A 55,488-nucleotide genomic window follows, 5' to 3' on the forward strand; every position below is an offset into this window, starting at 1 on the left:
GGGGGTTGGTTCCCCCCCCCCCCGGGGGGGGCTGCGGGGGGGGTGGGTACGGTCTCTTCCCCCCCCCCCCCGTTCACCCCCGGGGGGGGGGGCCCCGGGCCCCCCCGGGCGGGGCCCCACCCCTGTTCACGTCCGCGCGCGTCCGCCGTGGGGAGAGTGATTTTCTGTCGATCCGGGGTACAGAGGGGAAACGGCCGGAGATGGCTGTGACGTCGGGAACCACGGCCTCCAGCACACCATCTCCGGCCGTCCTGCTTTTTCCGGACGCGGATGTGTGGGCTGCGAAAGCTGGGGAACCCGCCGTATTGAGGGAGCGTCACCGAATAAACGGTGTCCCGGGAAAGTCCGAAGTACAACTGCGAGAAGTAGTGAGTCTCTGCAAGGGAGCCGTGAAATATGAGTGACAGCATCTGGGGCTACCAGCCGACCACCGGCCACGCCGCGGGCACTGACCTGACCGGCTACAAGGTCGAGGCCACCGACGGCAGTATTGGCAAGGTCGACAAGCACTCGGACGACGTCAACTCCGCCTATCTGGTCGTCGACACCGGCGTGTGGATCTTCGGCAAGCACGTCCTGCTGCCCGCCGGCACCGTGCGAACGGTCGACCAGGCCGAACGCAAGATCTACGTCGACCTCACCAAGGACCAGATCAAGGACTCCCCGGAGTTCGACAAGGACAAGCACCTCGGCGACGCCGGGTACCACGAGCAGGTCGGCGGCTACTACCAGACCCACCGCGGCATCTGACCACACGCCGCAGGACAGCGGGGCCCGCCAGAGAACGCTCTGGCGGGCCCCGCTTCTGTGCTGATCAGCCCTGACCGCAGACCGGTACTTAGCGGACCTTGGCCCGGAAAGGCCCCGGAACTGCTGGTCAGGGCTGGGATACGGGTGGGAGATATCGGGAGCAAGGGCGTGTTTCGACTCCCTGCTTAGATGTGCGCCGAGAGGGGCGCCTGCCGGGCATCTGCCCTGGTCAGGCGCCCTTTTTCTGCGTCTAGAAGAAGCCGAGCTTCTTCGGCGAGTACGACACCAGCAGGTTCTTCGTCCACTGGTGGTACACGCTCATCGTCGCCTCTGACCTGCAGCAAAAGGTGGAACCGTCTGCCGTTGTGCCGAGTTGGTGCGCACCAGGTCCGCGTGCCATCAGGGGTGTCGGCGTGCGAGTCCAGCGGTATGACATGGCTCGCCGGACGCGTACGGCACTGTTCCCCCGGTAACCCCCCGTGGCCGCGGGCGGAAGAGCTCGGGCCTCCGGTGCGCCGAGCCCGGCAAGGCCGACGGTACGGGCAGGAAGGCGCCGCGAGTCTCGTCGTTCACAACGGTCACCACCTCGGATGCAGCTGTGATGTCCAACAACGGCTTGTCCGTCGACCGTCGGCGCAACGTTTCCTGGCGAGGCGGCTCCGCCATACCGGGTGTCAGGCCGCGACGAGTTCCTTCTCGCGGGCCGGCGTCTGGACCGTGGGCTTCTTCTTGTTCGGCAGCGAGAGCCGGAAGACCTTGCGCCACGCGGAGAACACCTGCTGGGGCAGCGGCCCGGTGACGTACTCCAGCTCGTACTTCTCGAACAGCGCGCGCACCTTCACCGCGACCTCGGCGTAGCGGTTGCTCGGCAGGTCCGGGAACAGGTGGTGCTCGATCTGGTGCGAGAGGTTGCCGGTCATGAAGTGCATGGCCTTGCTGCCGCTGATGTTGGCCGAGCCCATCATCTGGCGCAGGTACCACTGGCCGCGCGTCTCGCCCCTGATCGACCGGCGCTCGAAGACCTGCACGCCCTCGGGGAAGTGCCCGCACATGATCACCGAGTGGGACCAGAGGTTGCGGACCAGGTTCGCGGTGAACGTGGCGGCGAGCGTAGGGAGGAACGACGGGCCCGACAGCAGCGGGTGGATCACGTAGTCCTTGAGCACTTGCTTGCGGATCTTCCGGCCCACGGCCTTGGCCCGCGCGCGGAACTCCGGGTTCTTGCGGCGGCGCTTGCTCAGGTTCTTGCCGAGTTCCAGGTCGTACGCCGCGATGCCGTACTCGAAGAAGCAGGCGTTGATGAAGTTCCACAGCGGCTGGCCGAGGTGGAAGGGATGCCACTTCTGGTCCTCGTCGACGCGCATGATGCCGTAGCCGAGGTCGTTGTCCTTCCCGATCACGTTGGTGTACGTGTGGTGCAGCTCGTTGTGCGAGTGCTTCCACTGGTCGGCCGGCGAGACGTGGTCCCACTCCCAGGTGGTGGAGTGGATCTTCGGGTCGCGCATCCAGTCCCACTGGCCGTGCAGGATGTTGTGGCCGATCTCCATGTTGTCCATGATCTTCGCCACGGACAGACCGGCGGTGCCGAGCAGCCACGCGGGCGGGAAGAGTGAGAACAGCAGTACGCCCCGGCTGGCCAGCTCGAGCTTGCGCTGCGCCGAGATGACCTTGCGGATGTAGGCGGCGTCTTTCTCGCCCCGGCTGGCGATCACCTCGTCGCGGATCGCGTCCAGCTCGCGGCCGAGCTCTTCGATCTGCTCCGCGGTCAGGTGGGCGGTGGGGTCGATGGCGGTCAAGGTGCTCCTACCGTTCGATGTCGCAGGGGCCCGCGGCGGCGGACACACAGGTCTGGATGAGGACGCCCGGCTCGGCCTCGGTGATCTCGCCGCTGCGCAGGTCGCGGACTGCGCCGGCCTTGAGCGGCGTGACGCAGCCGAAGCAGATGCCCATACGGCACCCGGAGGGCATGAGTACGCCGGCCTCCTCGCCGACGTCCAGCAACGGCGTTGCGCCGTCCGCGTCGACGGTCTTGCCGGTGGCGCTGAACGTGACCTCGCCGCCGTCGCCGGTGACGACGATGCTGGGGCGGAAGCGTTCGGTGTGCAGTCGCTCCGGTACGCCGTGCTCGCTCCAGTGCTTCTCGGCGGCGTCGAGCAGGCCCGCGGGCCCGCAGGCCCAGGTCTCGCGCTCGGCCCAGTCGGGCACGAGTTCGTTGAGACGGGCGATGTCGAGCATGCCGTCGGTGTCGGTGTGCACCTCGGTGAGCCGCAGCTTCTTGTCCGCGACCAGTTCGTGCAGTTCGCCGCGGAAGATCACGTCCTGCGGCTGGGGCGCGCAGTGAACCATGACGGCGTCGTCGAACTCGGTGTCGCGCAGCATGCCCATCACGGGCGTGATGCCGCTGCCGGCCGTCAGGTAGAGCACCTTGGCGGGCTTGGCCTCGGGCAGCACAAAGGTACCGGTCGCCTGGCCGAGCTGGATCAGCGTGCCGGGTGTCGCCCGGCGGACCAGGTGGTTGCTGACCTTGCCGTCCGGGATCGCCTTCACGGTGATCGTGACGCGGCCGTCCTGGCGGTCTGTCGGCGAGGTGAGGGAGTAGGCACGCCACAGGCGCACCCCGTCGACGTCGACCCCGATCCGCACGTACTGGCCGGCTGTGTGGCCGCGCCAGCCCCGTCCCGGCCTGATCACGACAGTCGCCGCGTCACCCGTCTCGGGGTGCACGGCCTCGATGCGCCCACGCAGGTCAGCGCCCGCACGCAGCGGGCTGACCAGGTCAAGGTAGTCCGACGGCAGCAGCGGCGTCGTGACCATCTCCAGCAGTTTCCACGCCCTGCTGCGAAGGGCTGCACTCGTCATGACTCCAGCTTGCTGTGCCTCTGCGCGTAAAGTCCTGACCGTACGATGTGAATTTGGTCGCTTGGATTGTTCGCAGGAAACAAATATGAGCCATGCAGTCCAGAGGGCCAGCGAACTGGCCCTCGACGAGAGGACGGTCACCGCACTGCGGGCCGCGCTGAGGACCACCGCCGACGAGGTCGTCCAGGCCATCATCGATGAGGTCCCGCCTTACGCCAATGCCCTTGCGGGCAGCATGGGCGGCACCATCCGCCGAGCCGTCCGCACCGCCCTGGGGCACTACCTGGACCTCGCAAGCGGGAACGCCACCGGCGGCGACGCCGGTGACGCCGCCTACGAGCTGGGCCGGGGCGAGGTGCGCGACGGCCGCTCGATGGACGCCCTGCTCAGCGCCTACCGCGTCGGCGCCCGCGTGGCCTGGCGATGCCTGGCAGCAGGTGCCGTACCCGCAGGTCTGCCCGCCGCCGAGGTCGCCAAGTTCGCCGAGCTGACCTTCGCCTACATCGACGAGCTCTCCGCCGCGAGCGCCGCGGGCCATGCCGACGAACTGGCCGCCCAGGGCCGGGCCCAGGAGCGCCACCTGGAACAGCTGGCCCGCGACCTCCTCGCCGGCGCGAGCCCCGACGGACTGCTTGTGTCAGCTCAACGGGCCGGGTGGCAGCCTCCGGTTTCGCTGACCGCGGTCCTGCTGCCCGCCGCCCAGGCCCGGCCTGCCTACCGCGTGCTCGACCCGAGCACCCTCGTCCTAGACGATCTGCCGGACGCCACGGGTGTGCTGCTCGTCCCCGACGCCAACCGATCACATCTCATGCGACAGCTGACCGACCGCACCGCCGTGGTGGGCCCGGCCCGGCCGTGGACGCGTGTGTCGGCCTCGTACGCACGAGCCGTACGCGCGCGCTCCCTCTCCTCCGACATTCGCGACACCGAGGAGCACCTGTCCGAGCTGGTGCTGAGCGCCGACATGGACGCTTTCGTGGACCTGCGTGCCCGAGCCCTCGCACCGTTGCGGACCTTGCCCGACGCCACCGCGCGGCGGCTGGAGGAGACGTTGCGGGCGTGGCTGCTGCACCAGGGCAGACGGGACGAGGTGGCGGCTGCGCTGTTCGTCCATCCCCAGACCGTCCGGTACCGGATGACGCGGGTGCGGGAGCTGTTCCCGGATCTCGCCTCACCCCACCGGGTCCTCGAACTGACGCTGGCGGTCGGTCTGCGGGGCGGGTGACGCGCTCCTCGACCGTCCACGGCCACGTCCGGGGGCGGTCCAGGAATCGTGCCAGGAATCGTGCTTCAGCCGTGTCCGCGCCTGGAGGTGCCCAGCTGCCGCTACCGACGCGCGCGCCGAATACGTACGGGCCCGCGCGTCTCCGTCTCCACGACGGGCCGGCCGCCCTGCGTCACCTCGACCTCGCCGTCGTTCACCAGACGCCATGCCGCGCGGCGGGCCGGTTCCATCAGGGCCCGCCAGCCGTCGTCGTCACCCTCGTAGACCGCGCGCGCCGCCTCGGACGGACAGATCGACGCGGTGTCGGCACGGCGCTCCAGCAGGCTCAAGATGGCCTTCTCCAGCCGTTGACCGAGCTGCCGGTCCGTCTCTTCCATACGATCCAGTGTGCCGGAGGGCCCGGATCTTCCCTGTGGTGACACGTGTGTGACATGTGAGGCCCCACGTCGGCTTGCCGCAGCGGGGCGTCGTCGTGTTGCCCGTGACGGATCGAGGCTTGCACGGGAGGCAACGTTGTACTCCGGCTCGCCGCTCTCGAGTGCGCGGAGGAGCGATGCCGTGCGCCGTGGGCTGTGCGGCCTATAGCAAGCGGCGTCATCAGTGTCGTGAACGGGAACACGCCGGGCAGCCAACGGCTCCGTTCGTGCTGCGAGGTGGCGGCGGGCTTCCTCGCGGCGGCCTTCTTGCTCGGGCTGACCTTCTCGTGATCTTCGGCAGCTTATGGACGTCGGCAGGCCCCCTCGCCGCGAGGAGTCTTCGCTCGCAATGCGGATTCGTTCAGGGCGGTCACGAGGTCGAAGAGCTCTCCATGAGCTGTCGGCGGTTCGGGCGTTGCTTCCGGCCGGCGGCAGGTCGCTGCGCCCGCGACATCACACACCCCCGGGCGGCTCGCGGCGTGGCGTCCCTGGGCGCTACACCGACACCACGTCCGTCGGCGCCACCAGCTACCTCTACGGTCTCGACGGCGGCCTGGTGCTGCGCACCGACCCCACCCAGGTCACGCTCTACCTGGGCGACGCGGAACTGGTGGAGGTCACCGCCGCCACCAAGGCGGTGCCCGACACCCGCTACTACTCGGTCAACGGCACTACCGTGGCCGCCCGTTCCAGCAGCGGGAACATCCAGTACCTGATTCCCAACCGGCAGGGCACCGACTACCTGTCCGTCGACTACCAGACCCAGGCGGTGACAAGGCGCCAGTACCTGCCCTTCGGCGGTACCCGCGGCGCTGCTCCGGCCAACTGGCTCGGCGACAAGGGCTATGTCGGCGGCACCACCGGCACCGCGACCAGCCTGGTCAACCTCGGGCTGCGCGAGTACGACACGCAGACCGGCCGCTTCGTCAGCCGTGACCCGCAACTGGAGGCAACCGACCCCTCGCAGCTGACGGGCTACGACTACGCCGCCAACAACCCGGTGACCGGCAGTGACCCGACCGGACAGAGCTGGTTCAGCTCCCCGTCTAACGCGGTCTCCAGCTTCGCGGACACCGCCCAGCAGGCCATCGACCGAACCGACGCCCCCATGGCCGCACTCGGCTTCGGGCAGCTCCTGCTCGGCGCGGCCGCGGACGGCCTGGGCGGCGCGCTCATGCTCAGCGGCATCGGCGCACTCGGCCCGGGCGAGGCACTGATCCTCGCCGGCTCGGCACTCGCCGTCACCGGCTCCTCGACGGTGGCCGCCTCGGTCGCCGCGCCCAACATCGCGTACGCCGCGCAGAACGGTGATGGCGGGGGGCGACGACGGGGGTGGGTCGGACAGCTCGTCGGCTGAGGATTCGAGCCGGGACGCGGATGCGCAGTCCCTGGTCAAGGAGCACAAGAAGGAAGGACGAACGCCCCAGCTGACCCTGGACAACGCCTATCGCTCCCTGGACGGCGCCCCGGAGGGGACCCGGTCTAGCTTCTGCCCGAAGAACACGAATACAAGAACATGCCGGGTTATAAGAACCCGGATCTCGAGTACCTCGACCAGCAGGGCAACGTCGTCGGCTATGGCGAGGTCAAGACGGTTGGGGATGCCGATCAGAGCGCCTTCAACAAGCAGCTCGCCAAGGCCGTCAAGCAGCTGCGCGTTCGCGAGGACGTGGAGGGGAAGATGGATGTCAACGAGATCTTCATTCAGGTACCCGACCTGGTCGATGCTCGGGAGGTCAGGGGGTGGTTCCGCAGTTATCAAAAAGGCCGCCTGCATCATGGGAGCGACCTCGAAAAGATCAGCGGATACCATGTGCGGGTCTACACCGGAAGCGGCAGCAAATTGGCCGACGTCGACCTCGGGGTCGACGCCGACGGAGGCCATTACGACGAAAGTACCCATACCTACTACTCATCGAACGGGTACTCCTACTGAGCCGCCTGCTGCCGCTGACTGACACCAGGCTGTAACCCGGAGCAGGGGCGGATGCGTACCGTGAGGGCGCGTCCGCCCTGCCCCTGTCCGAAAGGCGCGTTTCCCTGTCCTCGACGCTTTACCGGGTGCGCGAACTGTTTCCCGACGCTGTGAGCGCGCTGTCCCGGGCGCGCGCGATCATGCGCGACCTGACCGACTGGACGGCCGAGCCCTGGCCTCAACTGGACAAGGTCACCACGGTCGAGCAATTCACCTACGCACTTTGCACTTTCGGCACCGCCCGGTTCACCGCGGACCGGGTACCTCACGTCTTCCCTTTCATGGACGAGTTGCGGCGCCGAGGAGTCGTCACGCTCGACGCCCGGCAGATGAAGTCCTGGTTCAGCGGCGACGTGCGGCTGGGTCCGGGCCTTGCGGATCTCTGGCCCTTTCCCGAGAGCGTGGACCTCGCCCTGGCTGCGACCCCGCCCTTCGGCGCCCCCGGCGGCGCGCCTGAGGACACCTGCACCGAAGAGGAACTGGACCGGATGGTCTCGGTGCTCGGCCCGCTGAGCCTGATCGTCATCTGGGACTGCGCCTGGCGTGGTCTCCCGGAGGCCAAGGGGTGCGGCGTGCTGCTCTGCCTGAACAGCGTCTGGTTGCGGCAGTACGACGAGCCGTCCCCCGGCGAGTTCGGCGTCTGGATCTCCCTCGGCCCCAGAGTCGCCTGGACACCCGAGGCCCAGGCCTGGCTCCGCGGCTCCGGACTTCCGCTGAGTGAACCCGAGGACGGCTGGTGACCTAAACGCCTCGTGTCCCTTTACGCGCCCGTGCAGGTGACGTCGTGCGGGCCAGTTGCCCGGGGCGGCATCAATGCGAACCGCGGTTCCATCTGCGGGTCTACAGCGAAAGGGGCACAAGGCTGCGCGGCTTTGTCCTCGGCAGAACTGACGAAGGGCTTGTCGAGGGACATACCCCCTATTCCCCGAACGGGTACTCCTACGGAACCCGCTGTCGCTGTCTGGCTTCAGGCTGTAAGACGGGGCAGGGGCGGCTGCCTACCGCGAGGGCGCGTCCGCTCCCGGCCCTGTCCGAAAGGCACGTTTCTTGTCCTCGATGCTCTACCAAGTACGCGAGTCCTTCGCCGACGCACAGAGCGCGCTGGCGCGGGCGCGCGCGATCATGCGTGATCTTGCCGTCTGGCATCGCATCGTCGGGGACCGGGAACCCGACGTCGTACCGTTCTTGGATGAGCTGGGGCGCCGCGGTGTCGTCGTGTTTGACGCGGAGCAGCGGTATTCCCGGCTGTTCACGGCGGACCTGCGGCTGGGCCCTGACCTCTGGCCGATCTCTGGCTCCCGCCTGAAAGCGTGACTCTCGCTCCGAACCGGACCCCGCCCTTTGGCGGGCCGGTAAGCGAGCCCGAGGACGACTGCACCGAGCGGACGACGACCTGGAGGCCTACCACCAGGGCCTGCTCGCCGCATCCGGCAGGGTCACGCCGCCGAGGTCACGTGACAGCCGCGAGTGCCCGTGCCTGGCCCGGCGCCCCGGCACCCCAAGGCCCACCGCTCCAGGACACAGACCCACCCCGTTGAACCAAGGACTCCCGACGGTCCGAGCCCAATCGCGCCTGGGGCGCCTCGTCAAAGCCCTCGCCGTCGAACCTGCCCCGGTGCCGCCCGGCCGTGAATTGAGCCTCACACGTCGTTGCGTCAACGCACTTGCCCGCCGGCCACCCCGACCCTGAATCCGGACACAGGCTTTCCCGGCGTACTCATTCGAATCCTTCGCCCCTGCTGCTCGGCGGTCCGTGTATGGTCCGGAGGTGATTCGTTCGACGGTCGTGCAGTTGCTCAAGGTACTGACGCTGTGATGCACAGCAACTGCCGTGCAGGTTGCCTGGAAAGCAATGGCGCCTCCAGGCAACCGATTTGAGTCCTAGAAGAACCCGAGCTTCTTTGGGCTGTATGAAACCAGCATGTTCTTCGTCTGCTGGTAGTGCTCCAGCATCATCTTGTGGTTCTCACGGCCGATCCCGGACTGCTTGTAGCCGCCGAACGCCGCGTGGGCCGGATAGGCGTGGTAGCAGTTCGTCCAGACCCGGCCCGCCTGGATCGCGCGGCCCGCGCGGTACGCGGTGTTGATGTCGCGGGTCCAGACGCCCGCGCCGAGGCCGTAGAGCGTGTCGTTGGCCATCTTGATCGCGTCGTCGAAGTCGTCGAAGGACGTGACCGACACGACCGGACCGAAGATCTCCTCCTGGAAGATCCGCATCCGGTTGTCGCCCTCGAAGATCGTCGGCTGGACGTAGTAGCCGCCCTTCAACTCGCCGTCGTGCTCGACGCGTTCACCGCCGGTGAGGATCTTGGCGCCTTCCTGCCGTCCGATGTCCAGGTAGGAGAGGATCTTCTCCAGCTGGTCGTTGGAGGCCTGGGCGCCGATCATCGTGTCGGTGTCCAGAGGGTGGCCCGGCTTGATCTGCTGGGTGCGGGCGACCGCGGCCGCCATGAAGTCGGCGTACTGACCGCGTTGGACCAGGGCCCGGGACGGGCAGGTGCAGACCTCGCCCTGGTTGAGCGCGAACATCGTGAAGCCCTCGAGGGCCTTGTCACGGAAGTCGTCGTCGTGCGCCCAGACGTCGTCGAAGAAGATGTTCGGGGATTTGCCGCCCAGCTCCAGGGTCACCGGCTTGATGTTCTCCGAGGCGTACTGCATGATCAGCCGCCCCGTCGTGGTCTCCCCGGTGAACGCGACCTTCGCCACCCGCGGGCTGGACGCCAGCGGCTTGCCCGCCTCCACGCCGAAGCCGTTGACGATGTTCACCACGCCCGGCGGCAGCAGATCCGCGATCAGGCTCATCCAGTAGTGGATGGACGTCGGGGTCTGCTCGGCCGGCTTGATGACGACGGCGTTCCCGGCGGCAAGCGCGGGCGCGAGCTTCCACGTCGCCATCAGGATCGGGAAGTTCCACGGGATGATCTGCGCGACGACCCCGAGCGGCTCGTGGAAGTGGTACGCCACCGTGTCGTCGTCGATCTCGCCCAGCGACCCCTCCTGCGCGCGGATGGCCCCCGCGAAGTACCGGAAGTGGTCGATGGCGAGCGGGATGTCCGCCGCCAGCGTCTCGCGCACCGGCTTGCCGTTCTCCCAGCTCTCCGCGACCGCGAGCGGTTCGAGGTGGGCCTCCATCCGGTCCGCGATCTTCAGCAGGATGTCGGACCGCTCCGTCACCGACGTACGACCCCAGCCCGGCGCCGCCGCGTGGGCCGCGTCCAGGGCCCGCTCCACGTCCTCGGCGGTGCCCCGCGCGACCTCGGTGAACGGCTGCCCGTTCACCGGCGACGGGTTCTCGAAGTACTGGCCCCGGGCCGGCGGCACGTACTCGCCGCCGATGAAATGGTCGTAGCGCGCCTGGTAGGAGACGATCGCGCCCTCGGTGCCGGGCGCCGTGTAACGGGTCATGATGGCCTGCCTCCTCGCAGATGCGCTGCCCGCCGTTGGGCAGCTCCGGCGCGCAGGCTACGGAGACGTACGTTGCGCCTGCGTTGCACCGCAGGTCAGCGAGGAGGCGCCGCCAACTCCGACTCCAGCGCGGTCAGCCTGCTGCGGACGACCGCCGTCGGCCGCACCGCCGCGAGGGCCCGCCACACCTGCACGTCGTCCTCGCCCCACCGCGCGTGTGCCCAGTCGGCGAGCAGGTCCGGGTCACGGCGCGCGATGAGCGCCGCCCGCAGCCCGTCCGCGAGCCGCCGCCGCAGCAGGACGACCGCGGGCGCCTGCGAGGCGGGCAGCAGCGGACCCGGGTAGGCGGTCACGGCCGCCGTCACCGCTCCTGCCTCCAATCGCCGCTCCACCACGCTCGCGTCGGACTCGACCGGAGCGGTCAGCCGGTACGGCCGGGACGCGAGCAGCCCAGGGCCCAGCAGTTTCCGCAGCCGTGCCAGTTCGGCCCGCAGCGTCACCGGCGTCACCGACTCGTCCTCATACAGTGCGCACAGCAGTTCGTCGCCGGTCAGTCCCTCCGGATGCCGGGACAGCAGGACCAGCAGTTCGCTGTGGCGCCGGCTGAGCCTGATCCGCCGGCCGTTCAGACGGAGTTCGGCCTCGTCACGGCCGAGCGCCGTCAGCGCGGGCGGCTCGGCGACGGGCGAAGGAGGATCCATAAGCGCCAATTGCGACTCGGCGGCCCGCGCCACCGCCTGCACGAAACCCAGGCTGTGCGGATGCGCCAGCCGGTCGCCGCCGGTGATGTCGACCGCGCCCAGCACTCGCCCGGTGCGAGGGTCGTGCACCGGCGCCGCCGCGCACGTCCACGGCTGCACCCGGCGGATGAAATGCTCCGCCGCGAACACCTGCACCGGCCGGTCCAACGCCACCGCCGTTCCCGGCGCGTTGGTGCCGACCGCGCTCTCCGACCAGCGTGCGCCCGGCACGAAGTTCATGCGGTCCGCCCGGCGCCTGGTCGCCGGATCGCCCTCCACCCACAGCAGTCTGCCGTCCGCGTCGCACACCGCGAGCAGGTGCTCGCCGTCCGCCGCGAAGGTGCCCATCAGTTCCCGCACCAGCGGCATCACCCGGGCCAGCGGATGCTCCGCGCGATAGGCCCCGAGGTCGCCGTCGGTCAGCTCCACCCGCGCCGCGCCCTCCGGCCCCACCCCGGCCCGTGCCGAACGCCGCCACGACTCGGCCACCACCGACCGCACCGGGCGCGGCACGGTGCCCGCCGTGGTGAACGTCTCGTACGCCCGGCGCAGCACCCGGACCCGCTCGGCAGGGTCGGTCCCCGGTTCCAGGGCCACCCACTGGTCGGTCAACTCGGCCTCCCCGGAGCGCGATGCGGCTGGGGACATCGTCACTCGGGGTGTTCGCCCGGACAACCGTTTCGACCGCGCCGCCTCGCTCTCACTCCGAGGAACGGCCCACCAGTCTCATGTAGCGCACCCAGTCCCAGTGCCGGCCCGGATCGGTGTGGTCGGTCCCGGGCACCTCGACATGCCCGATGATGTGGTCGCGGTCCTTGGGGATGGCGTACCTGTCGCAGATCGACGCCGTCAGTCGCGCCGACTCCGTGTACAGGGCGTCGGTGAAGTACTCGGGCTCCTCCACCCAGCCCTCGTGCTCGATACCGACACTGCGCGTGTTGTAGTCCCAGTTCCCCGCGTGCCAGGCGACGTCCGACTCCCGGACGCACTGGGCCACGTGGCCGTCGGCCGAACGCAGCAGGTAGTGCGCGGACACCCGTTTCTTCGGGTTCTGGAAGATGGACAGCGTGCCGGCGTAGGCGTGCTGCGTCACATGGATGATCACCCGGTCGATGTCGTACTCGTCGGGGCGCTGGGCCGCCGTGCGGTTCTCGTCGCTCGCCGCCTGCCACTCGGCCTTCGGGTAGTCGACCACTGCGGTCCGCGCGCCCGCCGGGGGTGCGGGGAGGAGCGTGTACGGGACGGCGGCCAGGGCCGCGCCCTTCAGGAGCAGTCGCCTGGTGGGGAGCGGTCGTGCCCGGTCCATGGATGAGATGCCTTTCTCCAGCGTGCCCGAAGCGGGGCGTCGCGGTCAGCGGCGCAGGGCCGCCGCGGTCTCGCGCAGCCGCGCGTGCAGCCCGCGGTAAGTCTCGCGCGCGGGCAGCCACTCCTTGCGGAGCTTGGCCACGCACGTGTAGTTGGTGTCGCACACGTTGGCCAACGGCGATTCCACCGTCTGGGTCGCGTACTGGTACGCGTCCAGTTCGGCGAATCCGTAGTCGCGCACCAGCCACTGCACCAGATCGAGCTGCGATATCCGGAAGGCGTCCTCCAGCGGACGCGCCGACCCCGTCGAGACGATGTGCGTGTCCGACTCCAGCCGCGGCCACGGCGTCGCGATCCCCTTCAGGAGCTCCACGATCACCACGGTGTTCATCGCGCACTCGACGGCCACCCCGCACGTCTCGCCCTCGCCCTGCCGGGCGTGGCCGTCTCCCAGACTGAGCAGCGCGCCCTCGACGTTGACCCCGAGATAGCAGGTGACACCCGCCCGCATCTCCGGCGTATCCATGTTCCCGCCGTGCGCGTCCGGCACCAGGGCCGAGCGCACCTCCAGGTTGGCGGGGGCCACGCCGACCGTACCGTGCATCGGATCCAGCGGCAGCTCCCGCTCGAACCCGCCTTCGTGGGCGCGGAACAGAGCGGTGCGCCGGGTCCGGTCCAGCTGCCAGATCCAGACCTTCTCCGGGAGCGGCGGCTGCAGGCCGGCGGTGGCGTGCGTCGAGGTGAGCGCACCGAACAGCGGGACCGTCGTGGACGCCGCCCAGTCCCGGGCCGGTTCGATCGACACGAAATGCACGGCGACGGTGTCCCCGGGCTCCGCGCCCTCGACGTGGAACGGTCCGGTCTGCGGGTTGAGGAACGGGAACTCGCACACCTCGGACACCAGGTCCTTCTCGGACCGCACCCGCCCGGCGAAGCAGTCCTCCGTGTACAGGTCGAGGACGGTGCCGGGCGCGATCCGCGCGACCGGCGGGGCTCCGCCGAACGTCCAGGCGTACTCGCCGGGTTCGGGCCGGACGGTGAGGACGAAGGGGTCGGTCATCGTGTGGGGTCTCCGTTCCGCCGGTGGACGGCGTGCGTCGGGTCGTCCGCTTCTTCGAGATGGACACGTGCCGTGTCGGCTATGCGGTCGGGGTGACGGCGTATCAGCACCAGGAGCACGATCACGCCGGCCGCCATCCAGACGCCGACCACCGGACCCGCGTAGGACACCGGGGCGGTCAGCTCCGTCACGAAGTCGAAGACGGGCAGGCCGGCCGCCGTGAGCAGGGCGGGCACGAAGGCCACGATGCCCAGCAGTGGCAGCAGCAGATGCCGCACCGGCCGGAGCGAGGGCCGGCCGCGGCGCAGGAAGTAGCCCACGCAGGCGAGGTTGACGACGATGTAGACGCCGATGACCACCGTGACGATCACCGTGGCCAGCAGCAGGAAGGCGGTCACCGGGTCGTATCCGAAGCCCAGCCCGAGCACGGCGCCGACCGCCACGGCCGTCTGGACGGCGACCCCGGCGACGGGGGAGCGGTACCGGGGATGGAGCGTGGCGAGGACGCGCGGCAGGACCCGGATGCGGGCCAGCGCGAAGGCCGTCCGGGTGGACACGTTGGCGCAGGCGTTGGCGTTGGCGATCGTCGAGTTGACCACGGCGAGGAACACCAGGACCCAGAAGAGCCCGAAGGAGGCCCGGGCGACGCCTTCCCAGGACGCGTCGCCCGCCGCGCCGAACCCGGCGAACCGGTCCGGCCCGACGTACACGGTCATCGCGTACGTCGTCACCACGTAGAACAGACCGATGCCCAGGGCCGCGCCGAGCACCGCCCGGTGCATCGTCCGGCGTGGGTCGCGGGTCTCCTCGGCCAGCGGCGCGGCCGCTTCGAAACCCGCGAACGCCAGCACGGTGTAGACGGATCCCGCGAAGACCCCGCTGAAGCCTCCGTACTCCTTCGCCGTGTGGGAAGTGCCGAACACGGAAAGGGTGTTGTGGGAACCGGCCCTGACGATCAGCCACCCGGCGAAGACCAGGAGGACCGCGACCTCGAAGACCCCGAGGACCGTCCCGAAACGCGCCGAGGCCCGTACCCCCAGATATCCGGTGACGGCGATGACGGCGGCACCGGCGAGGGACCACGGCCACCACAGGCCGGCCGGCCAGGAGGCCCACTCCTCGTGCAGGGTCCCCGCCACGGTGAACCCGAGCTGGAGCAGCAGCAGCGGCGGTACGAGGGCCTCCACGAACAGGTAGCCCCAGCCGACCAGGAAGCCCACGGCGGGATGGAGCCCGCGCGCCGCATAGGTGACCACGGAGCCCGCCGCGGGTAATTCCCGGGCCAGCTCGGCCACGCAGGACGCGGTGAACAGACAGGCCACCAGGGCGATCACCACCGCCAGCGGCAGACTGCCCCCGGCGAAGGCCGCTCCCGACGGAATGGACGCCGCGACGGCGGCGGCGGGCGCCATCGCCGTGACGCTCTGGAACAGGACCTCCCGCAACCCGATGGCGTCCCGCCGCAGTCCCGCGGTCGCCTCTTCGGTCGTCCCCCCGGCCATACGCACCCCCCGACGTGCGTGAACCCATCGGTCCCACGGACCGCTTCGCGTGAATCACGGTACGGCGAGGACGGGGTGGGCAGAAGGGCGCCAAGTGATTCCGTGGACAGGACGGCGGCTGTGGAAAACGTCGCCACCCGAACGGGTGAGGGAGGCGGCCGGGACGCCGGTCGAGTGGCGTCAGACCCGTTCCGCCACCGCCGCCGGGTCGTCCAGCACGGCGCGGACCACCGAGTGGGCGGCGCCCAGAAGAGGTCCCTCCGGGCCGAGGCGGGAGACGGTGACCGGGCAGGGCGGGCCCGTCGTCCGGCCGGCCAGTTCGGTCTCCAGGGACGGCAGGAGCCAGGGGGCGAGGCCGGCCAGGGCGCCGCCGAGGACCACCGTCTCGGGGTCGAGGAGGTTGACGGCACCGGTCAGGGCGATGCCCAGGGCCGCACCGGCGTCGTGCAGGGCGCGGCGTGCGCCCTCGTGGTCCTCGCCCGCCCGCCGGGCGAGCAGGCCCACCGCGTCCTCGCGGCTCTCCAGACCGGCCGCGCGCAGCACCGCCTCCTCGCCGGCGTACTGCTCCAGGCATCCGCGTCCGCCGCAGGCGCAGTCCGGGCCGTCGGGATGGACCGGCACATGGCCGAGCTCGCCCGCGAACCCCCTCTTGCCGCGCAGCAACTGGCCGTCCACGACGACCGCGGCGCCGATACCGATCTCGGCGGACACGTGCAGGAAGTCCGGCGGGGTGGCGTCGCCGAGCCACAGCTCGGCCAGCGCGCCGAAGTTGGCCTCGTTGTCGACCGTGGGCGGCAGGTCGGCGGGCAGCAGCGCGCGGAGGTCGGTGCCGTGCCAGTCGAGGTTCGGGGCGTGCACGACCGTGTGCCCGTCGCGGTCCACGAGGCCGGGGACGGCGACCGCGAGACCGGCCGGCCACAGACCTTCCCGTTCCGCGTCCGCCACGACCCGCCGGACCAGCGCGGACAGCTCGTCCACGACCGGCTTCGGCGGCCGGCCCCGGTTCGCGCCGTGCCGCACCGCCCGCGCTCGCACCTCGCCGCGCAGGTCGACCGCGCACACGGCGAGGTGGTCGACCCCGACCTCCGCCCCTATGCCGCACGGCCCGCTCCCGCTCACCGCGAGGGCGGAGCCGGGCCTGCCGACCCGGTTGGGCCGCTCGGGGCCCAGCTCCTCCAGGAGGCCCCAGCGGACCAGTTCGTCGACCAGGGTCGACACCGCGGCGCGGGTCAGGCCGATGCGCGAGGCGACCGCGGCCCGCGACAGCGGGCCCTCGGCGCTGACCGCGTGCATCACGCGCGCGAGGTTGCGCCGGCGCATGCCCTGCTGGGTGTCCGGCAGGGCACGGCCGTTCGCCGTCGGACGGGCCTCGTGCAGCGGTGCGGTCATGCCTCGATCAATCCTCGGTCTCCTCGGATGTCCTGCGACCCGTCCACCGCGCGGTCACCGGTCCTGCGGTGCGCGATCCAGCAGCGGGGCCGCGTCGGAGAGTACCCCGGAGATCCTCTCCAGCGTCTGCGAGTCCCGTTCGACCGCGTCCAGCACGGGGCCCTCCGCGGTGTTCCAGCGGCGGGCCACCGCCGCCGGGTCCTCGCCGGTCAGGAGTCCGGCCGCCTGCGCGGCGGCGCCGAGGGCCACCAGCTCCTTGGCCTCCGGCACCTGCACCGGGCGCCCGGACAGCCGCCGTACCGTCTCCTGCCAGGCCCGGCCCCGCGCGCCGCCGCCGATCAGCAGCAGCGGCGTGGTCCGGTCGGCGTCCGCGTCCAGCACCAGGTCCAGCGCGCCGAGCAGGGCGTGCACGGCGCCGTCGTAGGCGGCCTGCAGGAGCTGCCCGGCGGTGGTGTCGTGGCGCAGGCCGAGCAGCAGCCCGGTGGCGTTCGGCAGGTTGGGGGTGCGCTCGCCGTCCAGGTAGGGCAGCAGGGTGACCGAGGTGCCGGGCTCGACCGCCTCGCGGTCCAGGCCGAGCAGCGCCGCGACCCGGTCGACCGCGAGGGTGCAGTTCAGCGTGCAGGCCAGCGGGAGCCAGTCGCCGTGCGCGTCGGCGAAGCCGGCGACGGTGCCCGTCGGATCGGCGGGACGGTGCTTCGAGACGGCGTACACCGTGCCCGACGTCCCAAGGCTCAGCACCGGGGTACCGGGGCGCAGCCCGAGCCCGAGCGCCGCCGCCGCGTTGTCGCCGGTACCCGGCGCGACCAGGGTGCCCTTGGAGAACGGCAGCTCGTGACTGTCGCGCACGGTGCCGGCGATCTCACCGGGCCGGACCACCCGGGGCAGGAACGCCGGGTCGAGACCCACGTGGGCGAGGGTCTCCGCGTCGTACGCCTCGGTCGCCGACGCCCACCAGCCGGTGCCGGAGGCGTCACCGCGGTCGGTCGTGCCCTGCCCGGTGAGGCGCTCGGTGAGGTAGTCGTGGGGGAGCCGTACTGCCTTGGTCGCGCGGACCGCCTCCGGTTCGGTCTCCGCGAGCCAGGCCCACTTGGTGACGGTGAACGACGCGCCCGGCACGCTGCCGGTGCGCTCCGCCCAGGCCTTCGGGCCGCCCAGTTCCTCGATCAGACGCTGTGCCTGGGGCGCCGAACGGACGTCGTTCCACAGCATGGCCGGCCGGACCGGCTCGCCGCGCCCGTCCAGCGTGACCAGACCGTGCTGCTGGCCGCCGATCGACACGGCGGCCGCCTCGTGCGCCGCGTCCCCGCACTGGCGCAGCGCCTCGCACAGCGCGTCCCACCACTGGCGCGGGTCGCTCTCCCGGCCCGCGCCGGAGGACACGGTGTGCGGCGCCTGGCCGCTCGCCACGACCCGGCCGGTGGACGCGTCGACCACCAGCGCCTTCGTGGACTGGGTGGACGTGTCCACGCCGACGACGAGCGGACCCTCGGCTGCTGACATCGGGCTCTCCCTTTTTCCGCGGCTCGCGGTGTTCCTGACCTGCGATTTTTCCGGTCCGACGGGGTGTCGTGACCTGGATTTCGTCCTTCGGGGACAGGGTGACCCTTCCCAGGGACGCGTCGGCATACTAATTTGTAAACCGCCATGACGAAATAGTCGGCACGACAGTCGTCCGGCACAGTCTTCGCGCAGAACCCCCGAGCAAGGAGCCGCGGCATGAGCTACCAGCCCACCCCCGAGGACAGGTTCACCTTCGGCCTGTGGACCGTCGGCTGGCAGGGAAGGGACCCGTTCGGCGACGCCACCCGTCGCGCCCTCGACCCCGTCGAGACGGTGCAGCGCCTGTCCGAACTGGGCGCCCACGGTGTGACGTTCCACGACGACGACCTGATCCCCTTCGGGTCCTCGGACACCGAGCGCGAATCGCACATCAAGCGGTTCCGCCAGGCCCTCGACGCCACCGGCATGAAGGTGCCGATGGCGACCACGAACCTCTTCACCCACCCGGTCTTCAAGGACGGCGCGTTCACCGCGAACGACCGCGACGTGCGCCGCTACGCGCTGCGCAAGACCATCCGCAACATCGACCTGGCCGCCGAACTGGGTGCCGAGACGTACGTCGCCTGGGGCGGCCGCGAGGGCGCGGAGTCCGGCGCCGCCAAGGACGTGCGCGTCGCCCTCGACCGCATGAAGGAGGCCTTCGACCTCCTCGGCGAGTACGTCACCTCCCAGGGCTACGACCTGCGCTTCGCCATCGAGCCCAAGCCGAACGAGCCCCGCGGCGACATCCTGCTCCCCACCGTCGGCCACGCGCTCGCGTTCATCGAGCGCCTGGAGCGCCCCGAGCTGTACGGCGTCAACCCCGAGGTGGGCCACGAGCAGATGGCCGGCCTGAACTTCCCGCACGGCATCGCGCAGGCCCTGTGGGCCGGCAAGCTCTTCCACATCGACCTCAACGGCCAGTCCGGCATCAAGTACGACCAGGACCTGCGCTTCGGCGCCGGTGACCTGCGTGCCGCCTTCTGGCTGGTCGACCTGCTGGAGAGCGCCGGCTACCAGGGCCCGAAGCACTTCGACTTCAAGCCGCCGCGCACCGAGGACCTCGACGGCGTGTGGGCCTCCGCCGCCGGCTGCATGCGCAACTACCTGATCCTCAAGGAGCGCACCGCGGCCTTCCGCGCGGACCCCGAGGTCCAGGAAGCCCTGCGCGCCTCCCGCCTGGACCAGCTGGCCCAGCCCACGGCCGGCGACGGCCTCCAGGCGCTGCTCGCCGACCGCGCGGCTTTCGAGGAGTTCGACGTCGAGGCGGTCGCCGCCCGCGGCATGGCCTTCGAGCAGCTCGACCAACTGGCGATGGACCACCTGCTGGGCGCCCGCGGCTGAACGAGGACGCGCGCGTGCGGCCCGCTCCCCGAGGGGTGCCCGCCCGCACGCGCGCGTGCCGTTGTCCGTGACAGTGCGTGCGCCGCACGGATCACCGCACGCGCACGACCGGACCGCACGGACAACGCTCCGGAATCACGGACAATGCTCCGGAATCGTGCGGTCCGTTGCCCGAGTCCGTATCAACTCCCGCGCGGGTCTCGCGCGATGACCGGTACGCGGTGACTCTTGGCGGTATGGCCATACCGCCCGTACCGCCCCGCCCGCCCGGCCCGCCGAACGGTACCCCGCCCTCGGGCGGAGGTTACGACCCGTCTGCGTACGGAGGATTCGGACCACCTCAGGGAGGGGGGTCCGGTGACTACGGCCCGCCCACCGCCGTCGGCTGGACGCCGGAGCCGCCCCGCCGGCGCAGGGGTCCCCTGTACGCCGTACTCGCCGTGCTGGCTGCCGCCGTCGTCGTCATCGTCGCGATCCTGATCGTCTCCGGCGGCGGTGGTTCACCGGCCGGCACGTCCAGCTCCGGCAGCCCGACCCCGTCCGGCTCCCCGCGCCCCTCTCTCAGCCTCCCGACGCAGTTGCCCAGCACCCTCCCCTCGGGACTGCCGAGCGGTCTTCCGTCCGGACTGCCGAGCGGGCTCCCGTCCGGCTGGCCGTCGGAACTGCCCAGCGACCTGCCGAGCGGCCTGGACTCACTGCTGCCCTCCCTGCCGGGATGATCTCGTGCGGCCGTCGTCGGCCCCGGGCCTCGGGGGAGCCGGCGTCGACGTGCTCCACAGGACCGGGTCAGGGGAACAGCTCGTTCCGGCAGACGGCGCGGAGTCGCTACGCTGAGAGGGGCATCGCTTCACAAGCTGTTCGACCCGGCGTCCGGGACCAGTAGGGGTCGCTCGTCAGGGATGTCTCAGGGACGCGGACCGGAACCGCGGGAGGCGCGGGCCCGTTCTCACATCAGAGAGCGGCAGTGGCCGCGAAGGAGGCGACGCTGATGTCGAAGAACGCGAAGATCGCCGTGGGCGGTGTGGCGGTCGGGCTCATCCTGCTGATATGGCTGCCCTGGTGGGTGACGTTCCTGATCGTGGTCGGCGTCCCGGTGGCCGCCTACCTGACCCTGGACCCGTCGCAGCGGCGCAGGCTGCGCAGGGTCACGCGCAAGGAGATCGGCCGCTGAGTCACCGGCCCGAGATCTCGGGACCCGCGGCGTTGGCCGGACCCGGGAAGGCTCACAGGGGCCGTACGGCCATCTTGTCGAGCGCCTCCAGGAGGCCGGGGAGCTCGGGGCCCCTGCCCACGGGCAGGACCTCGCCGGGTTCGTCGTCGAGGAGGACGAAGGCGATGTCGTCGGTGCGCGCCACCATCGACCAGCCGGGCCCGTCGGCACGCAGCGTACGGGCGTCACCCGGGGCGAACGAGGAGCGGACCCGGCCCAGCGGCGGAGGCGTGTCCACGTAGGCGCGCGCCTCGGCCAGGACGCGCCGGATCCCGAGGTGTCCCTTCGGGGACGCGTCGCCGCCGCCCGAGGCCTGCGTGGGGTTCGCCGGTGCCTCCGTCGGCGTCGGGAAGTGGTCGTCGCCGATCTGCTCCCGCCAGACCGCCCACTGGAGGGCGATCTCGTCCGCGCCCAGCCGTCGTTGCGCCGGGCCCCAGGAACTGGTGTCGGGAGGGGTCAGCGGGGCACGGTCGGCCATCTCGGGGCCCGGATCGTGAGGCGCGGGCACGTTGGGGGCCGCCACGGCTACCGCGAGCGGCCAGCCGGGCAGCGCGGCGACCACCGTACGTTCGTCGGGGGAGAGGTCGTGCTCCATGCCGCAGTCCCACGAGGCGATCGCGACGGCGACCAGTGACACGTCGTCCACGACGACCGTCCAGCGCGCCCCGCCGCCGTCCTGGCCGAGCACCAGGCCGTAGCCGTCGGCGCGCGGTGCCAGCTCCAGTGCGGCGCAGGCCTCCGGATAGTCGTCGCCCAGCACGCTCGGAAACTTCGCTGGCGTCAGCAGCACCGCCGTGAGTACGTACAGCGCCTCCTCCGCGGCGGCGAGAGCCTCCTCGTCCGTCGTCCCGGCCATGCCTGCCTCCCAGTCGTTCGTCCAACGGCGCGCACCCTAGTGCGAGCGGAAGGCCGTTGTCACGACCAGCCACCACACCCGGAGCTGCAGCTTTCCACCGGGACGGGGACGAAACGGCCTCGGTGGGGCGAAGCCTCAGGCGGCCGGCAGCCCGAGAAGGTCGCGGGCCACCGTCCGCGGCGACTCCCCGCGTTCCCGGGCCAGCGTGACGACGGCACGGCAGGCCAGTTCGCTCACCCCGAACGACAGCGCCTCCGGCGACACCCAGCCCGCCGCCTCCTCGATCCGGTCCTGATCGTCCTCCGCGCGGGCCGCGACGTACACCGCCGCGGCCTCGAACAAGTTGTGCGGACGCTTTTCACGCCGCTCCGGCACCTGGGTGTCCCCGGTGCCGCGAACCCTCTCCGCGTACCTGCGCATCCGGTCGAACATGCCGGCCGCCTTCCCTTGTCGGCTGTCGCTTGAAGGTCGCTCGCCAACACGGCCCTTCTGTCATCGAACGTAGAGTCGAAGTCCCCGCGACAGAAGAGGGCGTGACCGGACGGACGGCGGATCCCGGTCCCGGTCCCGGTCCCGGTCCGACGAGGGTGGCCGGGCACGGCGAGCCCGCGTCCTGGCGGCTAGTCCTCGCGGACCGCCACTGCGAGGAACCTGGCGTCCTGGTCCGCGTACGACGTCATCCGCCAGCCCGAACCCGCCAGGAGCGGGCCCAGATTGCCCTGCGCGCGCAGGTCGTCCGGGGTGATCCGGCGTCCCTGCCGCGCCGCCAGGGCGGCCCGGCCGATGGGGTGGAACAGGGCGAGCCTGCCGCCGGGCCGGACCACACGCGCCAGCTCCCGCAGATTCCGGTCGGGCCGCGGCAAGTGGGCGATCAGGCCCGCGGCGAACACGGCGTCCAGGGACTCCGAGCGCACCGGCAGGGCGGCGACGTCGGCGAGCACCAGGCTCCCGTCGCGATGCCGTCCGGCCCGTACGGCGGCCTGGAGCATCGCCGGGGTCAGATCCAGCCCGATGACCCGGCCCGAGGGCCCCACCGCCGCGCGCAGCGGCGGCAGCGCGCGGCCGGTGCCGCAGCCCGCGTCGAGCACCCGGTCGCCCGGGCGCAGCCCCAGCTCGGCCACCGCCGCCGCGTACGCGGGACCGTCGTCGGGGAACCTGCTGTCCCAGCCGGCCGCTCGCGCGGTGAAGAACTCCTGGACGTCCGTGTGGTCATCGCTCATGTTCCGCATGTTCCCTCACCGTCACGGAGGACGAACCTGCGCGCACGTTCGAGCCGGAGGCGATCGTTCCGACACATCTCCGGGTCATATTGCAACACCTTTCGAAATGCGCCCCCTTTGTGCGTCCGTGCCACCTAGCGTCCTTTGGCCATGGGACACCTGGACCACGCCACCTTCGGCTGGCTGACCCCCGTGCTGTCGTACGTGATGGCCTGCACAGGCGCCGCACTGGGCCTGCGCTGCACCGTCCGCGCGCTCGGCAGCACCGGCCGAGCGCGCCGCAACTGGCTGCTCACCGCGGCCTCCGCGCTGGGCACCGGCATCTGGACCATGCACTTCGTGGCGATGCTCGGCTTCGGCGTCAGCGGCACCGACATCCGCTACGACGTGCCGCTGACCATCCTCAGCCTGTTCGTCGCCGTGCTCGTGGTCACCGCGGGCGTCTTCGCCGTCGGCTACGGCCGTGATCGCAACCGAGCCCTGCTGGCGGGCGGTCTCACCACCGGCCTGGGCGTCGCAAGCATGCACTACCTCGGCATGGCGGCGGTCCGGCTGCACGGTGACGTGCGTTACGACCCGATGCTCGTCGGGCTCTCCGTGCTCATCGCGGTGGCCGCCGCGACCGCGGCGCTGTGGGCGGCGCTCAACATCAGGTCACCCGTAGCGGTCACCGTCGCCTCCCTGGTCATGGGCGCGGCCGTCAGCAGCATGCACTACACCGGGATGTTCGCGGTCGGCGTGCACGTCACGCCCTCTTCGGCCGCTCTGCCCGGCGCCACCGCGATGCAGTTCATCTTCCCGCTCGCCGTCGGGCTCGGGTCCTATCTGTTCATCACTTCAGCCTTCGTCGCCCTGTCGCCCACGGCCGGGGAAAGCGCGGAGTCCGCGTCCGCCCAGCGGCCCGTCGCCGGCGCCGCCCGCTGACCGGCCCCGCGCCGTCGCGGCATGCCGGATCGCACCGACCCGGCCCCGCTGTCCCCGACCCACTTCCGAGCGAGGAGGCCATGCGTACACCGCGAAGGACCCCCACAGCAGGCCCGCAGGAACCGTCCTCGCGCCCGGCCCGAGGCCGCCGCGCGCACGCCGGAGCACCCGCCGACGAACCGGCCGAGGACCTCGCCGCCGCGGCGGGCGGGGGCGCGCCCGCCGGAGGCTGGCGGATCCGGCCGCGGACCGTCCGGGCGAAGGTCGTCTGCCTGCTCATGGTGCCGGTCGTGTCCCTGCTCGCCCTGTGGGCGTACGCCACGGTCACCACCGCGCAGGACGTCTCCCGGCTGCGCCAGTCCCAGCGCGTCGACGCAGCGCTGCGGACTCCGGTCGCCGACGCCGTCGCCGCGCTCCAGGCCGAGCGCACCGCCGCCGTCCGCTATGCCGGCGGTCCCACCACCGCACAGGCCGCCGACCTCAGGACGCTCGGTGCCCGGACCGACAAGGCCGTGGCCGCGCTGCGGCTCGGCAAGGACGGCACCGTCGCCGACAGCGGCGAACTGCCCTCCGGAGTCGCCGGACGCCTGCGGACCTTCGTCACCGGCGCCGCAAGCCTGCCCACCCTGCGGACGGCGGTGCTCGACCGCGGCGCCGGCCGGGACGAGACCTACGAGCGGTACACACGGACCATCGCCACGGCCTTCACCGTCGACGGTGCCCTCAGCGGCGTCCAGGCGGACGACATGGGCGCCGACGCGCGCGTGCTGCTCGAATTCTCCCGCGCGGGAGAGGCACTGGCCCAGGAGGACGCGCTGCTCGCCGGCGCGCGGCGGACCGGCGGCCTGGACGGCACGCGACTGGGCCTGTTCACCGGCGCCGTCGGCGCCCGCCGTGTCCTGACCGACGCGGCCGTCGCCGACCTGCCCGGAGCCCAGCGCACCGCCTGGCGGCGGCTCGCGGAAGGCGACGACTACGCCGCGCTGAGCGCCGCCGAGGACGGCGTCCTCGCGGGCCGCCCCGGAGCGGACGCGCTCGGCGCGGCCCCGGAGACGACGTGGGACAGTGCACACGCGCGCGTGCGGGACGGGATGCGGGCCATCGAGACCGGCACGGCACACGCGGTCGCCGGCCGGTCCGACCCGTTCGCCCGCGGCCTGCTCACCCCGGCCGGCGCGGCCGTCCTGTTCGGCCTCCTCGCGGTGGCCGCATCCCTCGTCATCTCCGTTCGCATCGGACGCGGACTCGTGGTCGAACTGGTCACCCTGCGCAACAGCGCGCTGGAGATCGCCCGGCGAAAGCTGCCCGAGGCGATGCGCAGACTGCGGGCGGGCGAGGAGATCGACGTGCGGGCGGAGACCCCCCAGGGTCCGCCCGCGGAGGACGAGACCGGACAGGTCGTGGAAGCCCTCACCACCGTGCACCGGGCCGCCCTGCGCGCCGCCGTGGAACGCGCCGAACTCGCCAGCGGCATCTCGGGCGTGTTCGTCAATCTCGCCCGCCGCAGCCAGGTGCTGGTCCACCGTCAGCTGAACCTGCTGGACAGCATGGAACGCCGCTCCGACGACCCCAGCGAACTCGGCGACCTGTTCCGCCTGGACCACCTCACCACCCGGATGCGCCGACACGCGGAGAGCCTGATCATCCTCTCCGGGGCGGCACCGGGCCGGGCCTGGCGCACGCCCGTCTCCCTGACCAACGTCGTACGGGCCGCGGTGTCGGAAGTCGAGGACTACGCGCGCGTGGAGGTACGGCAGTTCCCCGAGGCGGCCGTCACGGGCGCGGCCGTGGCCGACCTCACGCACCTGCTGGCCGAACTGGTCGAGAACGCCGCCCAGTTCTCGCCGCCGCACACGCGCGTGCGGGTCTCCGGGGAACCCGTCGGCAACGGTTACGCCCTGGAGGTCGAGGACCGCGGGCTCGGCATGGGCCAGGAGACGCTCGCCGAGGCCAACCGGCGCATCGAGCAGTCCGAGGCCCTCGACCTGTTCGACAGCGATCGGCTCGGCCTGTTCGTCGTCAGCCGGCTCGCGGCCCGCCACGGCATCGGAGTACACCTGCGGACGTCTCCCTACGGAGGCACCACCGCGGTCGTCCTGGTGCCGAAGACCCTGCTGCACGGCGGTCCGCCGGAACGTTCCGGCCGTCAGGCCGTCGGCATCCGACAGGTATCGGCACGCGAGCACGCACGCGTGCCCGGCACCGACCTGCCGCCCGCCGAGGCCCCCGCCGCCCGCCCCGCGATCGCCGCGACGCACCCCGTCCGCACCGGCGTCCACCCGGCACCCGAACCATCACCCCCCGGAGTCACGACCTTGAGGCCACACCGCCCACCGCACGACTCCGATACCCGCGACGACGACCTCCCGCGCCGGGTACGCCAGGCGAACCTCGCCCCCCAACTGCGCGACCCGCGCGCCGAAGAACCCGAGCCCGCCCGAAGCGCGGACGAGCGCACCCCCGAACTCGTCCGCGCACGCATGACGGCCTACCGCGACGGCTGGGCGCGGGGCGGCGGCAGGCAACCCGGCCGCGCCACACCGGAACACGACCACGCCACCGACCGCACCGAAGGAGACCACGCATGATCCAGGACCCCGGCATGAGGGCCGACCGCCGATCCGGTGAACTCGACTGGCTGCTGGACGACCTGGTGCTGCGCGTCGAGGAGGTACGGCACGCGGTGGTGCTCTCCAACGACGGCCTCGCCGTCGGCGCCTCGACCGCCCTCGGACGGGAGGACGCCGAGCACCTGGCCGCCGTCGCATCCGGCTTCAACAGTCTCGCCAAGGGCACGGGACGGCACTTCGGGGCGGGCGGGGTGCGACAGACGATGGTCGAGATGGACGACGCCTTCCTCTTCGTGGCCGCCGCGGGCGACGGCTCCTGCCTCGCCGTGCTCACCGCCGTCACCGCCGACATCGGCCTGGTCGCCTACGAGATGGCGCGCCTGGTCAAACGCGTCGGCGAGCACCTGCGCACCGCACCGCGGGTCGGCGCCCGGCCGCCCGCCGCCGGCTGACCCGGAAGCGTCCCCGATGACCGAGAACACGACGGGCACCCCGCTCGACGAGCAGGGCAGCCAGTGGTACGACGGCGAGGCAGGGCCCCTCGTGCGCCCCTACGCCATGACCGGCGGCCGCACCAGATCCGGCCCCGCCGGAGTCCGGTTCGACCTCATCGCCCTGGTCTCGCTGGACCCGGGCGCGCGCGGAGCCGACGACGGCATGGCGCTCGGCCCCGAACACCGGACGCTGATCGAGCTGTGCCGGACGGAAACGCAGTCCGTCGCCGAACTCGCCGCGGACGCGGACCTGCCGGTGGGCGTGGTCCGGGTCCTCCTGGGTGATCTGCTGGAAATGGGCTGCGTCACCGTGAGCCGGCCGGTGCCGCCGGCCCAGCTTCCCGACGAACGGATCCTGCACGAGGTCATCGCGGGATTGCGAGCACTGTAGACGAGCAACCGGAAGCAACCGGGCGCGTCTCGGTCAGAACAGACGCGTTTCGGTCCCATCGCCCGCTGGGGAACAGCGGTTGCCATGCTGCTGGCTCCGCCGCCCGAGGTTCCCGGGCAGGCCGTCCGCAGCCGGCCCACACGAGAGAAGTGATCATGGTCTCCGAGTACTCCGAGTCCGCCGCCGACGAGTCCGCCGCCGACGACGACGGATCGGCCCTGGCCCTGAAGATTCTGGTGGCCGGCGGTTTCGGCGTCGGAAAGACGACCCTGGTCGGTGCCGTCAGCGAGATCCGGCCGCTGCGCACCGAGGAGATGCTCAGCGAGGCCGGCCAACTGGTGGACGACACCGACGGCGTGGACCACAAGGTCACCACCACCGTCGCCATGGACTTCGGACGCATCACCATCCGCTCCGGGCTCTCCCTGTACCTCTTCGGGACCCCGGGGCAGGACCGATTCTGGTTCCTGTGGGACGAGTTGTCGCAAGGAGCCCTCGGCGCCGTCGTCCTCGCCGACACCCGCCGCCTGGAGGACTGCTTCCCGGCGGTCGACTACTTCGAGCACCGGCACATCCCCTTCGTCGTCGCCGTCAACTGCTTCGTCGGCGCGAGGTCCTACGGAGCGCTCGACGTCTCCCGCGCCCTGGACCTCGAACGGGGCACGCCCGTGGTGCTGTGCGACGCCCGGGACCGGGACTCCGGCAAGGAGGTGCTGGTGCGGCTCGTCGAGTACGCCGGGCGGATGCACACCGCCCGGCTCCTGGACTCGGTGAGCTGAGCGTCAGGCGGCGAGGTCCTTCATCGCCACCACCTTCTCCACGGTGACCCGCACGAGCAGTTCGCCCGGGACGCCGTTGCGGGCGCCGAACTCCTCCGCACGGTCCTCTCCCATGTAACGGCCCGCGATGCGGGCGGCCCAGTCACGCAACGCGCCGGGTTCCTCCGACAGCCGGGCGGTCCCGTTCAGGACCACGAAATGGAAAGGGGGCCGGTCGTCGTCCACGCACAGGGCGACCCGCGCGTCCCGGGCCAGGTTCCGCCCCTTCACCGTCTCCTTGCCGGTGTTGAAGACCAGTTCGTCGCCGTCCAGCAGGAACCACACGGGCGCCACGTGCGGACTGCCGTCGGCGTTGACGGTGGACAGCTTGCCGGTGCGGGTGCCGTGCGAGACGAACGCCCGCCATTCCTCGTCGGTCATCTTCTGTGCCATGCGGCCATCCTCCTTGCCCGGACGCCGGTGGTGGGGAAGGCTGGCGGGGAGATCCTCCAGCCAGGGGGAGACGGCACACGGGGAGAGACCAGGAGATGGCGCAGAACCAGGGACTGGGCTGGCTGCTCGACGACCTGACCGAGCGCGTGGAGCACGTACGGCACGCGCTGATCCTGTCGAACGACGGGCTGGTCACCGGGGCGAGCACCGGACTTCGCCGGGAGGACGCGGAGCATCTGGCCGCCGTCGCCTCCGGGCTGCACAGCCTCGCCAAGGGCTCCGGACGGCACTTCGGCGCCGGCCAGGTCCGCCAGACGATGATCGAGTACGACGACGCGGTCCTCTTCGTCACCGCCGCCGGGACCGGCAGCTGCCTGTGCGTGCTCAGCGGCGCCGAGGCGGACATCGGCCAGATCGCCTACGAGATGACCCTGCTCGTCAACCGGGTCGGCGAACACCTCGGCGTGGACGTCAGGCAACCCGAGCGCTCCTCCGCAGTAGACCTCTGACCTGCTGATTCATCCCCTGCTGCGGAGTTGTCCACAGGCCCGCCAGGAGATCCGCCGGAGCGGCTACGGTTTTTCCACGGCGAGCGCATCCGGCGCGAGCCACCCGCTCCACGGGGGAGTACGACCATGTCCGCCACCGCCACCGCCACCGCCATCGCCCGACCCCGCCCGCTGCACCACACCTTCGGCCGCGCCGCCCGCGAACTGGGCCTCAGGCGAGGTGAGTTCGACCTCGCGGTGCATCTCGGCCGGATCCGCACGGTGCCCGACGAGGGAGGCGGAGGCCGGCGCGTCGCCCGCGCCGAGATCGAACGGCTCCGCGACCGGGCGGACGAACTCCGCGAGAGCGTGCGAGCCGTCGGCACCACCGAGGGCGCGGCGCTGTTGGGGATCCCCTCGGGCCGGTTCACCCGCTTCGCGAAACTCGGCCTGGTGACCCCCGTGAACTGGTACCCGAACCGCTACCGGGCCGTGGTCTGGCTCTACCTGGCGGCGGAGCTGCGGCAGTTCGCGGCCGACGAGAAGAACGCCGTGCTGCTCACCGGCCCCACGCCCGGGGAACTGCGGGACCGGCTCAGGGCGGGGGCGGACCAACGGGCCCGCAACTGGCGCGGACGCCACTGCGGATTCCTGTTGAGGGCCGCGGACGGACCGTGGGAGCGGGCCGGCGCGCTGGCCGGTTTCCTGGACCCCGACGAGATCGACGACGTCCTGACGGATCCTCATGAGCGTGCGCACGTGAAGGCGCTCCGGGCCGCCCCGCCCGCTCACGGGGCACCGGGGTCACCGAGCGCGCAGCTCGCCGAGGACCTGATGACGGCGGACGAACCGGACGAGATCGACTGGCTCCGCAACGACCTGGCACGGGTCGTGGCGGAAGCCCGCACGGTCCGGCCCGCGCCCCGCCCCGCCCCGCGGCCGCACCAGGCCGCCACCCGGCCACCGCTCCCCGCGCCGGCGCGAGCCGAGCAGCCGCGTGGCCTGCGCGGCTTGATGCGCCTGTACTACAGGGCCCTGAACAGCCCTTCCTGCACGACCGACACCAGCAGCCGTCCCTCCAGGTCGTAGACCCGTCCGCGGGCGAGGCCCAGCCCGCCGGTGGCGATGGGTGACTCCTGCTCGTACAGGAACCACTCGTCGGCACGGAACGGCCGGTGGAACCACATGGCGTGGTCCAGGGAGGCCATGTCGAAGTTCCGCGGCCCCCACAGCGGCTCGACGGGGACCCGCACCGCGTCCAGCAGGGTCATGTCGCTGGCGTAGGTCAGCGCGCAGGTGTGCACCAGCGGATCGTCGCCCAGCGGACCGACCGCGCGCATCCACACCGCGCTGCGCGGCTCGGCGCCCGCTATCTCCTCGGTGTTCCAGCGCAGCCGGTCGACATAACGGATGTCGAAGGGCTGGCGGCGCGCCATCCGTTCCAGCTGCTCGGGCAGCTCGCCCAGATGCTTGCGGATCTCCTCTGCGAGGGTCGGCAGCGAGTCCGGGTGCGGCACCGTGCGGGCCGGCGGCAGCTGGTGTTCAAAAGCTCCCACCTCAGGCTTGTGGAAGGAGGCGGTCAGATTGAAGATCGTGCGGCCCTGCTGCACGGCGGTGACCCGGCGCGTGGTGAACGACCGCCCGTCCCGGATCCGTTCGACCTGGTACACGATCGGCACGCCCGGCCGGCCCGGGCGCAGGAAGTACGCGTGCAGCGAGTGCACCGGCCGGTCGCCCTCCGTGGTGCGGCCGGCGGCGACCAGCGCCTGGCCCGCCACCTGGCCGCCGAAGACCCGCTGGATGGACTCCTGGGGGCTGCGGCCACGGAAGATGTTGACCTCGATCTGCTCCAGGTCGAGCAGGTCGACCAGTCTCTCGGCCGGGTTGGTCATGGGTGCTGTTCTCCTGTGGTCAGAGCTGGCCGACATCGGTGACGCGGACGACCGCGCGGCCCTCGGCGTCGGACGCCGTCAGGTCGATCTCCGCGCTGATGCCCCAGTCGTGGTCGCCGTTCGGGTCGTCGAAGATCTGCCGGACGCGCCACAGCGCGTTCTCCGGTTCCTCCTTGATCACGAGCAGTTTGGGACCGCGTGCGTCGGGACCGGTGCCCAGGTCCTCGTACTCGTCCCAGTACGCGTCCATCGCCTCGCCCCAGGCCTCGGCGTCCCAGCCGGCCTCCGCGTCCATCTCGCCCAGCTCCTCGACATGGTCGAGAGCGGCCAGCTCCACCCGGCGGAACATCGCGTTGCGCACCAGCACCCTGAAGGCGCGCGCGTTGGCGGTGACCGGCTTGACCTCGTCGGCCTTCTCCTGGGCCTCCTCGGCGGTCATCTCCTCCGGGTTGGCGAGCTGCTCCCACTCGTCCAGCAGGCTGGAGTCGACCTGCCGGACCATCTCGCCCAGCCACTCGATCAGGTCCTGCAGGTCCTCGGACTTGAGGTCGTCCGGGATGTTGTGGTCCAGCGTCTTGTACGCGCTCGCCAGGTAGCGCAGCACGATGCCCTCGGTGCGGGCCAGTTCGTAGAAGGACACCAACTCGGTGAAGGACATGGCCCGTTCGTACATGTCCCGGATGACCGACTTCGGCGACAGCGGATGGTCACCGACCCAGGGGTGGCTCTTGCGGTAGGTGTCGTAGGCGTGGAACAGCAGCTCTTCCAGGGGCTTCGGGTAGGAGATGTCCTGGAGGCGCTCCATGCGCTCCTCGTACTCGACGCCGTCCGCCTTCATCGCGGCCACCGCCTCGCCCTTCGCCTTGTTCAGCTGGGCGACCAGGATCTGCCGCGGGTCGTCGAGGGTGGACTCGACGACGGACACCATGTCGAGCGCGTAGGACGGCGATTCGGGGTCGAGGAGCTCGAACGCGGCCAGGGCGAACGTGGACAGCGGCTGGTTGAGCGCGAAGTCCTGCTGGAGATCGACCGTGAGGCGGACGATCCGGCCGGTCGCGTCCGGCTCGTCCAGCTTCTCGACGATGCCGCCGTCGAGGAGCGAGCGGTAGATGGCGATCGCTCGGCGGATGTGCCGCAGCTGCTGCTTGCGCGGCTCGTGGTTGTCCTCCAGCAGATGGCGCATCGCCTCGAAGGCGTTGCCCGGCCGGGCGATCACCGACAGCAGCATCGTGTGCGTCACCCGGAAACGCGACGTCAGCGGCTCCGGCTCGGACGCGATCAGCTTCTCGAACGTGGTCTCCGACCACGCGACGAAGCCCTCCGGCGCCTTCTTGCGCACCACCTTGCGCCGCTTCTTCGGGTCGTCGCCCGCCTTCGCCAGCGCCTTCTCGTTCTCGATGACGTGCTCGGGCGCCTGCGCGACCACGAGTCCGGCCGTGTCGAAGCCGGCCCGGCCCGCGCGCCCGGCGATCTGGTGGAACTCACGGGCGCGCAGGGTGCGCACCCGGTTGCCGTCGTACTTGGTGAGGGCGGTGAACAGCACGGTACGGATGGGCACGTTGACGCCCACGCCCAGGGTGTCGGTGCCGCAGATGACCTTCAGCAGGCCCGCCTGCGCGAGCTTCTCCACCAGCCGCCGGTACTTCGGCAGCATGCCGGCGTGATGGACGCCGATGCCGTGCCGGACGTACCGGGAGAGGTTGCGGCCGAACTTGGTGGTGAAGCGGAAGTTGCCGATCAGCTCGGCGATCTGCTCCTTCTCCTCCTTCGAGCACATGTTGATGCTCATCAGCGCCTGCGCCCGCTCCACGGCCTGCGCCTGCGTGAAGTGCACGATGTACACCGGCGCCTGCCTGCTCTCCAGCAGCTCGGTGAGCGTCTCGGTGAGCGGGGTGAACTTGTACTCGTAGGACAGCGGCACCGGGCGGGTCGCCGAACGCACCACCGAGGTGGGGCGGCCGGTGCGGCGGGCGAGATCCTCCTCGAAGAAGGAGACGTCGCCGAGGGTCGCGGACATCAGGATGAACTGCGCCTGCGGCAGTTCGAGGAGTGGGATCTGCCACGCCCACCCGCGGTCGCCCTCGGCGTAGAAGTGGAACTCGTCCATGACGACCTGGCCGACGTCCGCCTGCCTGCCGTCGCGCAGCGCGATCGAGGCGAGCACCTCGGCGGTGCAGCAGATGACGGGCGCGTCGGAGTTCACGGAGGCGTCGCCGGTGAGCATGCCCACGTTCTCGGTGCCGAAGATCTTGCACAGCTCGAAGAACTTCTCCGACACCAGCGCCTTGATCGGTGCCGTGTAGAAGGTGACCTCGTCCCGGGCCAGGGCGGCGAAGTGCGCGCCCGCGGCGATCATGCTCTTGCCGGAGCCGGTCGGTGTCGACACGATCACGTTCGCCCCGGAGACCGCCTCGATCAGCGCCTCCTCTTGGTGGGGGTAGAGCGTGAGACCGCGCTCCTGCGCCCAGGCCTCGAAGGCTTCGTACAGGGCGTCGGGGTCGGCGGTCGGCGGCAGTCGATCGATGAGGGTCACGCACCCATCTTGCCTGGCCCGACCCCCGAGGGGGGAATCGGCTTCGAGGTTGATGATCACGACGCCTATGCTGTGTCGCCGACGGAGCGTCATCGCACCCGGTCAACTGGACAGCGGCATACGAGGAATGGGGCGCACAGCGGCCATGATGGGACCAGCACACTCACTGTCGGGAGCCGCCGCCTGGCTCGGCGTAGGAGCCGCGGCCGCCGCGGCCGGGCACGGGATGCCCTGGCCGGTGCTCCTGGTCGGAGCGCTGATCTGCGCCGGCGCCGCACTGGCCCCGGATCTAGATCACAAGGCCGCCACCATCTCGCGCGCCTTCGGACCGCTGTCACGGTGGCTGTGCGAGATCGTGGACAAGATCTCCTACGCCGTCTACAAGTCGACCCGGAAGCCGGGCGACCCGCGCCGCAACGGCGGGCACCGGACCCTCACCCACACCTGGGTGTGGGCGGTGCTGATCGGCGGCGGCTGTTCCGCCGCGGCGATCCTCGGCGGCCGCTGGGCGGTGCTGGCGATCCTCTTCGCCCACATGGTGCTGGCCATCGAGGGCCTGCTGTGGCGGGCCGCCCGCGGCTCCAGCAGCGACGTGCTGGTGTGGCTGCTGGCCGCGACCAGCGCCTGGATCCTCGCGGGCATCCTGGACAAGCCGCACAACGGCTCGGACTGGCTGTTCACCCAGCCCGGCCAGGAGTACCTGTGGCTGGGGCTGCCGGTGGTGCTGGGGGCGCTGGTCCACGACATCGGCGACGCGCTGACGGTCTCCGGCTGCCCGATCCTGTGGCCCATCCCGATCGGCCGCAAGCGGTGGTACCCGATCGGCCCGCCGAAGGTGATGCGGTTCCGCGCAGGCAGCTGGGTCGAGCTGAAGGTGCTGATGCCGGTCTTCATGGTGCTGGGCGGCATAGGCGGCGCGGCCGCCCTGAACATGATCTGACCGCGGCACTGCCGGGGTCAGCCGGCCTCTGGGGAGCCTCCTCCGTAGCGCCGCTCGAAGGCGGCGACACGGCCCTCGGTGTCCACCGTGCGGGCCTTCCCGGTGTAGAAGGGGTGGCTCTCGGAGGAGATCTCCACGTCGACCACCGGGTAGGTGTGGCCGTCGTCCCAGTCGATGGTCTGGTCGCTGGTCGCGGTGGACCGGGTCAGGAAGGCGTATCCGGCGGCGCGGTCGCGGAAGACCACGGGGTGGTAGTCGGGCTGCTTGTCCTGCTGCATGGCGACTCCTCTGACGAGGCGGACAGGGCGGACGGGGCAGTCGGGGCTGTCGGACAGAGGGGCGCGGCGTCAGCCGTAGGCGGTGTCCTCGTCGACGATGTGCATCGCGGCCTCCTCGGCGGAGGCCCCGGCGCCGTCGATCCCCACGTCGGTGGCGACCAGACAGTCCTCGTCGTCCTCGTGAGCGCCCTCGTCGGGTGCCACGAGGCGGCCGGAGCGCAGATGGCCGACCTCGTTGTCCAGGGGTTCGCCGTCGGTGCCCTGGCAGTCGCCGATGCCGTCGCCGTCGGGGGCCTCCGGATCGGGCAGCTCCTCGGCGAGCCGCTGGTCCAGGGTCTCGCCCCGGTGGCCCTCGGCAGCGGTCACCCCGGTGTGCTGCACGGCCCACGGCCGCTCGGGCGGGGACCAGCCCCGGTCCAGCGGATCGGTGACGCCGTCGGACTCCAGCGTGTCCTCCACGTCGAGCAGTCCCGTGTCCTCGCGGATCTCGGAGCCGTCGGGCTGGTAGACGTCGTCCCCCCATCCGTCGGTGGTGGTCACGGCTACCTCCAGGGAGTGAGGCGGCGGTCCGATCGGCGGGCCGCCGGCACGCTCGGCACGGGACTCGCGCGCCGCGAACCCTCCGGTTCCCGGCCCGCCCCCGAACCGGTGCCGCTCTCCAGCCTTCCACCCCTGCTCGTACCCGCGCAACGGCACGGGGCGCGACCTGTGGCGCGCACCCCGTGCCACGGCAGGTCACCCGTGCCAGGACCGCCACAGCGCCGCGTAGGCGCCGTCCGCCGCCACCAGCTCGTCATGGCTGCCCAGCTCGCTGATCCGGCCGCTCTCGACCACGGCGATGACGTCCGCGTCGTGCGCGGTGTGCAGCCGGTGGGCGATGGCGACCACGGTCCGGCCGTCGAGGACCCGGGCCAGGGAGCGCTCCAGGTGGCGGGCCGCCCGCGGGTCCAGGAGCGAGGTCGCCTCGTCCAGGACGAGGGTGTGCGGGTCGGCCAGCACCAGCCGGGCCAGCGCGATCTGCTGGGCCTGCGCCGGGGTCAGCGTGAGGCCGCCGGAACCCACCTCCGTCTCCAGGCCCTGCTCCAGGGCCCGTGCCCAGCCGTCCGCGTCGACGGCGCCGAGGGCCGCCCACAGCTCGGCGTCCTCGGCACCTGCCTTGGCGAGCAGCAGGTTGTCGCGCAGGGAGCCCACGAAGACGTGGTGCTCCTGGTTGACGAGGGCGACGTGGGAGCGGACCCGTTCGGCGGTCATCCGGGACAGCTCGGCGCCGCCGAGGGTGATCCGGCCGTCGCGGGGTGCGTAGATCCCGGCGAGCAGCCGGCCCAGGGTGGACTTCCCGGCACCCGAGGGGCCGACCAGGGCGAGCCGGGTGCCGGGCGCGACCTCCAGGGAGACCCGGCGCAGCACGTCGACGCCCTGCAGGTAGCCGAAGCGGACCTCCTCGGCGTGCACCTTGCGGCCGGTCGGCGTCAGCGACGCGTCGCCGGGGTCCGGCTCGATGTCCCGCACCCCGACCAGCCGGGCCAGCGACACGTGGGCGATCTGCACCTCGTCGTACCAGCGCAGGATCAGGTTGACCGGTTCGACGAGCATCTGGGCGATGAGGGCGCCCGTGGTCAGCTGGCCCACGTCGAGCCGGCCGTGCAGGACGAGGACACCTCCGATCAGCAGCACCGAGCCGAGCACGGTGGTGTGGGTGGCATTGGTCACCGGGAAGAGCACCGACCGCAGCCACAGCGTGTACCGCTCCCAGGCGGTCCATTCCTTGATCCGGCGGTCGGACAGGGCGATGCGGCGGGCACCGAGCCGGTGCGCCTCGATGGTGCGCCCGGCGTCCACGGACTCGGTGAGGGCGGCGGCCACGGACGCGTATCCGGCGGCTTCGGACCGGTAGGCGGAGGGGGCCCGCCGGAAGTACCAGCGACAGCCGACGACCAGGACGGGCAGGGCGAGCAGCACGGCGGCGGCCAGCGGCGGCGCCGTGACCACGAGCCCGCCGAGCAGCAGCACCACCCACACGAAGCCGATCGACAGCTGCGGCACGGCCTCCCGCATCGCGTTGGCGAGCCGGTCGATGTCGGTGGTGATCCGGGACAGCAGATCGCCGGTGCCCGCCCGCTCCAGGACGCCCGGCGGCAGCCCGACCGACCGGACGAGGAAGTCCTCGCGCAGGTCGGCGAGCATCCGTTCGCCGAGCACGGCACCGCGCAGCCGCACCTCGCGCACGAAGACGGCCTGGACGGCGAGCGCGAGCACGAACAGACCGATGGTCAGGCCCAGATGCAGTTCGCGGGCGTCGTCGGACACCCGTTCGATCAGCCCGCCGAGCAGGTACGGCCCGACCATGGAGGCGACCACGGCCACCGTGTTGACCAGCACCAGGACGAGGAAGGCCCGGCGGTGCCGGCGGAACAGCTCGGCCACGTAGGCGCGCACGGTCGCGGCGGCGCCGACGGGCAGGGTGGCTGCCGTGGTCGGAGCCGCCGGGTCGTAGTCCGGTGGAGGGACGCCGATCATGCGCTTTCCTCGATCTCTTCCAGCGCGCCGCCGCGCGGCGCGGTCTCCCTGTGCCCGTGCGTCCCGAGCGCGTCGTCCCGAGCGGAGGTGTCCTCGTCGTTCGTGTTCCGGAGGGCGGCTTCGGCGGCCGTCTCCCGGGTGACGACCGCCCGGTACCGGGGCTCGGTGGCCAGCAGCTCGCGGTGCGTTCCGACCGCTTCGACCTCGCCCTCGTGGACGAGGACCACCCGGTCGGCCCGGTCGAGCAGCAGCGGCGAGGAGGTGAACAGCACCGTCGTGCGGCCGGATCGCACCTCGCGGACGCCCTCCGCGATCCGTGCCTCGGTGTGCGAGTCGACGGCGGAGGTCGGCTCGTCCAGGACGAGCACCTCGGGATCGGTGATCAGTGACCGGGCGAGCGCGAGCCGCTGGCGCTGGCCGCCGGACAGCGAGCGGCCTCGCTCGGTGATCCGGGCGTCCAGCGGGTCGGTGACGTCGAGCGAGCCCTGGACCAGGGCCTCCAGGACGTCCGCGCACTGGGCGGCGGCCAGCGCGTCCGCGGCCCGGACGGCGCCGGAGGCCGGCACGTCGAGCAGCTCGCGCAGCGAACCGGAGAGCAGCACCGGGTCCTTGTCCTGGACGAGCACGGCGGTGCGGGCGGTCCGCAGCGGCAGTTCGTCGAGGGGGACCCCGCCGAGCAGCACGGAGGGGCCGGCCTCGGCGGGGTGGCCGCCGAGCCGTTCCGCGAGCCGGCCGGCGGCGTCGGGGTCGCCGCAGACCACGGCGGTCAGCCGGCCCGCGGGGGCCAGCAGACCGGTGTCCGGGTCGTACAGGTCGCCGTGCGGCATCGCGTCCGCGCGCGAGCCGCCGGTGTCCGTGGCCCGGTCCAGGGAGAGCACCCGGGCGGCCCGCTGCGCGGAGGGCCGCGAGAAGGAGTACGCCATGGCGATCTCGGTGAAGTGCTGCAGCGGATAGTTCAGGATCATGACCGAGCTGTAGACGGTGACCAGTTCGCCGACGGTGACCCGGCCCTGCCGGGCGAGGTGGACGCCGTGCCAGACCACCGCGATCAGCAGCAGGCCGGGCACCAGCACCTGGATCGCGGCGATCAGGGACCACATCCGGGCGCTGCGCACGGCGGCCCGCCGCACCTCCTGGGAGGCCCGCCGGTAGCGGTCGAGGAAGAGGTCCTCGCCGCCGATGCCGCGCAGCACCCGCAGCCCCGCCACGGTGTCCGAGGCCAGCTCGGTGGCCCGTCCCGCCTTCGCCCGCTGGAGGTCGGCGCGCCGGGTCGCCCGGGGCAGCAGCGGCAGCACGGCCAGCGCCACCAGGGGCAGCCCGGCCGCGACCACCCAGCCGAGGGCGGGCTGGTAGAAGAGCAGACCCACGCCGACCACGACGACGGTCAGGGCGGCCGCGGTGAACCGGGAGACCGCCTCGACGAACCAGCCGATCTTCTCGACATCACCGGTGGAGACGGCGACCACCTCGCCGGCCGCCACCCGGCGGGTCAGCGCCGAGCCGAGCCGGGTGGCCTTGCGGGCGAGCAGTTGCTGGACGCGGGCGGCGGCGGTGATCCAGTTGGTGACGGCGGCCCGGTGCAGGAAGGTGTCGCCGACGGCGATCGCCGCGCCGCACAGCAGGAGCAGACCGCCCGTCAGCGCCAGCCGGGTGCCGGAGCGGTCGACGACGGCCTGGACGGCGAACCCCACGCAGAAGGGCAGCGCGGAGACGGCCCCGAAGTGCAGCAGACCCCAGGCCAGCGCCTTGAACTGGCCACCCAGCTGGTTCCGCCCGAGCCACCACAGGAAGCGTGGACCCGATCGTGCGTCCGGCACGCCCGGATCGGAGTACGGAAGATCTTGAATCTGCATGACGTCCCAGTGGCTCGTGTCAGGGGAAGAAGGTGGCGACAAGCCGTGAAAGGTTCGCGTCGGGACGTGGTCGAAATCAAACGGTTTTCCTGGACGATCTGCGGAATCCACCGTCTTCCGGCCAGGGTTGCCGTCCAACACGCGGCATGCAGGGAGAAGATAATCAAATGTGACGGTATGTGATGTCAGGATGGCCGGGTGCAGACCAAGAGCGTTCGGCGTACGGCGGCCGTGACGGTGGTGTCCTTCACGGCCGTGCTGGTGGCCCTCGGCGGTTGCGGAAGTCCGCAGGAAGGCGACGGCGCGAAGAACGGCGTACCGGCGGAGCCCGGCGGAACCGCCGCCGTGTCCGGAGCGGCCGCCGCGGGCCGGACCGGGCGGCCGGAGCCGGTCGTGCCCGCGGGCGACCCGGCCGCGCTGCCCGGCGTGGGCGGGCGGCTGCGCGCGGCGATCCCCGCAGACTCCCGCCAGGCCCTGGTCGTGTACGGCGAGGGACAGGACTCGGCCGACGCCACGGTCGTCCTCTACGCCCTGGAGGACGACGGGTGGCGCCCGCTGGGCAGCTGGGCAGCGCACAACGGGCGCGACGGCTGGACCACCGACCACCACGCGGGTGACGGGCGCAGCCCGGTCGGGGTGTTCACCGTCACCGACGCGGGAGGCGTGCTCCCCGACCCGGGCACGCGACTCGCCTACACCCACGACCAGGCCGCCTACGCGCCGCCGTCCTACTGGAGTCCGGCCTACCGGCACGACTTCGACTACGTCATCGCCATCGACTACAACCGGCTGCGGGGCGCGCCGCCGCACGACGCCACCCGCCCCTGGGGTGCCGCGCGGGGCGGCAAGATCTGGCTCCACCTCGACCACGGCAGCGGCACCTCGGCCTGTATCGGTCTCCCGCGGGAGGCCATGCGGTTCCTGCTCCGCACGCTCGACCCGGCCCGCGATCCCGTCGTGGTGATGGGGGACCGGGTGAACCTGACCGCATAGCGGGACCGCGGGTGCTCGTGGTCATCGGCCGGCCGGGCCGGACCGCTGATCGGGCGCTCCGGCCGAGCCGGTGCTCGCCTGCACCAGGTCCACGTCGTTGGCGCGGACGTAGGCGAGCCGGTGGCCGAACTGGATCTCGTAGTACTTCTCCCGGCCCAGCACCACGGGTTGCGGCACGTCGGTGAAGGTCGACCTGTCGACATAGGAACTGTTGACGCCCGCCTGGGTCACGTACCGCTGACCGGCCCGGAGGGTGTAGGGCAGCGGCGCGTCGGTGTCCTCCTCCATTCCCTCGGGGTAGGCCTCCTCCTCCGGCAGGGCGCGCCCGTACACCGGGATCTCGTCCAGGCCCGCCTTCGGCGTCACCATGCGACCGCTCGCGCCGACGGCCGTGGGGTGGTCCGCGGGGTTCTTGAACCAGGCCTTGTTGCCCTGGAACCAGATGGCCGTCCACTCGCCACTGCGTCCGGCGACGGCGAAGGTCTGGCCGGTGGAGACGCGGGAACCGAGATCGCTGACGTCCTCGGTGGACTCCTCGCCGTCCGGCCTGCGGCCCGGGTCCTGGATCAGCGGGGCGTCGTCGGCCGGCGCGGTGTGCAGCCGGACGGCGCTGGAGCCGTGCGGGCGGCAGCGCGTGCCCGCGCCGTCGCAGCCGGTGTAGCGCGGCTTGTGGGTGGCGTAGTCCGGAAGGATCATCACCATGTCGCTGTCCGGCCCTGCCGTCGCCTTCAGCGGCGCGCCCAGCAGGTCGAAGTAGTGCCGCCAGTCCCAGAACGGACCGGGGTCCTCGTGCATCTCGGGGATGCTGTCGCCGGTCGGGGCGGGCACGTTGTCGTGGCCGAAGACGTGCTGCCGGTCGAGCGGGACGCCGTACTTCTTCGCCAGGAAGCGCACCAGGCGGGCCGATGACCGGTACATCTGCTCCGTGTACCAGGCGCCGGGGTGGGCGAGGAACCCTTCGTGCTCGACGCCTAGCGAACGGGCGTTGACGAACTGGCTGCCCGAGTGCCAGGCCTCGTCCTTGGTCCGGATGTGCTGGGTGACGTGGCCGTCGGTGGAGCGGATCGAGTAGTGCCAGGACGCCTCGGTCGGGTCCTGCACGGTCTTGAACATGTTCGGCAGCGTCGCCTCGGTGTCGTGGATGACGATGTACTCGATCTTCTGGTCCCGCGGCCGGTCGGCGAGGTCGTGGTTGCCGTAGTCGCCGTCCTCGTCGATCTGCACGTGGGGCGCGGCCAGCCAGTCACAGGCCAGGTCCGCAGGGCATTCGACCTCCTTGGGGCGGGGCGGGAGCTGCGGACCGGGGTTCGAGCGGACTCCGGGGCTGGCGGGGAGGGTCACGTCCTGGCCCTCGGCGGTGGTCCGGTGGGCTCCACGGCGGATCAGGGTGAAGACGTCGTCGGCGTAGGTGGCCGCGGTGGTGATGTCGGGGGTGCCGGGGAAACGTTCCACCGCCTGCCACCAGTCCTCCGGGTCCTGGCTGAGCGGCTTGCCGAGATGGCGCTGCGCGGCGGCGAGCAGGGCCGCGCCGCCGCGCACGTTGGCGACCGCGTCGGTCCGCAGCTCCGCGGGCGGGACCTTGATGAGCCGTGCGGCGCGCTCCAGGTCGGCCGGCTGCACGGCGTGGCCGCCCGGCGCGGGAACGGCCCCCGCCGGGGCGGTGTCCTTCCGGCCGTCCGGGGCCGCGGGCGCCGCGGCCGGGGAGGGGGCGCGGCCGTCGGTCTCCACCAGGTGCATCGGCCCGTAACCGCCCGCGACACTGGGGGTGCCCAGATGGGAGTCCCAGCGCGACTGCATGTAGGACACGCTCAGGAGCACGCTGCTGGGCACGTGGAACTCGCGCGCGGCGTCCGAGAAGGCGTTCTGCAGGCGCTGGTCCTCGGCCTCGTCGGCACCCGAGGCCGGGAGGATCAGCAGCGGTGGCAGCAGCGCGGCCGTCGCGAGCAGACAGGCCGTCAGCCGACAGGTTCGCTGGGTGCCGGGGACACGAGGGGCGACAGTTCTTCTCATACCTGAGGGTCTCCAACCGCTTGCTGAGGGTCTCCGAGCACGCTCGTCGCGATCAGGGCGGGGGGATCGCCCTTAGGCCACCCCCCGTACGTTTCCGTGTCCCGCGCGGCACGGCGCGCCGAGCGTCAACCGGGTGGACCAGCGGTCCCGCAGAGGCCACCCGGTCGGCGGCAGCGGCTCGGCGTCCGAAGGGGGGGGCGCCGACCGTGCCGAGTCAGTCCTCGACGGGATCCACCTGCCAGTCGGGGTGACCCGGCATCGGCGGGGTGTGCGGCCCGTACAGCCAGGGCGTCAGAAAGGGCGTCAGATCCTCGCCCGCGACCTCGGAGGCGAGCGCGACGAAGTCCTTGGTGCCGGCCGCGCGGCCCCGGTACCTGGTCACCCAGGTGCGCTCGATCCGGTCGAACGTGTCGTCACCGACCTTCTGCCGCAGGGCGTACAGCACCAGCGCCGAGCCGTCGTACCGCATGACCTTGAACAGCGTCGGCTCGGTGGGCTCGGCGGGCGCGCCGTCGTCGTGGCGCCACTGGTCGTGCTGCGCGTAGGCGTCCCGCATGGCGTCCTCCATCCGGACGCCGCCGTGCTCGTCGGAGTACAGCCGCTCGTAGTACCGGGCGTGACCCTCACTCAGCCACAGGTCGGACCAGCGCCGGAGGGCGACGCTGTCCCCGGTCCAGTGGTGGGTCAGCTCGTGCACGAGGTTGCGTTCGGCGTCGACCCGGTCGCCCAGCAGGTCCTCCTTCGGCACGACGGACAGCGACTGCGTCTCCAGCGCCACCGGCAGGTCGGTGTCCCCGACCAGCACGCCGTAGCGGCGGAACGGGTACGGCCCGAGCCGCTGTTCCAGCCAGGCGAGGTGGTCAGCCGTGAGCGCGCGGCCGGCCGCGGTGTCCGCGACCAGGCCGTCCGGCACCACGTCCCGGACCGGGAGCCCGCGGGGACCCTTGCTGTCGAGGACCGTGAACTTCCCGATCGCCAGCTGGATCAGCTGGGCGGCGACGGGTTCCTCGGAGTCGTACGTCCAGCGCACGCGGCCGCCGGGCCGGGCGGCGCGCTCGACGAGCCGGCCGTTGGCCACCGCGCGGATCCCGGCAGGGGTGGTGATCCGGAAGGTGACCGGTGCCCGCAGACTCGGGTGGTCGTCCACCGGGAAGACGAGCTTGGCTCCGTCGGGCTGCGCGCACAGCAGGGTGCCGTCCTCGGTGGGCACCCAGCCGTACTCCTGGATCGCGTCGCCGCGCCGGCGGCGCTGGGTGGGGTCGGCGGTGTAGGTGACGCGGACGGCGAAGGCGTGGCCGCGCGGGATCGGCCGCGCGGGTGTGACGACCAGTTCGTCGCCGTCGCGTACGGCGGTGGCCGGGCTGCCGTCGACGGTGACCCGGTGCAGGGTGTTCCCCGCGAAGTCCAGGTCGAAGCGGGACAGGGCCTGGGTGGCGGTGGCGCTGATGGTGGCACCGGCCTCGAACGGCGTCCGGGGTGCCCGCCAGTCGAAGTCGAGCGTGTAACGGCGCACGGTGTAGCCGCCGTTGCCGTCCAGCGGCATCAACGGGTCGCCGATGCCCGGGGCGCCGGGGGACGGCGCGGGGCCGGAGGCGGCGGCGTTCGAGGGGCCGGCGGCGGGGGAGTCGTGGCCCCGGTGCGGGAGGCCGGCGAGCACGGCGTCGCAGGTGAGGGCGACGGCACCGCCGAGGGCGACGGCGAGGGCCACGCGACGGACGCGAGCGGTCGTGATCTCCATGCGAGCACTGTGGCAGCCAGATCGGCTCATAGCATCATATGTTCACCGATGCGCCTACGAGCGGATCGCGGAGCGGTCGGCCGGTCTCCGTGTTGCGGCGGGCGGTCAACTCCCCGTAGAACACCGGCCATGAGAAGACGGATGGTCATGTCCATGCTCTTCGGGCTCGTTCTGCTGGCGGGCGCGTTCCTCGGCACGGGCGCCTCGGCGGCCTCGGCCGTCGGCGTTCCCGCGGAGTTCGGCACCGACTGGCACGATCCGGTGACCGCCACACCGCCGGTGTCCGTGCCGAAGGGCGCCAAGACGTGCCGGGTCACGCTGGCCGAGGCCCGGTTCCGCGACTTCACGCCGTACCGGGGCACCTACACGCCGCCCCGCGGGTGCGGCGACCGCTGGAGCAAGGTGGTGCTGCGGCTGGACGGCGAGGTGAAGGGCCGTCAGTACGACCGGCTCGGCTCCCTGCACGTCGGCGGCGTCGAGGTGCTGCGCACCTCCACCCCCGAGCCCTCGCCGGACGGCATCGCCTGGCACGTGGAGAAGGACGTCACCCGGTACAGCGACACCTTCCGCGGCACGCGGGACGTGGAGATGCTGATCGGCAACGTCGTGGACGACACCTACACCGGGGTCATCGACGTCAGGGTCACGCTCACGTTCTACGCGGGACGGCCCCGGTCCGCGGTCCCCGACCGGGTGCTCACCCTGGACGGCGGCACCACCCTCACCGTGCCGCGCAACAGCGAGCGCATCGTCGCCGAGGTGTACGCGACCGGATCCGGCGGCGGCTGCGAGGAGTTCTGGTACCTGACGGTCGCCGACCCGGCGCCCTACTCCTGCAAGGCGGACCGCGGTCCCTACCGGGAGGTGCGGATCGCGGTGGACGGCCGTACGGCCGGCATCGCCGCGCCGTTCCCGAACGTGTGGACCGGCGGCTGGTCCAACCCGTTCCTCTGGTACGTCGTACCGGGGCCGCGCGCCTTCGACGTCGAGCCGATCGAGTACGACCTGACACCGTTCGCCGGACTGCTCGACGACGGCCGCCCGCACCGCGTCGAGGTCTCCGTCGCCGGCGTGCCCGAGGGCCAGGCCGGCTGGAGCACCTCCGTGAACGTGCTGGTCCGGCAGGACGCGCACCGCGCCCGGCTCACCGGCGGCCTCCTCGCCGACCGGGCGTCCGAGCCCGTCAACTCCTCGGTGTACACGCCGGGTCCCGGCGAGTACCGGGTCGACACCGAGGCGGGACACCGGCTGACCGTCTCCGGATACGTCGACACCTCGCACGGCCGGGTGACCACCACCGTCAGCCGCACCCTGGCCCACACCTCCGCGCACCGCTGGAACGACGGCGAGACGACCGACGCGCTCGACGCCGTCTGGACGGACGACGAGAGCGTCACCGTGCGGACGGGCGGCGGCGTACCGCGGACCACGCGCACCCGGCGGACGTACACGATGGACGGAGCCACCACCGTCGGCGCCGACGACCGGCTGCGCACCGCGCTCACCCTCGGCGACCGGGCTGCGGTCACCTCGCCGGAGGGCGGCCGGACGCGGCTGTCGGACACCTACCGCGGTGACGCGACGTACACCCTGAACGTGCCGCGCGACCAGCGGCACGCGGTCGGCACGTCGAGCGAGCGCTACCGGCGGTACGGCCCCGGCGAGTGCTACGACCGTTCGCTGGCGACCGAACAGGGGGTGCTGACGGAGGACCGCCGCCGCTGCTGAACGGCGGCCGTCGAGCGGTAGGCGGCTCGCCCTCCGGTGATCCGGGCCGGGGGAGCCGCCTCGCCGGGTCTCAGCAGTGCTCCACGGGCGCGGGCCCGTCGATCAGCGTGTCCAGCAGCCCGGCCAGCACCTCCCGCTGCTCCGGCGAGAGCGGGGCCAGGATCTCCTGCGCCGCGGACCTGCGCGCCGCCCGCAGCTCGCGCAGGGTCTCGCGGCCCTCGTCCGTGAGCTCGATCCGGGTCACCCGGCGGTTCGTCGGGTCCGCCACCCGGCACACCTTGCCGTTCGTCTCCAGGCCGTCGACCAGCGTCGTCACCGCGCGCGGTACCACTTCCAGGCGGGCGGCGAGGTCGGCCATGCGCGGGGGGGCGTCGTAGTGCGCGAGCGTGCGCAACAGCCGAGACTGGGCCGGGGTGACACCCAGGTCGCGCGTCGCGAGATGGCGTTTCTGGATGCGCCACACCCGGCGCGTGAGGCGCAGGAGCTGCTCGGCGAGCGGGCCGTCGGAGTCGGGGGTGCTCATACGGGAACAATATCAGGACCATGTTCATTGTGAGTATAGGTAACAGTGAGCTATGCTCCGTGAGTCCGTCCACGCCAACCCATCCGTAGGAGCCATGCCCCGAGACGAGATCAACTGGACCCCCGACGGCACCTCGGCCGGACAGCCCCGCCAGGTGCGCCGTATCCTCGCCCTCTTCCGTCCCTACCGCGGGCGGCTCGCGATCGTCGGCCTGCTGGTCGGCGCCGCCTCGCTGGTCTCGGTCGCCACGCCCTTCCTCCTGAAGGCGATCCTCGACACCGCGATCCCGCAGGGCCGCACCGGACTGCTCAGCCTGCTGGCCCTGGGCATGATCCTCAGCGCCGTCCTCACCAGCGTCTTCGGTGTCCTGCAGACGCTGATATCCACCACCGTCGGCCAGCGGGTCATGCACGACCTGCGCACCGCCGTCTACGGCCGGCTCCAGCGCATGTCGCTGGCCTTCTTCACCCGCACCCGCACCGGCGAGGTGCAGTCCCGCATAGCCAACGACATCGGCGGCATGCAGGCCACCGTCACCTCGACGGCCACCTCCCTGGTCTCCAACCTGACCAGCGTGGTCGCCACGATCGTCGCGATGATCGCCCTCGACTGGCGGCTCACCGTCGTCTCGATGGTCCTGCTCCCGGCCTTCGTGTGGATCAGCCGCCGGGTCGGCAACGAACGCAAGAAGATCACCACCGAGCGCCAGAAGCAGATGGCCGCGATGGCCGCCACGGTCACCGAGTCGCTCTCCGTCAGCGGCATCCTGCTCGGCCGGACCATGGGCCGCGCCGACTCGCTCACCGCCTCCTTCTCGGAGGAGTCCGAGCAGCTCGTCGACCTGGAAGTGCGCTCGAACATGGCGGGCCGCTGGCGCATGGCAGTGATCACGATCGTGATGGCCGCGATGCCCGCCGTCATCTACTGGACCGCCGGCATGGCCCTCCACGTGGGCGGCCCGCAGATCTCGCTCGGCACCATCGTCGCCTTCGTCTCGCTCCAGCAGGGCCTGTTCCGGCCCGCCGTGAGCCTGCTGGCCACCGGCGTCCAGATCCAGACCTCGCTCGCCCTCTTCCAGCGCATCTTCGAATACCTCGACCTGCCCATCGACATCACGGAGCGGGACGAACCGGTCCACCTCGACCGGGTGAAGGGCGAGGTGCGGTTCGAGAAGGTCGAGTTCCGCTACGACGACCAGGGCGGGCCCGTCCTCGACGGCATCGACGTCACCGTGCCGGCCGGCGGCAGCCTGGCGGTGGTCGGTCCGACCGGCGCCGGCAAGTCCACGCTCGGCTACCTGGTGCCCCGGCTCTACGACGTCACCGGCGGCCGGGTCACCCTGGACGGCGTGGACGTCCGCGACCTCGACTTCGACACCCTGGCCCGCGCGGTCGGCGTCGTCTCCCAGGAGACGTACCTCTTCCACGCCTCGGTCGCCGACAACCTGCGCTTCGCCAAGCCGGACGCCACCGACGAGGAACTTCACGCGGCCGCCCGCGCGGCTCAGATCCATGACCACATCGCCGCGCTGCCCGACGGCTACGACACCGTCGTCGGCGAACGCGGCCACCGCTTCTCCGGCGGTGAGAAGCAGCGGCTGGCCATCGCGCGCACCATCCTGCGCGACCCGCCGGTCCTCATCCTCGACGAGGCGACCAGCGCCCTGGACACCCGTACCGAGCGCGCCGTCCAGGAAGCCATCGACGCCCTGTCGGCCGACCGGACGACCGTCACCATCGCCCACCGGCTGTCCACGATCCGGAGCGCGGACCAGATCGTCGTCCTCGACTCCGGCCGGGTGGCCGAGCGGGGCACGCACGAGGAACTGCTGGAGCGCGACGGGCGGTACGCGGCGCTGGTGCGCCGGGACGCCCGGGCGGCGACGCAGACGGCGGACGCGGCGGCCGATCCCGCAGAGGCCGACGGTACGGCCGCGTGGGAGACGCCGAGACGGCCGGGGCGCCGACGGGGCGACCGGGAGCGTCAGAAGGTCACTCCGCCGACAATCTGAGGCCGACAACCTGACGATATGTCGGGTTTGCGGGCTTGTGCGGGCTAACGTTCCTGCATGCAGATGAACACTCCGCGGCGGAAGGCGGCCCGAGGGGGCGCGGCCCGAACGAACACGGTGCGGTCCGGGGCGGCCGGGCGGAAGCCGATCCGGCTGACGCGCCGGGGCAGGATCCTGCTCGGCGTGGCCGGCGTCGTCGTGGCGGGCGCCGCGGTGACGGTGCCGCTGCTCCTTCTCACCCACGGCGCGAGCGGCCGGGCCACCGCCCTGGTCATCCCGGAGGGCTGGCGCGCGACCCAGGTCTACGACGCGGTCGACAAGGCGCTCGCCCTCCCGTCCGGCAGCACCCGGCAGTCCGTCGGCACCGCCGGCCTGAAACTGCCGGGCGAGGCCGAGGGCAACCCGGAGGGCTATCTCTTCCCGGCCACCTATCCCCTGGACAAGAACGCGACCCCGCAGTCCGTGCTGCGGTACATGGTCGACACCGCCAACAAGCGGTTCGGCGGCGCGCCCGTCGCGGCCGGTGCGCAGCGCGACGCGATGAACGTCTACCAGGCGGTGACCATCGCCAGCATCGTGCAGGCCGAGGCGTCGAACAAGGCCGACATGGGCAAGGTGGCCCGGGTCGTCTTCAACCGGCTGCAGAGCGGCATGCCGCTGCAGATGGACTCCACCCTCAACTACGCCCTCGACCGCAGCACCCTGGACACCACGACGGCCGACACCCGCATCGAGAACCCGTACAACTCCTACCAGCGCATGGGTCTGCCGCCCAGCCCGATCGACAGCCCCGGCGAGGACGCCATGCGGGCCGCGATGAACCCGACGCCCGGCAACTGGCTGTACTTCGTGACGGTCAAGCCGGGGGACACGCGGTTCACCGCCGACTACGCCGAACACCAGCGCAACGTCGCCGAGTTCAACGCGGAACGCAGGAAGAGGGCCCAGCAGTCGTCGCCCGCCGCGCAGCCCTCCGGCTGAGCCGCCCGCGGGTCACGCGGCGACCGGGTCGCCCGCCAGCAGCCGCCTGATGTCCCGGACGGCCTCGCGGCCCGCGCGGTTGGCGCCGACGGTGCTGGCCGAGGGGCCGTAGCCCACGAGGTGTACCCGCGGATCCAGGACCGAACGGGTCCCCTCCACGCGGATCCCGCCGCCCGGCTCGCGCAGCCGCAGCGGTGCCAGATGGTCCAGGGCGGCACGGAAACCGGTCGCCCACAGGATGACGTCGGCGTCGACATGGCGGCCGTCGTCCCAGTCCACTCCGGTCGAAGTGAGACGGTCGAACATCGGCTGCCGGTCCAGCACGCCGTCCTTCAGACCCTGCCGTACGGCGTCGTTGAGCGGCAGCCCGGTCACGGAGACCACGCTCCGCGGCGGCAGCCCCTGCCGGACCCGCTCCTCCACCAGCGCCACCGCGGCCCGGCCCGCGCCCTCGTCGAAGGGACCCTCGCGGAAGACCGGCGGACGCCTGGTGACCCAGGTGGTGGCCGCCGCGTACGGGGCGAGTTCCAGCAGGTGCTGGGTGCCGGACGCGCCGCCGCCGACCACCACCACCCGCTTCCCGGCGAACTCCTCGGGCCCGGCGTACCGGGCGGTGTGCAACTGGCGCCCGCGGAAGGTCTCCTGGCCCGGGTAGCGCGGCCAGAACGGCCGGTCCCAGGTGCCGGTGGCGTTGATCAGAGCCCGCGCCGACCAGTCCCCGGCGTCCGTCTCCACGAGCAGCCGTCCGCCCGCTCCCTCGCGCACCGCGCGGACGTCCACGGGGCGCCGAACCCGCAGGTCGAAGGTGTGCTCGTAGGCGGCGAAGTACTCACCGATCACCTCGGCGGACGGCCGTGCCGGATCGGCCCCGGTCAGCTCCATGCCCGGCAGCGCGTGCATCCCGTGCACCTTGCCGTACGTCAGCGACGGCCACCGGAACTGCCACGCGCCGCCCGGCGCGGGGGAGTGGTCCAGGACCACGGCGTCACGGCCGGGCTCGAAACCGGTGCGGCGCAGATGATAGGCGCTGGACAGACCCGCCTGACCGGCACCTATGACGACCACGTCGACCTCGCGCACGTTGTTCACGGTTCTACCAACAGGAGGCCGGCCGGAGATCTTCCCGGCCAGGCCGCGTGTGCCGGGGGCCCGGCGGATGGGCGAGGATGGAGGCATGTCGGATGCCTTCACCACACAAGTGCTGCACGTCGCCACCGGGACCCGGGAGCGGGTCGTCGACCTGACCGCCGACTGCGAGGCCTTCCTGCGCGAGGCCACGGCCGGCCGCGACGGCCTGCTGAACATCTTCACGCCGCACGCGACGGCCGGGATCGCGGTCCTCGAGACCGGCGCGGGCAGCGACGACGACCTGCTGGCCGCCCTGCACACCCTGCTCCCCGCCGACGACCGCTGGCAGCACCGGCACGGCAGCCCGGGGCACGGCCGCGACCACGTCCTGCCGGCCTTCGTGCCCCCGCACGCCACCCTCCCGGTGATCGAGGGCCGCCTGGCGCTCGGCACCTGGCAGTCGGTGTGCCTGGTCGACACGAACAAGGACAACCCGGAACGAAAGGTGCGCCTGTCCTTCCTGGCGGGCGCCTGATCCCGCTCGGGGACCTAGGCCGGTCGGCGCCACACGGAGACGTGCTTCGGCGAGTCCTCCGTGAACGGCGAGCCGTCCCAGTCCGCGACGCGCCGCTCCGGTTCGAGCCCGGCGATCCTGGCCATCAGATCCAGCTCGGCCGGCCACGCGTACCGGTGCCGGGAGGCGTCACGCCGGTAGCGGCCGTCCGAGCCGTCGCGGGTGAGGTGGTGCGAGACCAGCATCTGCCCGACCAGGTCGAAGGTGTCGAAGCCGAGATGCTCCTCGGAGACGTCGAACGGCACCGCGGTCCGGCCGGGCGGCAGCAGCCGCAGCGGCGGCACCCCCAGCTCGATCACGAACCGTCCGCCGGGCGCCAGATGCCGGGCCGCGTTGCGGAAGCACTCGACCTGCTCGTCCTGCGTGAGCAGGTTCGAGATCGTGTTGTAGACGAGATAGACCAGGGAGAACGCGCCCGGCACGGTCGTCGTCGCCATGTCCCCGATCACCACCGGCAGGGTCTCGGCGTCCACCTTGCGGCGCAGCACGGCCGCCATGTGCTCGGAGAACTCGACACCCACCACCGGCACCCCGCGCGCCCGCAGCGGCACCCCGACCCGGCCGGTCCCGATCGCGAACTCCAACGCCCGCCCGTCCCCGGCCAGTTCCGCCAGGAAGTCCACCGTCGGCTCGAGCACGGCCGCCGAGGTCATCACGGTCTCCTCCGTGTCGTAGCGTTCGGCCTCGGCGCGGCTCCACAGGTCACTGCTCGTCATGGGCGGCCACTCTGCCGGGCGGCCGCGGCCGCCGTCCACGCGTTTTCGCCCGGTCCGGGGCGGCCACCAGACCCAGGCGCTGGGCCCGCAGCACCGTGCTCAGACGGTCGCGGGTGCCGAGTTTGCGGTACAGGTTCTCCACGTGCTTGTGCACCGTGCGGGCCGAGATGCCGAGCCGCCTGCCGATCGCGTCCGCCGTCAAGGCGTCGGTCAGCAGGAACAGGACGGTGAGTTCACGGGGCGTCAGCGCCGCGTCCGCCGCCCGCTCCTCCGCCTCACCCGCCGGCGCGGCGGACCGGCGCCACTGTTCCAGCAGGTGCCGCTGCCCCTCGACGGCGGCGAGCAGCGGCTGGGCACGCTCGGCGGTCCGCAGCTGGTCCTCGGTGAAATCGGCCCCGGAACGGTAGACCAGGCAGCCGGTGATCGGCGCGACCGTCCCGGGCAGCGGAAGCGCCAGCACCTGGTCCAGGTCCAGCACCCGGCCGAGGACCCGCGCGGTCTCGCTCGCCCTCCAGGCTCCGCCCGCCAGCCGTCCGGCCGTCACCGGGGTCCGTCCGGGACCGCCCGCGTAGTGCCGGGCGAACGGATAGCCGGATCGCAGCACCCCCAGCTCCCGGGGGCCGAGCCGGCCCCACTCGGCGGCCGCGGTCGCCGCCATGCCGAGCGTGCCCGCGCCCTCGTTCCAGTCGTCCAGCTTGTAGATGAGGGTCTCGCCCTCGCACAGGTCGGTCAGCGCGTCGGCGAGCATCGGCCACAGCCGTTCGGGCTCACGCTCGTTCAGGGCGGCCACGGCCAGCCCGGTGAGGTGCTCGTAGGCCCTGTCCAGCCCCTGTGCCACGTGTTCCTCTCCGCCCTCGCCTCTACGCAGTAGTACGCATACCCATGCGGCCGTCCGCTGTCGCATGCTTCAACCGGGCACCGGGACCGGGCTCGGCGACGGGTCGTAGCGGGCCGCCGGCACGGGGGAGCGGCGGCCCGCGCCCGTCGCCGGCCCGGTCACCCGCCCCAGGCCGCGGCGCAGAGCACACGGTCGACCTCGTCCGCGTACCGCGCCGCGGTCAGCCAGGCCCGCGCGAACCGGCCCGGATCCGCCGGCAGCAGGCGGCCGAAGGCGTCACGCGTGCGTTCCGCCGCGGCCGCGAGCAGCGCGTCGAGGATATCGCCGGCCGTGGCCAGACCGTGCCGGTGCAACCGGTGGACGTCGGCTGCGGTGTTCCCCGGGAAGGCCAGCACCCGCCGGCCACCGGAGGCCGCCTGCTCGACCCGGCGGCGCAGCAGGTGCAGCGGCGCCTCCGGCGACGCGGGTACGACGCCGGCCGCGGCCGGTGACGGCAGATCCGCGTGCTGGAGCCGGTCCAGTCCCAGGTCGACCCGGCTTCCGGCGATCGTCGGGTGCTCGGTCGCGAGCAACTGGGCCCGGGCGTCCGGGGCCGCCATCAGCCGTGCGACGACGCGCAACCGCCGCCCGTGGACGGCCGCCAGCAACCGCAGGTTGTCGCGGTGCGGCAGCGACGGATGGTCGTGTGCCGCCGTCAGCCGCAGCGGCAGGCCGTCGCAGTCGGCCAGCAGGGCGTCGCCCGCCGCGCCGCGCACCACGCCGGTCGGGGTCACCTCCAGGAACAGCAGATCGGGACCGCCGCTCAGGATCCGTGCGACCTGCTCGGCCGCCGGCACCGCCCACAGCCGCTCCAGCGGTTCGTCCCGCCAGCCCGCACCGGACGCGCGCACGGCCCGTACCCCCGCACCCGCTCCAAGCCGCCCGGTCGGCGAGACCGTCGCCCCGGAGACGGCGAGGCCCGCGCGCGCCAACTCGCGGTGCGTCAGCGCCGTGTCGCCGATCCGTACCGCGCGGTCGGCGGCGCCGGCCGCCCGGCCCGCGCCGCCCGGGGCCACGTCCGAGACGGTGTACAGCCGCCCGTCGGCGTCGGCGGTCCAGGTGACGGCGCCCGCGTAGCCGCTCGCGGTCAGCACCGGCTCGGAGAAGAGGCCGTACAGCCGCAGCGAGCCGTCCGGGGTGTACGGCTGCCGTACGGTGCCACGCAGCCCGGCCAGTTCCGGACCCGTCGCGGAGCGCACGCGGTGCGCCACGTACAGGGTCTCCGACAGTGCCGTCACCAACTCGGCGAGCCGGAAGGCCGGGTCGGCCGCGCGGGCCGCCCGCAGCGCGGTGACCACGGCGACCACGGCGGTGGCCGCCCGGGGCAGCCCCGCCAGGCGCGCGGTGTGCGCGGCGCGCAGCAGCTCCGCCTGGAGCACGGCGCCCGAGCCGTCCGTACCGGCGTCGAGCACGGCCGCCGCGGCGGCGAACACCGCCTCGGCGGCCGTGTGTTGAGCAGGAGTCGCGGAGTCCTCGGCAGCGGGGGCGCGATCCTTCGGGACGGCCCGGCCGGAGTCCGGTACCCCGCCGGACTCGGAGGCGCCCGCCCGTGGCGTCGCCGCCCGTTCGGTGCCCGGCGTCGCGGTGGCGCCGTCGGGCACCTGGACCGCGGTGACTCCGTCCGACGGCGGTGCGGCCGTGGTGGCGTCGGGCGGCGGTGGCGGAGCGGTGGCCGGGTCGGCCACCGGGGCGGCGGATGCGGCGGCGGCGCGGTGCAGGCAGTCCGGGGACAGCAGGCAGCCGCAGCGGATGTCCGCCACGGTGGCCACGACGCCGTCGGGGGCGCGGAGTTCGAGCTCCGAGCCCTCGTCGTCGACGGTGATGCGTACGGTGTCGCCCTCCTGGACCGCGGGCCGGGAGGCCAGCTTGGCGACACCCGCGTCCAGCCGTTTGCGCAGCCGGGGCGAGAGCGACGCGACCAGTTCGGCGGTGACCGCCGGCGCCACTGCGGGCAGTTCGAGGCTCATGCGATCTTCTCCCCTACCCAGCGGGCGAGTTCGAGAGGGCTGAGGGCGGCGACCGGCATCCCGGCGGCCACCAGCTGTCCCGCGACTCCGGTGGAGTACCGGGGACGCCCAACGTCGTCCAGGCTGGCGCAGCCGAGCACGTGGCAGCCCGCGCCGACCAGCGCCCTGACCTCGGCGAGCAGCCCGCCGACCGGGTAGCCCTCCTCGAAGTCGCTGACCACGACGACCAGGGTCCGGGACGGCACCGTCACCAGCTCCCGCGCGTGCCGCAGCCCGGCCGCGATGTGGGTGCCACCGCCGACCCTGACCTCCAGCAGCAGCGACAGCGGGTCCTCGACGTGCTCGGTGAGGTCGATGACCTCGGTGGAGAAGGCGAGGAAGTGCGTGGAGAGGGTCGGTACACCGGCCAGCACCGAGGCCGTGAGCGCCGCCCACACGGTCGACGCCTCCATGGACCCCGACACGTCGGTGACCAGGACCAGCCGCCAGTCGGCGGCGCGCCGGGCCCGGGTCCGGAAGACCGGGCGTTCCGGTGTCACCCGGACCGTGCCGTCGGCGGCCCGCCGGGCGGTGGCCAGGTTGGCCCGCAGCGTGCGGGGCAGGTCCAGGCCGCCGCCAGGCCGCCTGCTGGGACGGGGCAGTACCGCGCCGTGCAGCGCGGGACGCAGCCGGGTCGCCAGCTCCTTGGTCAGCGCGTCGACCAGGCGCCGCACCAGCGGGCGCAGCGCGGCCAGCCGGGCCTCCGGCAGTCCGCCCGCGTGCCGCAGCACCGAGCGCAGCAGGTCCACGGAGGGGCGCACGCTGTCGGGGTCGAGTTCGGCCAGCACATCGTGACGGCCGGTCGCGGCGGCCGCCGCCAGCACTTCCTCCCGGATGCCCGGGCCGAACAGTGCCGCCAGCTCCTGCGACCACTCCCGCACTCCCGGATACGGCGCCTCCCGGCCGCCGCCGGTGCCGTCGCCGAGGTCCGACCGGCTGCCCTCGCCGCGACCGCTGCCGTACAGCTCGTCCAGAGCGGTCGCCAGCGCGCGCGCCCGGTCGGGGAGCTGGTCGGTGCGGCGGCCGAGCAGCAGGCGCCAGCGGTCGGCCGGCGACAGCCGGTGGTCCGGCGGTGCCGGGACCCCGGCGATGCCGGCGGCCACCGCCCGCTCCCGTGGCGGCGGCAGCAGACCCAGCTCGTCCAGGATCTCGCGGGCGGCGAGATCCGCGCGGGTCCAGGTGGCCAGCGCGGCCGGGTCGACGGCGCCGGTGTCGGCGACCCGGTCGGCGCCGAGGCGCTCCTCCACACCGGCCAACAGCCGGCCGCGGTCGGCCGGGGCCAGCGTGTCGAAACCGCCGCGCAGCGCGGGCAGCCGGTCGAGGAAGTCCCGGTCGGACAGCTCCGTCACCCGGCCCACCAGCGGCTCCAACGCCGGT

General features: G+C 72.2%; 51 protein-coding genes (1 of these 51 only partly in view). 22 read left to right on the forward strand and 29 right to left on the reverse strand.

Annotated elements, in window-relative coordinates:
• Positions 1 to 396 precede the first annotated feature (396 nt).
• Positions 397 to 750, forward strand: a complete 354-nt coding sequence (locus ACIRQ9_RS15855) for a PRC-barrel domain-containing protein (protein WP_404172493.1) — start codon at positions 397 to 399, stop codon at positions 748 to 750.
• Between the two features lie 250 nt (positions 751 to 1,000).
• Here the strand turns inward: ACIRQ9_RS15855 and ACIRQ9_RS15860 are convergent, their stop codons facing one another.
• The 3 genes from ACIRQ9_RS15860 to ACIRQ9_RS15870 all read right to left on the reverse strand — a co-directional run bounded on the left by ACIRQ9_RS15860 (position 1,001) and on the right by ACIRQ9_RS15870 (position 3,609).
• Positions 1,001 to 1,150, reverse strand: a complete 150-nt coding sequence (locus tag ACIRQ9_RS15860) for a hypothetical protein (RefSeq protein ID WP_404172496.1) — start codon at positions 1,148 to 1,150, stop codon at positions 1,001 to 1,003.
• Between the two features lie 274 nt (positions 1,151 to 1,424).
• Positions 1,425 to 2,546, reverse strand: a complete 1,122-nt coding sequence (locus ACIRQ9_RS15865) for a fatty acid desaturase family protein (RefSeq protein ID WP_404172499.1) — start codon at positions 2,544 to 2,546, stop codon at positions 1,425 to 1,427.
• Between the two features lie 7 nt (positions 2,547 to 2,553).
• On the reverse strand, positions 2,554 to 3,609 hold the full coding sequence (locus tag ACIRQ9_RS15870) for a ferredoxin reductase (RefSeq protein WP_404172502.1): 1,056 nt from the start codon (positions 3,607 to 3,609) through the stop codon (positions 2,554 to 2,556).
• Between the two features lie 85 nt (positions 3,610 to 3,694).
• Here ACIRQ9_RS15870 and ACIRQ9_RS15875 point away from each other — a divergent pair, with 85 nt between their 5' ends.
• Complete coding sequence (locus tag ACIRQ9_RS15875) at positions 3,695 to 4,834, forward strand: PucR family transcriptional regulator (protein WP_404172505.1); 1,140 nt, start codon at positions 3,695 to 3,697, stop codon at positions 4,832 to 4,834.
• 101 nt (positions 4,835 to 4,935) lie between these two features.
• Here ACIRQ9_RS15875 and ACIRQ9_RS15880 read toward each other — a convergent pair whose 3' ends face one another.
• On the reverse strand, positions 4,936 to 5,211 hold the full coding sequence (locus ACIRQ9_RS15880; protein ID WP_404172508.1) for a DUF3253 domain-containing protein: 276 nt from the start codon (positions 5,209 to 5,211) through the stop codon (positions 4,936 to 4,938).
• Positions 5,212 to 5,665: 454 nt separating this feature from the next.
• Between ACIRQ9_RS15880 and ACIRQ9_RS15885 the strand changes: the two genes are divergently transcribed.
• From ACIRQ9_RS15885 to ACIRQ9_RS15900, 4 genes are all read left to right on the forward strand, one after another.
• Positions 5,666 to 6,607 (forward strand): RHS repeat-associated core domain-containing protein, encoded by a 942-nt coding sequence (locus ACIRQ9_RS15885; RefSeq protein ID WP_404172511.1) that lies wholly within the window; start codon positions 5,666 to 5,668, stop codon positions 6,605 to 6,607.
• Between the two features lie 159 nt (positions 6,608 to 6,766).
• Positions 6,767 to 7,186: a hypothetical protein gene (locus tag ACIRQ9_RS15890; protein ID WP_404172514.1), complete on the forward strand. Its 420-nt coding sequence runs from the start codon at positions 6,767 to 6,769 to the stop codon at positions 7,184 to 7,186.
• A gap of 125 nt (positions 7,187 to 7,311) precedes the next feature.
• On the forward strand, positions 7,312 to 7,965 hold the full coding sequence (locus ACIRQ9_RS15895) for a hypothetical protein (protein ID WP_404172517.1): 654 nt from the start codon (positions 7,312 to 7,314) through the stop codon (positions 7,963 to 7,965).
• Positions 7,966 to 8,281: 316 nt separating this feature from the next.
• Entirely contained in the window at positions 8,282 to 8,539 is a 258-nt protein-coding gene (locus ACIRQ9_RS15900) for a hypothetical protein (protein ID WP_404172520.1), read from the forward strand.
• Positions 8,540 to 9,106: 567 nt separating this feature from the next.
• On the opposite strand, the gene ACIRQ9_RS15905 is transcribed toward ACIRQ9_RS15900, so the two are convergent.
• From ACIRQ9_RS15905 to xylB, 7 genes are all read right to left on the reverse strand, one after another.
• Positions 9,107 to 10,630 carry an aldehyde dehydrogenase family protein gene (locus ACIRQ9_RS15905; protein WP_404172523.1) on the reverse strand — a complete coding sequence of 508 codons (1,524 nt, stop codon included), beginning with the start codon at positions 10,628 to 10,630 and terminating at the stop codon, positions 9,107 to 9,109.
• Between the two features lie 95 nt (positions 10,631 to 10,725).
• Positions 10,726 to 12,018, reverse strand: a complete 1,293-nt coding sequence (locus tag ACIRQ9_RS15910; protein ID WP_404172526.1) for a GAF domain-containing protein — start codon at positions 12,016 to 12,018, stop codon at positions 10,726 to 10,728.
• Between the two features lie 52 nt (positions 12,019 to 12,070).
• Positions 12,071 to 12,676 carry an N-acetylmuramoyl-L-alanine amidase gene (locus ACIRQ9_RS15915; RefSeq protein WP_404172529.1) on the reverse strand — a complete coding sequence of 202 codons (606 nt, stop codon included), beginning with the start codon at positions 12,674 to 12,676 and terminating at the stop codon, positions 12,071 to 12,073.
• 45 nt (positions 12,677 to 12,721) lie between these two features.
• Positions 12,722 to 13,735 carry an acetamidase/formamidase family protein gene (locus ACIRQ9_RS15920; protein ID WP_351932725.1) on the reverse strand — a complete coding sequence of 338 codons (1,014 nt, stop codon included), beginning with the start codon at positions 13,733 to 13,735 and terminating at the stop codon, positions 12,722 to 12,724.
• Positions 13,732 to 15,237, reverse strand: coding sequence for an APC family permease (locus ACIRQ9_RS15925; protein WP_404172532.1), 1,506 nt, complete (start codon positions 15,235 to 15,237; stop codon positions 13,732 to 13,734). The genes ACIRQ9_RS15920 and ACIRQ9_RS15925 overlap by 4 nt, the downstream gene beginning before the upstream one ends.
• A gap of 180 nt (positions 15,238 to 15,417) precedes the next feature.
• Complete coding sequence (locus ACIRQ9_RS15930; RefSeq protein WP_404172535.1) at positions 15,418 to 16,626, reverse strand: ROK family protein; 1,209 nt, start codon at positions 16,624 to 16,626, stop codon at positions 15,418 to 15,420.
• Positions 16,627 to 16,680: 54 nt separating this feature from the next.
• Positions 16,681 to 18,126 (reverse strand): xylulokinase, encoded by a 1,446-nt coding sequence (gene xylB / locus ACIRQ9_RS15935; RefSeq protein ID WP_404172538.1) that lies wholly within the window; start codon positions 18,124 to 18,126, stop codon positions 16,681 to 16,683.
• A 216-nt stretch (positions 18,127 to 18,342) separates the two neighbouring features.
• Between xylB and xylA the strand changes: the two genes are divergently transcribed.
• From xylA to ACIRQ9_RS15950, 3 genes are all read left to right on the forward strand, one after another.
• Positions 18,343 to 19,509 (forward strand): xylose isomerase, encoded by a 1,167-nt coding sequence (gene xylA / locus ACIRQ9_RS15940; protein ID WP_404172541.1) that lies wholly within the window; start codon positions 18,343 to 18,345, stop codon positions 19,507 to 19,509.
• A 440-nt stretch (positions 19,510 to 19,949) separates the two neighbouring features.
• Positions 19,950 to 20,228 (forward strand): hypothetical protein, encoded by a 279-nt coding sequence (locus ACIRQ9_RS15945; RefSeq protein ID WP_404172544.1) that lies wholly within the window; start codon positions 19,950 to 19,952, stop codon positions 20,226 to 20,228.
• A 269-nt stretch (positions 20,229 to 20,497) separates the two neighbouring features.
• Positions 20,498 to 20,680 (forward strand): hypothetical protein, encoded by a 183-nt coding sequence (locus ACIRQ9_RS15950; protein WP_351322844.1) that lies wholly within the window; start codon positions 20,498 to 20,500, stop codon positions 20,678 to 20,680.
• A 52-nt stretch (positions 20,681 to 20,732) separates the two neighbouring features.
• Here ACIRQ9_RS15950 and ACIRQ9_RS15955 read toward each other — a convergent pair whose 3' ends face one another.
• The 3 genes from ACIRQ9_RS15955 to ACIRQ9_RS15965 all read right to left on the reverse strand — a co-directional run bounded on the left by ACIRQ9_RS15955 (position 20,733) and on the right by ACIRQ9_RS15965 (position 22,795).
• Positions 20,733 to 21,575: a hypothetical protein gene (locus ACIRQ9_RS15955; protein ID WP_404172547.1), complete on the reverse strand. Its 843-nt coding sequence runs from the start codon at positions 21,573 to 21,575 to the stop codon at positions 20,733 to 20,735.
• 135 nt (positions 21,576 to 21,710) lie between these two features.
• Positions 21,711 to 22,007, reverse strand: coding sequence for a hypothetical protein (locus ACIRQ9_RS15960; protein WP_404172550.1), 297 nt, complete (start codon positions 22,005 to 22,007; stop codon positions 21,711 to 21,713).
• Positions 22,008 to 22,195: 188 nt separating this feature from the next.
• Positions 22,196 to 22,795 carry a class I SAM-dependent methyltransferase gene (locus ACIRQ9_RS15965; protein ID WP_404172553.1) on the reverse strand — a complete coding sequence of 200 codons (600 nt, stop codon included), beginning with the start codon at positions 22,793 to 22,795 and terminating at the stop codon, positions 22,196 to 22,198.
• Positions 22,796 to 22,945: 150 nt separating this feature from the next.
• Here ACIRQ9_RS15965 and ACIRQ9_RS15970 point away from each other — a divergent pair, with 150 nt between their 5' ends.
• The 5 genes from ACIRQ9_RS15970 (at position 22,946) to ACIRQ9_RS15990 (ending at position 27,953) form a co-directional block, all read left to right on the forward strand.
• Entirely contained in the window at positions 22,946 to 23,719 is a 774-nt protein-coding gene (locus tag ACIRQ9_RS15970; protein WP_404172556.1) for an MHYT domain-containing protein, read from the forward strand.
• A gap of 80 nt (positions 23,720 to 23,799) precedes the next feature.
• On the forward strand, positions 23,800 to 26,307 hold the full coding sequence (locus ACIRQ9_RS15975) for a nitrate- and nitrite sensing domain-containing protein (RefSeq protein WP_404172560.1): 2,508 nt from the start codon (positions 23,800 to 23,802) through the stop codon (positions 26,305 to 26,307).
• The gene (locus tag ACIRQ9_RS15980; protein ID WP_404172562.1) at positions 26,304 to 26,741 is read left to right on the forward strand and encodes a roadblock/LC7 domain-containing protein; all 438 of its coding nucleotides are present in this window, start codon (positions 26,304 to 26,306) and stop codon (positions 26,739 to 26,741) included. The genes ACIRQ9_RS15975 and ACIRQ9_RS15980 overlap by 4 nt, the downstream gene beginning before the upstream one ends.
• Before the next feature lie 16 nt (positions 26,742 to 26,757).
• On the forward strand, positions 26,758 to 27,174 hold the full coding sequence (locus tag ACIRQ9_RS15985) for a DUF742 domain-containing protein (RefSeq protein WP_404172565.1): 417 nt from the start codon (positions 26,758 to 26,760) through the stop codon (positions 27,172 to 27,174).
• 155 nt (positions 27,175 to 27,329) lie between these two features.
• Positions 27,330 to 27,953, forward strand: a complete 624-nt coding sequence (locus ACIRQ9_RS15990) for a GTP-binding protein (RefSeq protein ID WP_404172568.1) — start codon at positions 27,330 to 27,332, stop codon at positions 27,951 to 27,953.
• Positions 27,954 to 27,956: 3 nt separating this feature from the next.
• Here ACIRQ9_RS15990 and ACIRQ9_RS15995 read toward each other — a convergent pair whose 3' ends face one another.
• A complete protein-coding gene (locus ACIRQ9_RS15995; protein ID WP_404172571.1) occupies positions 27,957 to 28,385 on the reverse strand; it encodes a PPOX class F420-dependent oxidoreductase in 429 nt (142 codons plus the stop codon).
• A gap of 95 nt (positions 28,386 to 28,480) precedes the next feature.
• Here ACIRQ9_RS15995 and ACIRQ9_RS16000 point away from each other — a divergent pair, with 95 nt between their 5' ends.
• Positions 28,481 to 28,894, forward strand: a complete 414-nt coding sequence (locus ACIRQ9_RS16000; protein WP_404172574.1) for a roadblock/LC7 domain-containing protein — start codon at positions 28,481 to 28,483, stop codon at positions 28,892 to 28,894.
• A gap of 126 nt (positions 28,895 to 29,020) precedes the next feature.
• Complete coding sequence (locus tag ACIRQ9_RS16005) at positions 29,021 to 29,962, forward strand: DUF6397 family protein (RefSeq protein ID WP_404172577.1); 942 nt, start codon at positions 29,021 to 29,023, stop codon at positions 29,960 to 29,962.
• Here ACIRQ9_RS16005 and ACIRQ9_RS16010 read toward each other — a convergent pair.
• Positions 29,899 to 30,765 carry an acyl-CoA thioesterase II gene (locus ACIRQ9_RS16010; RefSeq protein WP_351322407.1) on the reverse strand — a complete coding sequence of 289 codons (867 nt, stop codon included), beginning with the start codon at positions 30,763 to 30,765 and terminating at the stop codon, positions 29,899 to 29,901. The genes ACIRQ9_RS16005 and ACIRQ9_RS16010 overlap by 64 nt on opposite strands.
• 19 nt (positions 30,766 to 30,784) lie before the next feature.
• Positions 30,785 to 33,298, reverse strand: a complete 2,514-nt coding sequence (locus ACIRQ9_RS16015) for a DUF3516 domain-containing protein (protein ID WP_404172580.1) — start codon at positions 33,296 to 33,298, stop codon at positions 30,785 to 30,787.
• Between the two features lie 145 nt (positions 33,299 to 33,443).
• Here ACIRQ9_RS16015 and ACIRQ9_RS16020 point away from each other — a divergent pair, with 145 nt between their 5' ends.
• A complete protein-coding gene (locus ACIRQ9_RS16020) occupies positions 33,444 to 34,238 on the forward strand; it encodes a metal-dependent hydrolase (protein WP_404172583.1) in 795 nt (264 codons plus the stop codon).
• A gap of 17 nt (positions 34,239 to 34,255) precedes the next feature.
• Here the strand turns inward: ACIRQ9_RS16020 and ACIRQ9_RS16025 are convergent, their stop codons facing one another.
• The 4 genes from ACIRQ9_RS16025 to ACIRQ9_RS16040 form a co-directional block, all read right to left on the reverse strand.
• Positions 34,256 to 34,516: a type B 50S ribosomal protein L31 gene (locus tag ACIRQ9_RS16025; protein WP_404172586.1), complete on the reverse strand. Its 261-nt coding sequence runs from the start codon at positions 34,514 to 34,516 to the stop codon at positions 34,256 to 34,258.
• Positions 34,517 to 34,585: 69 nt separating this feature from the next.
• Entirely contained in the window at positions 34,586 to 35,056 is a 471-nt protein-coding gene (locus tag ACIRQ9_RS16030; protein WP_404172589.1) for a DUF5709 domain-containing protein, read from the reverse strand.
• A gap of 195 nt (positions 35,057 to 35,251) precedes the next feature.
• Complete coding sequence (locus tag ACIRQ9_RS16035; protein WP_404172592.1) at positions 35,252 to 37,033, reverse strand: ABC transporter ATP-binding protein; 1,782 nt, start codon at positions 37,031 to 37,033, stop codon at positions 35,252 to 35,254.
• On the reverse strand, positions 37,030 to 38,886 hold the full coding sequence (locus ACIRQ9_RS16040) for an ABC transporter transmembrane domain-containing protein (protein WP_404172595.1): 1,857 nt from the start codon (positions 38,884 to 38,886) through the stop codon (positions 37,030 to 37,032). The genes ACIRQ9_RS16035 and ACIRQ9_RS16040 overlap by 4 nt, the downstream gene beginning before the upstream one ends.
• A gap of 198 nt (positions 38,887 to 39,084) precedes the next feature.
• On the opposite strand from ACIRQ9_RS16040, the gene ACIRQ9_RS16045 reads away from it, so the two are divergent.
• Positions 39,085 to 39,879 (forward strand): L,D-transpeptidase family protein, encoded by a 795-nt coding sequence (locus tag ACIRQ9_RS16045; protein WP_404172598.1) that lies wholly within the window; start codon positions 39,085 to 39,087, stop codon positions 39,877 to 39,879.
• A 21-nt stretch (positions 39,880 to 39,900) separates the two neighbouring features.
• Here the strand turns inward: ACIRQ9_RS16045 and ACIRQ9_RS16050 are convergent, their stop codons facing one another.
• Together ACIRQ9_RS16050 and ACIRQ9_RS16055 are read right to left on the reverse strand one after the other, a co-directional pair.
• Complete coding sequence (locus ACIRQ9_RS16050; protein ID WP_404172601.1) at positions 39,901 to 41,889, reverse strand: N-acetylmuramoyl-L-alanine amidase; 1,989 nt, start codon at positions 41,887 to 41,889, stop codon at positions 39,901 to 39,903.
• A gap of 214 nt (positions 41,890 to 42,103) precedes the next feature.
• A complete protein-coding gene (locus ACIRQ9_RS16055; protein ID WP_404172604.1) occupies positions 42,104 to 43,627 on the reverse strand; it encodes a M1 family aminopeptidase in 1,524 nt (507 codons plus the stop codon).
• A 129-nt stretch (positions 43,628 to 43,756) separates the two neighbouring features.
• On the opposite strand from ACIRQ9_RS16055, the gene ACIRQ9_RS16060 reads away from it, so the two are divergent.
• Positions 43,757 to 45,355, forward strand: a complete 1,599-nt coding sequence (locus ACIRQ9_RS16060) for a peptide-N4-asparagine amidase (protein ID WP_404172607.1) — start codon at positions 43,757 to 43,759, stop codon at positions 45,353 to 45,355.
• A 70-nt stretch (positions 45,356 to 45,425) separates the two neighbouring features.
• Here the strand turns inward: ACIRQ9_RS16060 and ACIRQ9_RS16065 are convergent, their stop codons facing one another.
• Positions 45,426 to 45,878, reverse strand: coding sequence for a MarR family winged helix-turn-helix transcriptional regulator (locus ACIRQ9_RS16065; protein WP_404172610.1), 453 nt, complete (start codon positions 45,876 to 45,878; stop codon positions 45,426 to 45,428).
• 94 nt (positions 45,879 to 45,972) lie between these two features.
• Between ACIRQ9_RS16065 and ACIRQ9_RS16070 the strand changes: the two genes are divergently transcribed.
• On the forward strand, positions 45,973 to 47,889 hold the full coding sequence (locus ACIRQ9_RS16070) for an ABC transporter ATP-binding protein (RefSeq protein ID WP_404172614.1): 1,917 nt from the start codon (positions 45,973 to 45,975) through the stop codon (positions 47,887 to 47,889).
• 57 nt (positions 47,890 to 47,946) lie between these two features.
• On the forward strand, positions 47,947 to 48,870 hold the full coding sequence (gene mltG, locus ACIRQ9_RS16075; RefSeq protein WP_404172617.1) for an endolytic transglycosylase MltG: 924 nt from the start codon (positions 47,947 to 47,949) through the stop codon (positions 48,868 to 48,870).
• Between the two features lie 12 nt (positions 48,871 to 48,882).
• Here mltG and ACIRQ9_RS16080 read toward each other — a convergent pair whose 3' ends face one another.
• Positions 48,883 to 49,959, reverse strand: a complete 1,077-nt coding sequence (locus ACIRQ9_RS16080) for an NAD(P)-binding domain-containing protein (protein ID WP_404172620.1) — start codon at positions 49,957 to 49,959, stop codon at positions 48,883 to 48,885.
• Positions 49,960 to 50,044: 85 nt separating this feature from the next.
• Here ACIRQ9_RS16080 and ACIRQ9_RS16085 point away from each other — a divergent pair, with 85 nt between their 5' ends.
• Positions 50,045 to 50,473, forward strand: a complete 429-nt coding sequence (locus ACIRQ9_RS16085) for a secondary thiamine-phosphate synthase enzyme YjbQ (RefSeq protein WP_404172623.1) — start codon at positions 50,045 to 50,047, stop codon at positions 50,471 to 50,473.
• Positions 50,474 to 50,487: 14 nt separating this feature from the next.
• Here ACIRQ9_RS16085 and ACIRQ9_RS16090 read toward each other — a convergent pair whose 3' ends face one another.
• From ACIRQ9_RS16090 to ACIRQ9_RS16105, 4 genes are all read right to left on the reverse strand, one after another.
• On the reverse strand, positions 50,488 to 51,228 hold the full coding sequence (locus tag ACIRQ9_RS16090) for a class I SAM-dependent DNA methyltransferase (protein ID WP_404172626.1): 741 nt from the start codon (positions 51,226 to 51,228) through the stop codon (positions 50,488 to 50,490).
• The gene (locus ACIRQ9_RS16095) at positions 51,215 to 52,066 is read right to left on the reverse strand and encodes a LuxR C-terminal-related transcriptional regulator (protein ID WP_404172629.1); all 852 of its coding nucleotides are present in this window, start codon (positions 52,064 to 52,066) and stop codon (positions 51,215 to 51,217) included. Before ACIRQ9_RS16095 ends, ACIRQ9_RS16090 begins: the two co-directional genes overlap by 14 nt.
• A gap of 158 nt (positions 52,067 to 52,224) precedes the next feature.
• Positions 52,225 to 54,072: a hypothetical protein gene (locus ACIRQ9_RS16100; RefSeq protein WP_404172631.1), complete on the reverse strand. Its 1,848-nt coding sequence runs from the start codon at positions 54,070 to 54,072 to the stop codon at positions 52,225 to 52,227.
• Positions 54,069 to 55,488 carry the end of a DUF5682 family protein gene (locus ACIRQ9_RS16105; protein WP_404172634.1) on the reverse strand. The gene runs 2,126 nt beyond the window's last position, so only the last 1,420 of its 3,546 coding nucleotides appear in the window; its start codon lies beyond the right edge, outside the window — the gene reads right to left on this strand; the stop codon is at positions 54,069 to 54,071. The genes ACIRQ9_RS16100 and ACIRQ9_RS16105 overlap by 4 nt, the downstream gene beginning before the upstream one ends.

Source organism: Streptomyces sp. NPDC101237 (genome assembly GCF_044767465.1).
Lineage (GTDB): Bacteria > Actinomycetota > Actinomycetes > Streptomycetales > Streptomycetaceae > Streptomyces > Streptomyces gramineus.

Bases quoted from the DNA above. Each gene is read 5' to 3' on its own strand.
- ACIRQ9_RS16040 (WP_404172595.1), bottom strand. From the start codon at position 38,886: ATGCAGATTCAAGATCTTCCGTACTCCGATCCGGGCGTGCCGGACGCA.
- ACIRQ9_RS15860 (WP_404172496.1), bottom strand. From the start codon at position 1,150: ATGGCACGCGGACCTGGTGCGCACCAACTCGGCACAACGGCAGACGGT.
- ACIRQ9_RS16070 (WP_404172614.1), top strand. From the start codon at position 45,973: ATGCCCCGAGACGAGATCAACTGGACCCCCGACGGCACCTCGGCCGGA.
- ACIRQ9_RS15875 (WP_404172505.1), top strand. From the start codon at position 3,695: ATGAGCCATGCAGTCCAGAGGGCCAGCGAACTGGCCCTCGACGAGAGG.
- ACIRQ9_RS15985 (WP_404172565.1), top strand. From the start codon at position 26,758: ATGACCGAGAACACGACGGGCACCCCGCTCGACGAGCAGGGCAGCCAG.
- ACIRQ9_RS15970 (WP_404172556.1), top strand. From the start codon at position 22,946: ATGGGACACCTGGACCACGCCACCTTCGGCTGGCTGACCCCCGTGCTG.
- ACIRQ9_RS16100 (WP_404172631.1), bottom strand. From the start codon at position 54,072: ATGAGCCTCGAACTGCCCGCAGTGGCGCCGGCGGTCACCGCCGAACTG.
- ACIRQ9_RS15920 (WP_351932725.1), bottom strand. From the start codon at position 13,735: ATGACCGACCCCTTCGTCCTCACCGTCCGGCCCGAACCCGGCGAGTAC.
- ACIRQ9_RS15990 (WP_404172568.1), top strand. From the start codon at position 27,330: ATGGTCTCCGAGTACTCCGAGTCCGCCGCCGACGAGTCCGCCGCCGAC.
- ACIRQ9_RS16060 (WP_404172607.1), top strand. From the start codon at position 43,757: ATGAGAAGACGGATGGTCATGTCCATGCTCTTCGGGCTCGTTCTGCTG.
- ACIRQ9_RS15910 (WP_404172526.1), bottom strand. From the start codon at position 12,018: ATGTCCCCAGCCGCATCGCGCTCCGGGGAGGCCGAGTTGACCGACCAG.
- ACIRQ9_RS15980 (WP_404172562.1), top strand. From the start codon at position 26,304: ATGATCCAGGACCCCGGCATGAGGGCCGACCGCCGATCCGGTGAACTC.
- ACIRQ9_RS16020 (WP_404172583.1), top strand. From the start codon at position 33,444: ATGATGGGACCAGCACACTCACTGTCGGGAGCCGCCGCCTGGCTCGGC.
- ACIRQ9_RS16085 (WP_404172623.1), top strand. From the start codon at position 50,045: ATGTCGGATGCCTTCACCACACAAGTGCTGCACGTCGCCACCGGGACC.
- ACIRQ9_RS16050 (WP_404172601.1), bottom strand. From the start codon at position 41,889: ATGAGAAGAACTGTCGCCCCTCGTGTCCCCGGCACCCAGCGAACCTGT.
- ACIRQ9_RS16025 (WP_404172586.1), bottom strand. From the start codon at position 34,516: ATGCAGCAGGACAAGCAGCCCGACTACCACCCCGTGGTCTTCCGCGAC.
- ACIRQ9_RS15995 (WP_404172571.1), bottom strand. From the start codon at position 28,385: ATGGCACAGAAGATGACCGACGAGGAATGGCGGGCGTTCGTCTCGCAC.
- ACIRQ9_RS16055 (WP_404172604.1), bottom strand. From the start codon at position 43,627: ATGGAGATCACGACCGCTCGCGTCCGTCGCGTGGCCCTCGCCGTCGCC.
- ACIRQ9_RS15950 (WP_351322844.1), top strand. From the start codon at position 20,498: ATGTCGAAGAACGCGAAGATCGCCGTGGGCGGTGTGGCGGTCGGGCTC.
- ACIRQ9_RS15960 (WP_404172550.1), bottom strand. From the start codon at position 22,007: ATGTTCGACCGGATGCGCAGGTACGCGGAGAGGGTTCGCGGCACCGGG.
- xylA (WP_404172541.1), top strand. From the start codon at position 18,343: ATGAGCTACCAGCCCACCCCCGAGGACAGGTTCACCTTCGGCCTGTGG.
- ACIRQ9_RS15925 (WP_404172532.1), bottom strand. From the start codon at position 15,237: ATGGCCGGGGGGACGACCGAAGAGGCGACCGCGGGACTGCGGCGGGAC.
- ACIRQ9_RS16090 (WP_404172626.1), bottom strand. From the start codon at position 51,228: ATGACGAGCAGTGACCTGTGGAGCCGCGCCGAGGCCGAACGCTACGAC.
- xylB (WP_404172538.1), bottom strand. From the start codon at position 18,126: ATGTCAGCAGCCGAGGGTCCGCTCGTCGTCGGCGTGGACACGTCCACC.
- ACIRQ9_RS15965 (WP_404172553.1), bottom strand. From the start codon at position 22,795: ATGAGCGATGACCACACGGACGTCCAGGAGTTCTTCACCGCGCGAGCG.
- ACIRQ9_RS15930 (WP_404172535.1), bottom strand. From the start codon at position 16,626: ATGACCGCACCGCTGCACGAGGCCCGTCCGACGGCGAACGGCCGTGCC.
- ACIRQ9_RS16035 (WP_404172592.1), bottom strand. From the start codon at position 37,033: ATGATCGGCGTCCCTCCACCGGACTACGACCCGGCGGCTCCGACCACG.
- ACIRQ9_RS15870 (WP_404172502.1), bottom strand. From the start codon at position 3,609: ATGACGAGTGCAGCCCTTCGCAGCAGGGCGTGGAAACTGCTGGAGATG.
- ACIRQ9_RS16065 (WP_404172610.1), bottom strand. From the start codon at position 45,878: ATGAGCACCCCCGACTCCGACGGCCCGCTCGCCGAGCAGCTCCTGCGC.
- ACIRQ9_RS15905 (WP_404172523.1), bottom strand. From the start codon at position 10,630: ATGACCCGTTACACGGCGCCCGGCACCGAGGGCGCGATCGTCTCCTAC.
- ACIRQ9_RS15890 (WP_404172514.1), top strand. From the start codon at position 6,767: ATGCCGGGTTATAAGAACCCGGATCTCGAGTACCTCGACCAGCAGGGC.
- ACIRQ9_RS16010 (WP_351322407.1), bottom strand. From the start codon at position 30,765: ATGACCAACCCGGCCGAGAGACTGGTCGACCTGCTCGACCTGGAGCAG.
- ACIRQ9_RS16000 (WP_404172574.1), top strand. From the start codon at position 28,481: ATGGCGCAGAACCAGGGACTGGGCTGGCTGCTCGACGACCTGACCGAG.
- ACIRQ9_RS15915 (WP_404172529.1), bottom strand. From the start codon at position 12,676: ATGGACCGGGCACGACCGCTCCCCACCAGGCGACTGCTCCTGAAGGGC.
- ACIRQ9_RS15900 (WP_404172520.1), top strand. From the start codon at position 8,282: ATGCTCTACCAAGTACGCGAGTCCTTCGCCGACGCACAGAGCGCGCTG.
- ACIRQ9_RS16005 (WP_404172577.1), top strand. From the start codon at position 29,021: ATGTCCGCCACCGCCACCGCCACCGCCATCGCCCGACCCCGCCCGCTG.
- mltG (WP_404172617.1), top strand. From the start codon at position 47,947: ATGCAGATGAACACTCCGCGGCGGAAGGCGGCCCGAGGGGGCGCGGCC.
- ACIRQ9_RS15855 (WP_404172493.1), top strand. From the start codon at position 397: ATGAGTGACAGCATCTGGGGCTACCAGCCGACCACCGGCCACGCCGCG.
- ACIRQ9_RS15880 (WP_404172508.1), bottom strand. From the start codon at position 5,211: ATGGAAGAGACGGACCGGCAGCTCGGTCAACGGCTGGAGAAGGCCATC.
- ACIRQ9_RS15975 (WP_404172560.1), top strand. From the start codon at position 23,800: ATGCGTACACCGCGAAGGACCCCCACAGCAGGCCCGCAGGAACCGTCC.
- ACIRQ9_RS15955 (WP_404172547.1), bottom strand. From the start codon at position 21,575: ATGGCCGGGACGACGGACGAGGAGGCTCTCGCCGCCGCGGAGGAGGCG.